This window comes from Rhodobacter lacus (assembly GCF_042683065.1).
Lineage (GTDB): Bacteria > Pseudomonadota > Alphaproteobacteria > Rhodobacterales > Rhodobacteraceae > Rhodobacter > Rhodobacter lacus.
This window is the reverse complement of the sequence record NZ_JBHUIX010000012.1, coordinates 1-55430: the sequence shown is the minus strand read 5'-3', so window position 1 is coordinate 55430 and position 55430 is coordinate 1. Positions and strand designations below refer to the sequence as shown.

The window sequence follows — 55430 nt, the reverse complement described above, 5'->3', positions numbered from 1 at the left end:
GCTCCTTGGCCCGCGCACCAAGATCGTTGCCGTCACGCAGGTCTCGAATGCGCTCGGCACGGTGGTTCCGGTGCGCGAGATCGTGGCGGCGGCGCATGGTGTCGGCGCGGTGGCGCTCGTCGATGGGGCGCAATCGGTCAGCCACATGCGGGTGAACGTGCAGGAGATCGGCGCCGATTTCTTCGTCTTTTCCGGGCACAAGGTGTTTGGGCCGACGGGGATCGGGGCGGTCTATATCCGCCGCGCATTGGCCGAAACCCTGCCGCCCTGGCAAGGCGGGGGTAATATGATCGCCGATGTCACCTTCGAGCGCACGCTTTACCAGCCGCCCCCCGCGCGGTTCGAGGCGGGCACCGGCAACATTGCCGACGCGGCCGGGCTCGCCGCGGCGCTGGGCTATGTGCAAAGGATCGGGCTGGACGCGATCGGCGCCTATGAGCATGCGCTTCTCGATTATGCCACGGGGCAGCTTGCGGCCGTGCCCGGGGTGCGGCTTGTGGGCACGGCGGCTCACAAGGCAAGCGTTCTGTCCTTCGTTCTCGAGGGTTTCGAGCCGCTCGAGGTGGGTCGGGCGCTTGACCGCGAGGGGATTGCGGTGCGTGCGGGCCATCACTGCGCGCAGCCGATCCTGCGCCGCTTCGGGCTCGAAGCAACGGTGCGGCCCTCGCTTGCCTTCTACAACACCCGCGACGAGGTCGATCTTTTCGTCTCGGCGGTGGCAAGACTCGCCGCGACACGGCCCACCCGCGCGTCGTGACGAGACCGGGCGGGGCCCCCTGAACGCCCCGCCCGGATCAGATCATCAATTTAAGTCCAGAAATGAAAAGCAATAGCGCCAGGAAGCCGCGCAGCCAGCGTTCCGAGAGCGTTCGGCTGCCGAGCACCGCGCCCAAGCTGCCCCCAATCGCCACGGCCAGCCCCCAAAGCGGCAGGGCGGCTGGCAGATCGCCCCAGAATGCCTGTGCGCCAAGCAACGCGGCGGCGGAATTCATCAGATTGTAAACGGCGGTCGTTGCGGCAGTCTGGCGGGCATTGGCCCAGCCCATCATCAAGATTACCGGGGCCAGAAAGACACCGCCACCGGTGCCTGTCGTGCCCGAAACAAAGCCGATCGCCGCGCCCGTTGCCAGGGCCCCGAAAAACGGTGGGCTGTGTGTCATGGGCACCTCGGCCCCCAGCCGCCAGGCCCCGCGCGCCATCTGCACGCGTGACACAAACAGCACAAGCCCGACGACCGGATGATAGATCGCCCCCGGCAGCGGCAGCATGCCGCCCAGAACCGAAAACGGAAATCCAAGCACCGCAAAGGGATAGATGTTGCGCAGGCTGAGTCGTCCGGCGCGCAGGAAAAGGCCTGTACCGATCCCGGCAACGATCATATTGAGGCAAAGCGCCGTCACTTTCATCGCCATTGGCGCCAGATCGGCAAAGGCCATCGCGGCGATATAGCCCGATGCGCCAGCTTGCCCCACCGCCGCAGAGATCGCAGCGATGAGGCTGAAGGCGAGACCCAGTCCAAGGCTTTGCGCGTCCATGCTGCCCTCCCACCGGCGAGCTTCGGTCAGGCCGGGCCGGGCCGCAAGGGATTAACCGCCGGTCTTTCCCCGCCACGGCACGAAATGGCGTTCGGCTGCGCGCAAGGCCACATCGACGCCATAGCCGATCAGGCCAATCAGCAAGATCCCCATCACCACGACGTCGGTCAGCTGGAATTTCGAGGCCACAAGGATCATCATGCCTGCGCCCTTCTCGGCCGCGACAAGCTCTGCCGCCACCACTGTGCCCCAGCACACCCCCATTGCCACCCGCGCTCCGATGAACAGATCGGGCAGCGAATTCGGGATGATCACATGCAACAGCACCTGCAGCTTCGAGGCGCCAAGGCTGTAGGCCGCATGGACTTTCGACAGCCGCACCCCCGCCACGCCCGAGCGTGCCGCGATCACCATGATCCAGAGTGCGGCCAAGAACAGAAGCACGATCTTGCCGGTCTCCCAGATGCCCCACCAGATGATGGTGACGGTGCGGCGCGCGCTGTCGATCCCGCCACGACGGAGCAGGCGCAGGGTCAACCCCGCACCAAGGAAAATGGCCAGATAGGCGAGAGCGAGGATCATTGCGCCGCCTCCACTTGGTCGGAGCGGCCCATGATTTCGTCCTCCATGCCCCAGATCAGCGACAGGATCTCGTCGCGGGTCTCGATGAAATCGCGGCGGCGTCGGATCTCGCGCAGGTCGGCACCCACGGCGGCTTCCGCAAAGGGCAAGGCATATTCGCGCAGGATGCGTCCCGGTCGCGGCGTCCTCACGATCAGCCGCTGGCCCAAAAGCAGCGCCTCCTCGACCGAATGGGTGATCAGGATCACCGTCTGTCGGTCTCTTTCCAAAGCTTCAGGATCAGCCCCTGCATCTTCTCGCGCGTCAGCGCATCGAGCGCGCCCAGGGGCTCGTCCATCAAGATCAGCTCGGGGTCAGGTGCATGTTCCGGCTGGCATGACGGCCCTGATCATCGCGACAGAACCTCTGTGGATTCTCCTGTTTTAGTCCGCTATCCGTAAAATTCTACCATTGCGTTCGATGGTGATCGGTTCCGTTTTTGGCCTGGGGGGAATCGGGGTGTTTGTCTCATCGAAACTGGTTCTGGGGGGCTGCTGACCTGACCGGAATTGCGCGGGTTGCGCTCGGGGCTTTAGCGGAGTCGGCCTATTGTGTCATCGTGCCGGAGTTGATCCGGCGGCATGGTGCGCTGTCGGTGACGGCCCTCACTGTTGAGCCCGAGCAACCAAGCCACGGTGCGCAAGCCAAACGATGGATTTGCCTCGGTCATCGCCTTGATCGGGCCTGCAAACCGGGCATCGACCCTTGGGGCGCCTTGATCGGTTTCCAATCGCCCATGCGCTGCGCCACGATCGAGCCGCCGCTTTGAAGGCCTGCACCGGGAGGGTCGACTGACGCCAAGCGACCGCTCCCAGGCAGCACCCTGTTCCGCGCGGGTCAGCCGAAACTGATCACCTGTTTGCGCGTGGCCCGTCCCGCGCGCAGCGCCTCATACACTTCCGGGCCGGCGGTGATGGCGGAAAGATCCAGTTGCGGCGCGGTCAGCGCACCCGTCACGAAGCCCGCGCGCAGGGTGTCGAGAATCTGGGCGATCTCGGGGCCCGACAGCTTCATCGTGTCGACCCCGCGAAGCTCCAGCTGGCGATGGTAGAAATCGACCAGATCGAAGCTCACGCGCGGCCCCCCGGTGCTGGTGATCGCGATCTGCCGTCCGCCTTGCCGCAGGGTGGCAAGCGCCGGTTCGAACATCGGGCCGCCGACGATATCGAGCACCATATCCACCCCCTTGCCGTCGGTCGCCTCCAGGACGGCGGGCTGCAGTTCGGTCGTTTCCGTGTTGATGTAGAGATCCGCCTCGGACAGCCGATCCCTGCGCCCCAGACCGATGACGCGGGCGCCTTGCCAGCGCGCGATCTGGATGGCCGCACGACCGACCGCGCCGGTGCTGCCGGTGATCAGCACCGTTTCGCCGCGCTGGATCTGCCCGGCGCGCACCAACGCCCCCCAGGCGGTGACGAAGGGCACCCCCACAGAGGCGGCCTCAGCCATGCTGAGGTGGGCGGGCTTGTCCGACAGCCAGTCGGCGGGCAGGCAGATGTATTCCGCCTGTGCCCCGTCGCGGATCACGCCAAAGCCTGCCCCGCTGCCCCAGACCTCGCGCCCCTTGTCCGGGCCGTCGGAGACGACGGTGCCTGCGAAATCACGCCCCGGAACGCGGGGCAGCCGCGCCTTGAACAGGCCCGCGACGTTTTTCACGTCGCTGGGATTGATCGCGGCGGCGGCGATCTTGACGAGCACTTCGCCCGGTGCGGGCACGGGGATGTCCAAGGTGTCGACATGCAACACGTCCGGTTGGCCGTATTTGGTGAATCTGAGGGCCTTCATGGCACAATGTCCTTTGAACGGAATAGCCTGCCGCGATCGGGACCGCGGCAGGCCCGGTGATTACAGGAAGAACCCTTCCGGGTGGCCCTGACGCGTCACGTAGCCGTTGTGCGACATTTCCAGCCGGATCTTTTGCACCATCGTGTAGGCGTTGTTCTTGGTCATCACATCCGCGCCGTTCAGGCGCTGATGCCAGAGCTTGCCGTTCGAGGTGGTCTTTTCGAGCACGTTCTTGGTCACGAGGTTGGTGATCGCCGAGAAGTAGTTTTCCTCGGCGGCGCGGAAGGCGCCCATGTAGGGGCCGGTTCCGAGATCCTTCATGAAGTATTCCAGTTCGACCTCCTGCAGCGCCTGCTTGGCGAAGCCGATGATGTCATGGGTGTATTCGCGTGCGGTCAGCACGTCTTCACGGGTGCCGTAGCGGGACACGTGACCACAGACGATGGTGTCGAAATCGTAGTCGAGGATCTGGTCATGCGCCTCGATCCAGCCGCTGATGTTTTCCGAACTGTCGCAATCCTTGAACGCAACCCAGCCCGGCGCCAGAATGTCGATGGCGGCCAGCGCCTTCTGTTTCGGGGCGTAGATGAAGATGTTGCCCTCGGCGTGGTTCTGGCCCTTGTAAGACAGCTCCAGCTTGACGCCGTTCACGTCGAGCACCGCGTCCTTGGAGAAAGTCTCGGTCGGAACGGGGCGGTCCTTGTCGGGGAAGCGGGTCAGCAGTTCGGCCGTTTTTTCATGCGCCACACGCTTGATGTTCGGGCCAAACATCGACGCCGCGCCGACGTGGTCGGCGTGCCAGTGGCTATAGACCATATGCGTCACCGGTTCATCGGTCACCTCGGCGATGGCATCCAGCAAGCGTTCCCCGAGCGAGGGCGGAGCATCGACCACGATGACACCATTGCCGGTGCACACGAACATGCAGTCGTACCAGCCGCCCGACACCCAGTAGACCCCGTCTTTCAGTTCCTCGACGTGGTATCCCTTCTTGATGCGGTCCGGCAGGAACAGGCTGCCGTAGGAGTCCTCGGGCGGACGGGCGTAATCCTCAACCTTGCTGTAGGGCAGGCCGACCTGGCCCAGGTTGTCGATATACCATTTCGGGATGCAGTCGCAGATGCCGTTGGCGTGGTGATGGTCGTGTGTCGTCATGATCAGATGATCCTTCAGTCTTGAAATCTGGTCCGGTGACATCTGCCACCGGAAGGATTGCCGGGGCCAGGAGCAGGCCCCGGCACGGACCCCGAACCGGGGTCAGTGCGCGGTCTGCCCGCCGTCGGCGAGATGGACCTGCCCGGTGGTGAAACTGGCCATCGGGGAACACAGGAACAGCACCGTGCCCGCGATCTCCTCGGGATCTGCCGCGCGGTGCATCGGGCTGCCCGCGAACAGGTTCGCGGCAAACGCCTCGTCTTCGAGCCAGCGTTCGATCATCGGCGTGCGCACAATGCCGGGCGCCACGGCATTCACACGGATGCCCTGCCGGGCGTAATCCAGTGCCGCGGCCTTGGTCAGCCCGATGACGCCGTGCTTGGCGGCGACATAGGGGGCCATGCCGGGGTCGGCGATCACCCCCGCGACCGAGGTCGTGTTCACGATCGCCCCGCCGCCGGTCTTCAGCATGGCGGTGATCTCATACTTCATGCACAGGAACACGCCCTTGAGGTCCACCGCCACCACGCTGTCGAAATGCGCTTCGGTCATTTCATGCAGCGGCAGGGTCGGCGGCAGGATGCCCGCATTGTTGAAGGCGCAGTCCAACCGGCCAAAGGCATCGACCGTGGCCTCCACGAGCGCGGCGACCGAGGCGGCGTTGGACACGTCGGCGGGCACAAAGATCGCCTCGCCGCCCGCGTCGCGGATTTCCTGCGCGGTGTTCTGCCCGGCGCCCGTCAGGTTGCCGATGGCCACCTTGGCGCCCTGACGGGCAAAGGCCAAAGCCGTTGCCCGGCCGATCCCCGTGCTTCCTCCGGTCACGAGAACGACTTTTCCCGTGTAATCCAGTAGTTTCTCCATGATGCGGAGCCTTCTTCTCTGGTTGCCGGGCAGGGCCCTCCGAAGGGGGATCCTCGCGCCGAGGCAATGTCTTGCGTGTCGGCCCACTATGTATGTTGCATAAGACGGGATACACCGGGTGAATCTGTGCTTCAGAATTTACTTTCATGCATCAATCGTTCAGTGTTTGCGCTGCAGACAGGCGCGAGACACCGCGCCTGACACAGGGAAAACGCAGATGTCGACCGATGTTTTCAGGACCATGCAGGTCTTCACCAAGGTGGTGGAACTGAAAAGCTTTGCCCAGGCGGCAGACACGCTGGGCATGTCGCGCGGCATGGCCTCGCGCCATGTGGCCGCGCTGGAAGACAGCCTTGGCGTCCGCCTGATCAACCGCACCACCCGCAAGTTTTCTGTGACCGAAGCCGGGACCGCCTACTACAATCAGGCCATCAACATTCTGGCTCTGGTGGCAGAGGCCGAACAGACCGCCACCAGCGACACGGCAAAACCACGCGGCACGCTGCGTCTTAGCTGTTCGGTCGCCTTCGGCGGCACCCAGCTGGGCCGCGCCGTCGCCGCCTACATGCGGCACTTCCCTGAAGTGAAGGTCGACGTGGTGCTGTGCGAACGCAATGTGAACCTGGTCGAGGAGGGCTTCGATCTGGCGCTGCGGGTGGCCATTGACCTCGACCCCGGCCTGATCGCCCGGCGCCTGACACCTATCCGCTTTGTCGCCTGTGCGTCCCCCGATTATCTGGAACGACACGGCACGCCCAGCGAACCCGCCGAGCTGTCACGCCACGAATGTCTGGTGTTTTCCGAGGCCGACATTGCCACCGACTGGCGGTTCCGCCGCGACGGCATGACGACCAAGGTCCGCATCCACGGCAGTTTCCGGGCCAACAACGGCAACATCCTGTGCGAAGCCGCCGCCAATGGGGCGGGCATCGTCTACCAGCCGACCTTTCTGGCGTTCGAACATCTGCGCGCCGGGCGGCTGGTGAAGCTGCTGCCCGAATGGGAAGCCGATACGTTCTGGGCCTACGCGGTCTACCCCAATCGCCAGTATTTGCTGCCGAAGGTTCGAACGTTCATCGATTTCATGGCCGCCCATTTCGGGGCTGAGCCCCACTGGGACGCCGAACTCGCCAAAATCTGGAAATAGGCGCCATTGCATCGGCCCTGCGTCGCGCCCTTTCCGAGGGGGCGGACCTATGTTCGTCTCCCCGAAACCGGCCGCCGCTCGGGGGCGCACCAGATCCGCAGGGCCCGCAGACCTGCTCGGTCAAACCCGACCAGATCGAAAGCCTGCTTGCCGATCGCGATGCCGATAACCGCATGATTTTCAACCGCTTGGCCTCGTAATCTCTCGTCGCTTTCATGCGCACAAGGGCTTTTGCGACGGCGCGGATGATCGCGGTTCAGGGGCCGGAACGGGGGCGCCGGCACATGCCAGTCGCCCCGCTCGCCCCTTTCGCGGCAGGCCCCCGCACCGGCCAGTCGGCTGCGCTGCAGCGAAAGGGCCTTGAACGCCTTGCTCCGCGGCATCATCTATGTCGGATATGGCCACATTGGCCGATTTCGGGGATTTACATGATCGAAACCTGGCTGCCCCTTCTCGCGGGGCTCGTGCTACTCGTTGCGGGCGGGGAGCTTTTGGTGCGGGGGGCGGTGCAGGCGGCAGAGCGGATCGGGATATCGCCTCTGGTGATCGGCCTGACGCTGGTCGGTTTCGGCACGTCGATGCCCGAGCTTGTGACCTCGGTGCAGGCGGGGCTCGCGGGGGCGCCGGGGATCGCCTATGGCAATATCGTCGGCTCGAACATCGCCAATATCCTGCTCATCGGGGGTGTTTCCGCGCTGATCTGCCCGATCCTTGTGGCCCGCGCGGCGCTGCGCCGCGATGCGGTGGTGATGTTTGCGGTGGCCGCGGCCTTCGCCGGGCTCGCCTATTTCGCGCCGATGAGCCGCGGGATCGGTGCCGCGCTGATCGCCGCGCTTGTCGGCTATATCTGGTTCGTGATCGTGCAGGAACGCGCGGCCGAGGACGGCGGCGCGCTGCATGACAAGAGCCTTGCCCTCGCGGAGGCCGATCCGGGCCTTGCGGCCCCCCCCGCACAGGGCCGCCTGCTCATGCCGCTCCTGATCGCGCTGGCGGGGCTTGTCCTTGTGGTCGCGGGGGGCGCGCTTCTCGTCAGCGGCGCAGTCGCGCTCGCGCGCGGCTTTGGCGTCTCGGAAACGGTGATCGGGCTCACCATCGTGGCCATCGGCACCTCGATGCCCGAACTCGTGACCTCGGTGATTGCCGCGCTGAAACGGCAGGGCGATGTGGCCTTTGGCAATATCGTCGGCTCGAACATTTACAACGTGCTCGGCATCGGCGGCACGACGGCGCTGATCGCCCCCTCCGATGTGCCCGCGCAGATCGTGCGGTTCGACGCGCCGCTGATGGTGTTCGTATCCGCCGTTTTGGTGCTTTTTGCGGCAACCGGGTTGCGCATCAACCGCTGGGAAGGGCTGATGCTGATTGCGGGCTATGCGGCCTATACCTGGATCTTGCTGCCCTGATGCGCCGCATCAGAGCTTCCAGAACAAAGGCACCAGCGCCACCGTCACGATCCCTGCGACAATGTTCAGGGGCAGGCCCACGCGCAGGAAATCGGTGAAGCGGTAGCCCCCCGCGGTATAGACGAGCGTGTTCGTCTGATAACCGATCGGCGTGGCAAAGCTTGCCGAGGCGCCAAACATCACCGCCACCAGAAAGGGGCGCGGATCAAGGCCCATCTGCTGCGCGATGCCGCTCGCAATCGGTGCCATCAGCACCGCCACCGCATTGTTGCTGACGAGCTCCGTGAGCACCGAGGTGACGAGATAAACCGCCGCCAGCGTTGCCACCGGCCCGCCCAGATGCAAAAGCGGCAAAAGGGCCGTCACGATCAGCGCCACCGCGCCGGTGCCCTCGATCGCGGCGCCCACGACCAGCATCGAGACAATCATCAAAAGCAGCCGTCCGTCCATTGCGGAAAGACCCTCTTCCACATCAATGCAGCGGGTGAGGATCACCACCGCGGTGCCGATCATCGCCAAAACGAGAATCGGGGCCGCATTGAACGCCGCCAGCACGACCACGCCCAGAAGCGTGAGAATGGCAACCGGGGCACGGTTGCGGCGATAGGCGCGCGCGGTGTTCGGGGCAAGCTCGGTCAGCCGCTGATCCTCCACCAGCCGGGCGATGTCTTCGGCGGTGCCCTCGACCAGAAGCGTGTCGCCCATCGCCAGCGGCGTTTCCTCAAGCCGTGCGCCGACGGAATCGCCCTTGCGGTGCATCGCCAGCGGATAGACGCCGAACCGGCGCCGCCAGCGCAGCTTGCCGAGGCTGCGCCCGATCGCCTTCGCGCCCGGCCCGACGAGAAGCTCGACCGCCTGCGCATTGCGGGTCTGGCCCGGCTCGGCTCCGGCGAGCACGGCCCCCTGCGTTGCCCCGCCGCGCAGCCCGAGAATTTCGCTGTCGCGGGTTTTGAGCACCACCGTGTCCCCCGGTTCGAGCCGCACCGCGCCGAGGTCGCGCCGGAGCGAGGCATCGCCCCGGATCACGTCGATCACCCGGCCGCCGCGCCGGGTGACGGCGGGCAGATCGCGCGGCGCAAGCCCGATCAGGGGCGAGCCCTGCGGGATGAAGAGATCGGCAAGCCAGCCCTTGGTGCCGCCGCGCTGCAGCGCCGCCCCGACAGAGGTCCGCTCGGGCAGCAATCGCGGCGCCGCAAGCGCGAGGTAAAGCCCTCCCGCCGCCGCGACGCACAGGCCGAGCGGTGCGATCTCAAAAAGCGAAAACGGCGCAAAGCCCATGTCGCGGGCGATCCCGTCGACGAGGATATTGGTCGAGGTGCCGATCAGCGTCACCGTGCCGCCGAGGATCACCACGAAGGAGAGCGGCATCAGGAGCCGCGAGGGCAGCACATCGACCTGTCTTGAGAGCCCGAAGGCAACCGGGATCAGCACCATCACCACGGGCGTGTTGTTGAGAAAGGCCGAGGCAAGCGCGGCGCCCAGAAAGAACACCACCAGTGCCCAACGCGGTTTGCGGGCCGAGAGCCTGCCCAAAAGCTCGACGAGCATTTCGAGCGCGCCGGTGCGCACCAGCGCGGCGCTCAGAACGAACATCAGCCCGATCGTTGCCGGGGCGGGGTTTGAAAGCGCCGTCAGCACCTCCTTTTGCCCGACGAGCCCCAGCGCAAGCGCCGAGCTGGCGCCAAAGAAGGCCACCATGTCGGGGGCGAAGCGCTCGCTCAGAAAGGCGATCAGAATGGCTGCAAGCAGCGCCAGCGACAGATAGGGGGCAAGCGCGCCCGGATCGAAAATCATTGAATCCTCCTGCAGGGGGGGCGCCCCCGACGCCAGAGCCCGGCGCCGGGGGACGGCGTCAGCCGAGAAGCCAGACGGCCGTGATCACCGCTGTGCACAGCGTGATGAGCGCAAGCCAGCTCAGAAGGACCGTCTGCCCTGACGTCGATGGGCCAGACGTCGATGCGCCGGACGTCGATGGGCCGGAGGGTGACGGGCCTGCGCTTGAGGCGACCGGGGGCAGGGGGGCGGAGCGGGAAGCGCCAGCCTCCGGCAGGCTGTCCCGAAGCGGGGCGGGGGACGCCGGGAGCGGGGAAGCACTTCCGCCTCCCATGGCAACGGGGGCGGCCACGGCAGGCCGTTGCCCCGAACGAAGGTTCGTGTGCGACATGAGTCGTCTCCGATGAAGAATGATCCAGAGAGTTGCGGCCCGCCGGAGCGGGCGCGGCTCAGATCATTGCCGGAGGCGCCTGCGCTGCGGGGCGCAGGTGGGGACGGCGCGGCAGCACGGCCAAGACGGGCGCGCCGACAGCTTGGCGGGAAGCGCCCTGCCGCGGCGGCAGGGCGCGCAGCGGCAGGCAGGCCAGCGCGGGCGGCCCTTTTGCCATGCGATCGACAAGCGCGCTCGTTGGCCGCAAGGGCCGCAGCTCGGCAGGGATGACCTTGAGAATCGTGTCAATGCCCGGAGGTGCGGCGGAAAACGCCACCCCTCCGCCCGGTCTTTCGAGCGCGAATGCGACCACCGCCAGCAGCGCAAGCCCGAGACAGGCCCGGGTGAGCCAGACCCTGGCCTCTTGTTGCAGACGAGAGAGGTCGAGTCGCATTGCGCTGGGCATCCCAAGAATCGTCATGAAATCTGGAGTGCGCCCTCGCTTGCGTCAATTCCCTTCTGCGCAGGGAGCAGGGCGCTGGGCGCGGTCGTCTTGCGCCGGTGCCGGCCCCCCTGCGACATCTCGCATCACATGCTCTTGAAACCGGTGTGATTTCTGTCATATTTCGCCCAGTCGCGATCTTGCGATGTTCTGGAGCGCTCTCACAGCCTGTCAGGTTGCCGAGCGGCGGGTGGTTTCCCGACCTGCACGGCCCTTTGATCCGCACCGTCCCCCTCATGTCCCAAGTTTCGTTGCCTCCGTCGCAGGCCAATAGCGACACGGCGCCCATCGCGGGCGCCGACAGCAGCACACTCGATATCAGTGACTATCTGCGCGAGGAGGCTGGCACCGCGGCCGATCCGGCCGCGCCCAGCCCCAGCCCACAGGGGTTTTGGGCGCTCGCACTGGGAGCCGTGGGGGTCGTCTACGGCGACATCGGCACGAGCCCGATCTACACCTTCCGTGAGGCGTTGCGCCCGGCCATGCGCGATGGCGATCTGAGCCGGGCCGAGGTGCTCGGGCTCCTTTCGCTGATCTTCTGGGCGCTGATCCTGATCGTCACGCTCAAATATGTGCTCTTCCTGCTGCGCGTCGACAACCGGGGCGAGGGGGGCATTCTGGCGCTTTACACGATGGTGCGGCTCGCGCTCGGGCGGCGTTCGGTGCCGGTGCTGCTGCTGGCGATTGCCGGGGCCGCGCTTTTCATCGGCGATGCCGCGATCACGCCGGCGATTTCGGTGATGTCGGCGGTGGAAGGGATCGAGATCTTCATGCCCGGCCTTGCGCCCTGGGTCGTGCCGGTGACGCTGGTGATCCTGACGCTGCTCTTTTTCGCGCAATCGCATGGCACGGCGCGCATCTCGGCGGGTTTCGGCCCGGTCACGGCGCTGTGGTTTCTCACCCTCGCGGGGCTCGGGCTCTGGCACATCCGGGCCGCGCCCGAAGTGCTCGCCGCGCTCGATCCGGTCTGGGCGTTCGAGTTCCTGCGCGAGCACGCGGGCCTTTCCTTTGTCGTTCTTGGCGCGGTCTTCCTTGCCGTCACCGGAGCCGAGGCGCTTTACGCCGATCTGGGCCATTTCGGGCGCCGTCCGATCGTGCTGGCCTGGTTCGGGCTGATCTTTCCGGCGCTGGTGCTGAACTATCTGGGGCAGGGCGCGCTGGTGTTGCGCTCTCCCGCCGCGATCGACAATCCGCTCTTTGCGATGGTGCCGCGCCCCGCGCTGCCCTGGTTCATCGCACTTGCCACCGCCGCCACGGTGATTGCCGCGCAGGCGGTGATCACCGGCGCGTTCTCGATGATCCGCGCCTCGGTGCAGCTTGGGCTCTTGCCACGCATGCGCATCCTGCACACCGCCCCGGGAAATCACGGGCAGATCTACGTGCCCGCAGTGAACTGGGCCCTGCTTGCCCTCGTTTGCGTCATCGTTATCGGCTTTGGCAGTTCCGAGCGGATGGCGGCGGCTTATGGCATCTCTGTCACCGGCACGATGGTGATCACGAGCCTTCTGGCCATTTTCTACATCCTGCTCTCGCGGCGCCTGCCGCGGCTGCCCGCATTGGCGCTTGCCGGCTCGATCCTCTCGGTCGAGGGGGTGTTCCTGTCCTCGAACCTCAGCAAGATCGGAGATGGCGGGTTCATCCCGCTGATGATCGCGGGTGCTTTGGGGCTGGCCATGGGGGCGTGGTGGCGCGGCACGCAAAAGCTTCTGTTCCGGGCGCATCAGTCGAGCACCGATCTGACCACTTTCGTGAAGATGATGGAGACAAGCTCCGTCAACCGCGTTCCGGGCACCGCCTTCTTTCTCACCGCCGATCCGGCGGCCGCTCCCGCCACGCTGATGCACAACATCAAGTTCAACGGCGTCGTGCATGAGCAAACGATCATCCTGACCGTCGAGCCATTGCGTGTGCCCACCGTGCCGGAGGCGGAGCGCGTCTCTTGGCAACCTTTGGGCGGCCCGTTCAGCCTGCTCACGATCCGCTTTGGCTTCATGGAAACGCCGCGGATTGTCAGCGCCCTGCCGCGGGCGCGGGCGATGGGGCTGAAGATCGACGTGATGCGCACGATCTTCTTTGTCGCGCGCCGCCGCCCGGTGATCCGCCCCGGAGGCGGGCCGATGCGGCTCCTTGATCGGCTGCACATCTTTTTGCATGGCTTCTCGCTTGATCCGAGCGAGTATTTCTTGCTGCCGCGCGAACGGGTGATCGAACTGGGCGAGCGGATCTCGCTCTAGCGGCCCGCCGGGAAAGTATGAGCCGATGAAAAAGGGCCGCAGCGGCAAGTGGTAAAACCGGATGCCGCTCCCCTCTCGGGGCGTCTTTGGGGGCTTTTTGCGGATTTCGACCCTGTCGACGAAATGCGCTCTCGCCGCAGCCGGTCGGGGCGCGATCTCCCGCGCGGGGCCGGGGCACGCGCCCCCGCCATGCCTGCGCGGCTGAATCTGGCGGGGGCGCGAGCGCTCGGGCCATCATCCCGTTGACGCAACGGAATTGGCGGCCCGCGTGCGGCCCTTCGACACCCCCGCCCTCCGCGCGCCAAGGGAAAAACGCATCTCCCAGCGTGCGGGAGTGGTCCTGACGCTGCGCCAGGGGGGGCCTGCGGTTTCTGAACGCCTCGGGCGATGCGCTCCTCCACCGCTTCGATATGTGGTGAATCGCCGGGTTGATCTTGGTTCGGATGCGACCGTAAGGGTGGGCCGCGCACAACAGCACAAGATCCCTGCAACGCGAAGCGCGTCGCACGCGTGCGTCTTTTGTGGAAACGCAGGGCAAGGGACGAAGAGGAGACTGGCGTTTGGAACTGATCTTGAATTTCTTCAATTGGCTGAACGGGATTGTGTGGGGCGTTCCGATGATTGTCCTGATCATCGGCACCGGCCTTTTCCTTCAGCTTCGTCTTGGCTTCATGCCGATCCGAAAGCTCGTCTACGGCTTTCGGATGATCTGGAAAAGCCGCACGCCCGGCTCTGACGCGGAAGGGGAAATCACCCCCTATGCGGCCCTCATGACGGCGCTTTCCGGCACCATCGGCACCGGCAACATTGCCGGTGTCGCGACGGCCATCGCCGTCGGCGGCCCCGGTGCGCTGTTTTGGATGTGGATCACCGCTTTTGTCGGCATGGCCACGAAATACGCCGAAGTGGTTGTCGCGGTGAAGTATCGCGAGGTTGACGACAAGGGCGAGCATGTCGGTGGCCCGATGTTCGCGATCAAGAACGGGCTCGGGCGGCATTGGCACTGGCTCGGCACGGCATTTGCGTTTTTTGGCGGCCTTGCGGGCTTTGGCATCGGCAATATGGTGCAGGCCAATGGCATCGCCGCGGCGATTGAGAACTCTTTCGGGGTCCAGACCTGGATCACCGGGATCGTGCTGACGGGTGTTACCGGGCTGGTCGTGCTGGGCGGGATCCGGCGCATCGGCGCGGTCGCGGAGAAGGTCGTGCCCTTCATGGCGATCATCTATTTGATCTGCGTGGTCGTTGTGCTGGCGCTCTTTGCCGGCAATATCCCGGCAGCCCTCGCCACCATCGTCTCCGATGCCTTCACCGGCACCGCCGCCGCAGGCGGGTTCCTTGGCTCGACCATTCTGATGGCGATGCAAAAGGGCGTGGCGCGCGGCATCTTCTCGAACGAGGCGGGCCTTGGCACCGCCGGGATCGCGCAGGCCTCTGGCTCGACCTCGAACCCCGTGTTCTCGGGCGTGATCGGCATGATGGGGACCTTCATCGACACGATCATCATCTGCACGCTCACGGGCCTTGCGATCATGGTCACCGGGGTCTGGACGAGCGGCGAGACCGGGGCGCTCCTCTCCTCGCTCGCGTTTGAGGCGGCGCTGCCGGGCTATGGCAAATATGTGCTGACGATCTGTCTGGCGCTCTTCGCGTTCACGACGATTCTGGGCTGGGCCTATTATGCGGAGAAGTGCTGGGAATTCCTGCTGGGCACCGTCAGCGAAAAGCCGTTCCGCCTGATGTGGACGATCGCGGTCTTCTTCGGGGCCACGCTGAGCCTCGATTTTGCCTGGCTGGTGGCCGATACGCTCAATGCCCTGATGGCGATCCCGAACCTGATTTCGCTGCTGCTGCTGTCGCCCATCATCGTCAAGTTGACGCGCGAATATTTCGCCCCGGGGGGCGAAAGCCGGATCTGACACCGCACTTGCCGGGGCGTCCTGTCGGATGCCCCGGCCTTTCCGTGCCGGCAAAATGCCCGCCGGTCAGGGCGAGGCTTCGGGTCATTCCGACAGGTCGAGTTCCTCGTTGATTGCCTCAAGCGTTGCAAGGCGCTGGCTCACGGAATCGGCATTCTGGCTGGCATAGGCAACCGCGATCAGGCGCAGCACCGAAAGCATCGTCGCATGGGTCGGCAAAAGGCCGTAGCTCGCGATGTGGCACGGCAAAACAATGTCGGAATGGCGCTGCGCTTGGGCGGCATGGGCGTGATCGGTGATGGTGATGATCTGCATCCGGGTGGTGCGGGCATGGGCAAGAAGCGCGCGCATCAGCTTTGGGCGCGGAGCGAAGCTCAGCACGATCAACACGTCGCGCGGGCCGGTTCGGGCCAGTTCCGAGGCCCAGTTCTGCCCGGTGCCTTCGATCTGATGCACCGCGTGGCGCAACCGCGCGAACATTGATTTGCCAAGCTGCGCCACCGCATGTTCGTCACCAAAGCCCAGAAACCACAGTTGCGGCGCCCGGCCCAGCACGGTCGCGATATGCGGCAACAGATCCGAGCGCATCTCCTCAAAGGTGCGCGTCAGGTTGCGCAGCTCCAGATCAAGGTGGTCCGAGATCGTCCGCCCCAGCCCGAGCGGCTCGGGGCGGGGCTCGAATCGCGCATAGGGTTCCTTGCGATTGCGCTCTTCGCGCGCTTGAAGGCGGACTTCTTCAAAGTCCGTATATCCGAGATTGCGGAAAAAACGGGCAGTCGTCGCTTTTGACACCCCCGCGAGCCCGGCCAGTTCCGTGGCGGTGTGTGTTTCCACAAGGCTCTGATTTTCCATGAGAACATCGGCAATTCGCCGCTCGCTCGAGGTCAGCCGCGCGTGGCGTTCGTGAATACGCAGGATAAGACGTGAAGCCATGTCAGCGGAAAGTCCTTGACCGTTGAAACGCAAGTTTCACATTTATGAAACAATGAAACGACACGGATAGCAAGATGACGACCTCCAAGGTGATCCGCGAAAAAATATGGACCAGGCTGCATGATGTGGCGAGGCCTGACACCCGGTTCCATCTGAACTTCGCCGAAGTGATCCCCGATTTCGAGGGGTCCGAGCAGGCCATCGACCGGCTTATCGCGGACCCGGATTATCAGGCGAGCCGGTTCGCCTTCATCACGCCCGACAACTGCCTGTGCGACCTGCGCATGCGGATGATCGAGGCGGGCAAGCCGTTCGTGATGTCCACCTACGGCATCTATCGCGGCTTTCTCTATCTTGATCCGGGCAAAGTGCCGGCGGGCGCGGCGCGCTATGCGTCGTGGCTTGATGGGATGGAATATTTCGGCACTCCGATCACGCTGGCGCAGATCGCCCAAATGGGCCGGTTCGACTATCTCGTCACCGGCGCTTCGGCGGTGTCGATGAACGGCGTGCGCTTTGGCAAGGGCCACGGGTTCTTTGACCTCGAATGGGGGATGTTCACCGACCTCGGGCTGGTGGGCGAGCAAACCCCGGTGCATGCGGTCGTGCATGATGTGCAGGTTGTGCAAGAACAGTTGCAGCCTTCGGAGACCGATATTCTGGTGGACAAGATCTTCACCCCCGGTGGCGCACATGAGATCGGCCGCCGCGCGCAACGCCCGCGCGGCGTAAAATGGCCGCTGCTTGATCCCAAACAGATCGCGCAAACGCCCCCCTTGCAAGAACTGCAACGCCTGCAAGGTCTGGCCTGAGCCGGGCCCTTCCCTTCCCCTCCCTCCCAAGACTGAGGACCCCCATGAGCCTTCGCCTGAACCGCCGTGTTTTCATGGCCTCCGCCGCCGCCTGCCTGGCCGCGCCCGCCCTGACCGGGCGCGCCCGCGCCGCCACCAGCGCCCTGACCATGCAGGCATCGTGGATCAATGATGCCGAATTCACCGGCTATTTCCTCGGCCTCGATCAAGGCTATTACGCCGAGGCCGGGCTTGATCTGACCTATCTTTCGGGCGGGCCCGACGTGATCCCGGAAAGCACGATCATTGCCGGGCGCGCCGATCTGACGCTGACCTCGCCCGATACCACGATCAAGGCGATCGCCGAACAGGGCGCGCCGTTCAAGATCATCGGCACGCAATATCAGAAGAACCCGATCGGGATTGTTTCGCTTGCCTCGAACCCGATCCACGAGCCCAAAGACCTCGTTGGCAAAACGCTGGCGGTGCCGCCCGTGAACGTGATCTCCGTCGAGGCGATGCTGAAGATGAACGGCATCGACCCGGCCTCGGTCAATATCGTGCCCTATGCCTACGACCCGACCCCCTTGATCAAGGGCGAGATCGACGCGAGCCTCGATTTCACCACCAACGTTCCCTACACGCTCGATCAGGCAGGGGCCGCCGCGACCTCGTTCCTGCTTTATGATTTTGGCTACACGCTTTTCAACGACACCGTGGTGGTGACCGAGGCGGTGCTGGCCGAAAAACGCGACCTGCTGGTGGCATGGCTGCGCGCCTCCCGCAAGGCCTGGGCCGAGAACCTCGCTGACCCGACCGTCTGGCCGCCGAAATTTGCCGACAGCCACTTCAAGGGCACGGGCCGCACGATCGAGAACGAGGTCTATTTCAATAGCGCCCAGAAGCCGCTGATCGAAAGCCCCGCGGGCATTTTCGCGCTTACGGATGACGGGATCGAAAAATGCCTCAGCGCGCTCGGGGCGGTCGGCATTGTCGGCACGCACGAGATGTTTGACACCTCGCTTCTGGCCGAGATCTGATGTCGGAGGCCGCAGGGATCGCTCTGCAAGGGGTCGGCAAGACCTTTCGCGGCCGGGGCAAGGTGATCGAGGCGTTGCGCGACATCACCCTTGCCTGCCCGGCGGGCTCGTTTACGGCGGTGATCGGCCCTTCCGGCTGCGGCAAATCCACGGTGATGCGCATCGCGCTCGGGCTTGAGGCGGCCGATCTCGGCAGCGTGCAGATTGCCGGCCAGGTGCCGCGGGCCGCGGCACGCGCCGGGCTCACAGGCGTCGCGTTTCAGGACGCGGCGTTGCTGCCGTGGCGCTCGGTGCGGCGCAATGTCGAGGTGCCGCTCGAAGTGTTGCGGCTGCCGCAGGCAGAGCATGGCGCGCGGGTGCAGCAGATGATCGATCTGGTCGGTCTGAACGGCTACGAGAACGCGCTTCCGGGCGAGTTGTCGGGCGGCATGCGCCAGCGCGTCGCCATTGCCCGCGCGCTTGTCACCCATCCGCAGGTGCTGTTCATGGATGAGCCCTTCGGCGCGCTTGATCAGATCTTGCGGCGGCAGATGAATGTCGAATTGCAGCGGATCTGGGCCGAGACCGGCTCGACCGCGCTGCTGGTGACGCATGGCATCGACGAGGCGGTGTTTCTGGCCGACCGGGTGGTGGTGATGCATGCCAATCCGGGCCGGATCGTCGAGGTGATCGACATTCCCTTCGACCGTCCGCGCCGCCCGCCGCTGTTTGCAGATCCGGCCTTTCACAAGCTGTGCGATCATATCGCCGAGGTGCTGCATGGCGGATGATCGCGCAGCCTCCGGCCACGCTTTGCGCAATGTGCTGATCTTGCTCGCGATCTGGGAGATCGTCGGGCGCTTCGGGCTGGTTGCCGGGGGCGCGTTGCCAGCGCCTTCCGCAATTGCCGCACGGCTCTGGATCGACCGGGGCGATTATCCGCCCCATGTGGCGGCAACGCTCATCGCCTCGGGTCTTGGCTTCGTGATCGGCAATCTTGCCGGGATCGGGGCCGGGATCGCTTTTGCGCTCTCCTCCACCCTGTTGCGGATCTTTCGCGGCGTGAACATCGTGATCTTTGCGCTGCCGCCGATCGCGATTGCGCCGATCCTTGCGCTGACGCTTTCGGGCATGGCGCCGCGCATCACGCTGGCCGCGCTCGGGGTTTATTTCGTCACCATGACCGCGACGGTGATCGGGCTGAGCCAGACCGACAGCCGCGCCGCCGACCTGATCCGTGCCTATGGCGGCGGCCGTTACGACCTGTTGCGGCTGGTGCAGGTGCGCGCCGCGCTGCCCGCGATCCTCTCGGGGCTGCGGATTGCCGCGCCCAATGCGGTGTTGGGGGCGATTTTGGCCGAGTTCGGCGGCGGCGGGCGCTGGGGGCTCGGGGCCTATCTGCTCGGTTCACTGGGCCGCGCCGAGCCGGAGCGGCTTTGGGGCATCGGCCTGATCGCCACGGCCATCGCGGGGCTCAGCTACGCCGTCTTTGCCCTGCTCTCGACGCGGCTTGTGGGGGCAACGCGCGCGGTCACACTCAATGCCGCGCTGCCAGAGGACAAGGCCGCGCCCGGTTCCTTGCGGCACCGGCTGACGATTGCGGCGCTGACCATCGCGCTGCCCTTTTTGCTCTGGTGGGGCTTCATCAAGCTCACCGGAGTGCCGGAGATGATTGCAAAAACCCCGTTCGCGGTGGTGGATTACCTGGTCCTCTCGCCCGGTGCCGAAAGCGCCCGGGCAAAGCTTGGCGCCGCTCTGATGCAAACGCTGCCGATCACCTTTGTCGGCATGGCGGCGGGGCTTGGCTTTGCCTTTCTGCTGGCGATCAGCTCCAAGCTGTTTCCCCGCGCCATCGCCGCCTTCATGCCGGTGGCGCTCGTCACCCAAACCATGCCGCTGGTGGCGCTCACCCCGCTTCTGGTGCTCGTCCTCGGGCGCGGCGTGGGGCTGACGCTCTGGGTGACGATCTCGGTCACCTTCTTCCCCGCCTTCGTGACGCTTGCGCAAGGAATCGCGCTGGTGCCGCGCAGCGCCGAGGAGGTGCCGCGCGCCTATGGCGCAAGCCGCTGGAGCGAGATGAAACTGGTCACCATCCCGGCGTCGCTGCCCTATCTCTTCGCAGCCACGCGCCTCACCGTGCCGCGCGCCATTTTGGGGGTGATGATCGCCGAATGGCTGGCCACCGGAACCGGGCTCGGAAATCTGCTCAACCAGTCGCGCGGTTATCTGGATTATGGCATGATCTGGTCCGTGGCTGCGGTCTCGGTGCTGCTCGCCGTGGTGTTTTACCTCATCGTCGTGGGGGTGGAACGGCGCGTGCTCAAGCGGCTTGGCATGGCGACGGCAGAGTAGCGAGAGCTGACCGGGATGCCTCGCGTGGACAAGCGCTGAAGGCCGCCGGCGGCGGCGCTGTCAGCATGGTGCAAGCTTCGCCGTGCAAGAGTGCCGCCATGATCGCCGCGCGCCTCGTCCTGATTGCCCTTCTTGCCCCGCTCACGGCCCTGTCCGCGCGCGCCGATGACGATCACGACCGCGCCCGCCGCGCGCTGTCGCAAGGGGCGATCCTGCCCCTGTCAAAAATCCTGCCGGGGCTGGAGGCGCAGCTTGGCGCGCGGCTTCTGAGCGCCGAGCTTGATCAGCACGCGGGCGCCTATGTCTACGAATTTGACCTGATCACCCCGACCGGGCGGATCGTCGAGGCGCGGGTCGATGCCCGGAGCGGTGCGCTCCTGAAGCGCCGCGGCCCTGCCGGGCATCGCGCGGAGCATGATTGATGCGGGTGCTGGCGGTGGAGGACGATCCCCGGATTGCCGCCGATCTGGGGCACGCGCTGGGCGCTGTGGGCTTTCGCGTGGAGTGCTGCGGCGACGGCGCCGAGGCGTGGTTTTTGGGCGATACCGAAGAGTATGACCTGATCGTGCTCGATCTCGGCCTTCCCAAGCTCGACGGGTTGAGCGTGCTCAAGCGCTGGCGAGCGAACGGGCGCGAGATGCCGGTTCTGGTGCTGACCGCGCGCGGAACATGGTTGGAGCGGGTCGAGGGGATCGACGCGGGCGCCGATGATTACCTGCCCAAGCCGTTTCGCATGGAAGAGCTGGTGGCGCGCGCCCGTGCGCTGGTGCGCCGCGCGGCGGGGCGGGGCAGCGCCGTGCAGGTGGCGGGCGATCTGCGGCTTGATGCAAACCGGATGCTGGTCTCGGTGCGCGGCCTGCCCGTGGCGATAAGCGCGCTCGAATACCGCCTGCTCGCCTATCTCATGCTCAACCGCGACCGGGTGGTGGCGCCCGGCGAATTGCTTGAGCACCTTTATGGCGATGATTTCTCGCGCGAGGCGAATGCGCTCGAGGCGCTGGTGGCGCGGCTCCGGCGCAAGCTCGGCCCCGGCATCATCGGCACAAGGCGCGGCTTTGGCTACTTTCTTCAGGCCGGGGCAGGGGGATGAGGCGGCTTTCGCTGCGGGCGCGGCTGGTGATCGCGGGGACCGTGGCGGTGAGCCTTGCCATCGGCGCCGCCTCGCTCGGGCTGAGCGCGCTCTTTTCCGCCCATGTCGAGCGCCGCGCCCTTGCGGAGCTTTCGGTCCAGCTTGATCAGGTGCTGGCGGGCATGGCGCGCGGGGCCGATGGCACGCTCTTTTTGGCCACTCGCCCGGCCGATCCGCGGTTCGAGCGGCCCTATGGCGGGCTTTACTGGCAGATCGCGGTTGCGGGGCGGCTGTTGCGGGCGCGCGCGCTGTGGGACAGCGAGATCCCGCTGCCGCCCGATGATCTGCGCGACGGGGCCGAGCATGTGCATGAGCTGCCCGGTCCCGGCGGCACCGCGCTTTTGGTGATCGAGCGTTCGGTCACATTGCCCGAGCGGCTCGGCGCGGTGCCGCTGCGCGCTGCGGTGGCGATGGATCGAGCGGAGCTGAGCGCTGCGCAGGCGGAATTTCTGCGCGACCTCGCCCCCTATTCGGCGCTTCTGGCGGCGATTCTGGCGCTTGCGGGCTGGGCGCAGATCGCCGTTGGCCTGCGCCCGCTCGCGGCGATCCGCGACCGGGTGGCGGCGCTGCGCCGCGGGCAGGCGCGCCGGCTGGGGGATGATCTGCCCGCCGAGCTGGTGCCGCTCGCCGCTGAGGTTGACGCACTTCTGGCCGCCCGCGAGAGCGAGCTTGCGCGCGCGCGCAGCCGCGCGGGGGATCTGGCGCATGGGTTGAAAACGCCGCTGCAGGCGCTCTTGGGCGAGGCCGGGCGGCTCAGCACCGCGGGGCGCCCCGAGGGCGCCGAGATTGCCGCGATTGCCGAGGCGATGCGCGCGCATGTGACGCGCGAGCTGGCCCGCACCCGCGTGGCAATGCAGGGCCGTGCGGCGCGCGCCGAGGTGGCGGGGCTGGTGGCCGGGCTCGTGCGGGTGATCCGGCGCACCGAGGCGGGGGCGGCGCGGCGCTGGCAGGAGGCGGTGCCCGCCGGGCTGATCGTTGCCGCCGAGCCCGGCGATCTGAGCGAGGCGCTTGGCGCGCTGATCGAGAATGCCGCGCGCCATGCGCGGGGCGCGGTGCGGATCGTGGCGGCGCGGGAGGGCGCACAGATCCGCATTTCGGTGATCGACGACGGGCCGGGCATTCCGCCCGAGCAGATCGAGGCGCTGATGCAACGCGGGACCCGCGCCGATATGCAGGGGCCAAAGGCTGGCGCGGGGCAGGGGCTCGGCCTCGCCATCGCCCATGACATCGCCGAGGCGCTTGACGGCAGCCTGAGCCTGCATCCCGCCGCCCCCGGGCTGGAGGCCCGGCTCCGGCTCCCCGCCGCGGAGCCCCTGAACTGACACTTCACTGACGCTGCGGGTCAGGGCGGTGTCAGCGCCGGGGTGGCACAGCAGCGCCAGATTTGCAGCGCGGAGCCTCCGATGTCCCTCCTCCCCTCTCCCGAGCCCCGAACCACCCCGGTCTGGGATCTTTTCGTGCGCCTCTTTCACTGGGGGCTCGCGGCCACCGTGGGCGTGGCGGCGGTGACCGGCTTTTTCGGCGGGGCGGGGCGCTTGCAGGGGCATCTCACCGCCGGGCTGATTGCCGCGGCACTGGTGCTGGCGCGCATGGTCTGGGGCTTTTGCGGCCCGACCCATGCGCGCTTTGCCGATTTTGTGCCGAGCCCCGCCGCGCTCCGCGCGCATCTGCGTGCAGAAGATGGCCGCCACCTTGGCCACAACCCGCTCGGCGCGCTGATGGTGCTGGCGGTGCTGGCCGCTGTGCTGGTGCTGGCCGTGACCGGGCTGTTGATGCTGGGCGGGATGTTCCGCATTGGCCCCTTTGCCGCCGGCACGAGCTTTGCCGCGGGCTGGGGCGCACGCGAATGGCATGAGACCCTGGCCATCGGTGTGCTCGGGCTGATCGCGCTGCATCTGGGCGGGGTCGCCTTCGAGAGCCGTCGCAGCCGTGAAAACCTTGCCCGCGCGATGCTCGACGGGCGCAAGGAACTGCGCCCCGGCGATGCCCCCGCCGCGGAGATCCCGGCCCGCCCGGTTCTGGCGTTCACGCTCCTTGCGGGGCTTGGCGCGGCGCTCGTGGCGGGCAATGCGGTCCTTGCGGCGCGCCCGGTGCCGGGCCAGCCGGTGGCACAGATCGACCCGGTCACGGCGGCAGAATGCGGCGCCTGCCATATGGTCTACCACCCTTCGCTCTTGCCGCGTGCCGGGTGGCAGGCGCTGATCGCGGGGCTGCCGTCGCATTTTGGCGAGGATGCCTCGCTGGCCCCCGCCACCGCGCGCGAGATCGAGGGCTGGCTCACCGCCCATGCCGCCGAAACAACCGAGACCCTGCCGGCAAAGCTTTTTGCCCGCACCGCGCCCGAGGCGCCCTTCACGATCACCGCCACCCGGGCCTGGGCGCGCCTCCATGAAGATCTGCCCGAAGCGCTCTTTCGCACGAAGCCGGTGGGCAGCCGCGCCAATTGCGCCGCCTGCCACCCCGATGCCGTCTCGGGCCGGTTCAGCCCCTTCGCCCTATCCATCCCAAAGGAGTAACCCCATGAAATCGCTTTTCTTCGCCGTTGCGCTGCTGGCGCTGGCCTTGCCTGCCGCCGCGCAAGACACCTCTCCCGCCGCGCTCATCGCGCGCTATGAGGCCGCCGCGGGCGCCAAGGCCGATGCGGGTGCCGGGCGCGATCTCTTTCTCGCCAATCACACCGGCGGCAAGCCCGATACGCCCTCTTGCACCACCTGCCACGGCACCGATCCGCAAAAGGCCGGGCAGGCGCGCACCGGCAAGGCGATCGAGCCGCTTGCGCCCTCAGCCACGCCCGGGCGCTTCACCGATGCCGCCAAGGTCGAGAAATGGTTTGGCCGCAACTGCGGCTCGGTGCTCGGCCGCGCCTGCACCGATGCCGAAAAGGCGAACCTGATCGCCTGGCTTTCGAGCCTCTGAGGGGGAAGACATGACAGGGATCACCCGAGCCGTTCTGCTTCTCGCCGCCGCTCTCGCCGCCGCCCCCGCCTGTGCCGAGGGCTGGGGCGAGGAGGAAGGGGAGCACCACAGCCGCAGCCGGGGCGCGGGCGCGCCCGCCGATCCGGCCTTTCTGGCGGAATGCAGCGCCTGCCACATGGCGTTTCCGCCGGGGTTTTTGCCCGCGCGCTCCTGGCAGGCGATGATGGCCGATCTGGGCAATCACTTCGGCGAGGATGCGAGCCTCGATACCGCCCCGCGCGACCAGATCGAGGCTTATCTGGTGGCCAATGCTGCCGATGCCGGAAACGGACGGCGCCGCGACCCGGCGCCGGGGCTCACGCCCTTGCGGATCAGTGGCCTGCCGTGGTTCGTGCATGAACACGGGCGCGAGGTCTCTGCCGCGCGCAAGGCCAAAGCGGGGTCGATGTCCAATTGCACCGCCTGCCACCGCGGCGCGGCGCAGGGCTATTTCGAAGACGATTGAGGCGGCAGCCCCGGGCCGGCAGATGGCGCGGCGCGGAGCTCTTTCAGCCGTGCCGCGCCCCAAAGCGCCAGCGCCGCAAAGCCCGCGCCGGCAAGGAAGGTCGCCGGGGCGCCGAGCCCCTGCCAAAGCGCTCCGGCGATCACGCTTGCGGCCAGAAGGGCCAGCCCGGTCAGAAGGTTGTAGACGCCGAAGGCGGTGCCGCGCAGATCAACCGGCGCGGTATCGGCGACGAGGGCAGACAAAATGCCCTGGCTCGCCCCCATATGCAGCCCCCAGAGCGCAACGCCGAGCCCCAGCCCCCACAGGCCCGGCGCCAGCGCCAGCACCAGATCGGCGGCGATCAGCAGCGCGAGGCCCGCAAACAGCAGACCGCGCCGCCCGATCCGGTCCGAGGCTGCGCCCACCGGATAGGCCGCGCTCGCATAGACAAGGTTCATCGCCACCAGCACCAGGGGCACCCAGGTGGCGGCCAGCCCCAGATCGGCGGCCCGCAAGATCAGGAACGCCTCGCTGAACCGCGCCAGCGTGAACGCCGCACCCACCGCCGTCACCGCCCAGAACCGGCGCGGCAGGCGGGCCAGATCCGCAGGGGCAAGCGGCACGCGGGGCTTTGGCCGTGCGAGGTCGCGGGGCGGCTCCGCAACCGCAAAGAGGATCAGCGCCAGCGCGCCGAAGGCCGGCCCCACCGCGACCCAGAACACGGCGCGAAAATCGCCCGCAAACGCCGCCATCAGGCCAATCGCGGCGAGCGGGCCGACAAAGGCCCCCACCGTGTCGAGCGACTGGCGCAGCCCGAAGGCCGCGCCGCGCATCCGCTCGGGCGTCAGATCGGCGATCAGCGCATCGCGGGGCGCGCCGCGGATCCCCTTGCCGATCCGGTCCACGAACCGCGCCGCCACCACCCAGCCGAGCGACCCGGCGAGCGGAAAGACCGGTTTGGTGACAGCCGCGAGCCCGTAACCAAGGGCTGTCAGCGCCTTGCGCCGCCCGAGCCAATCGGAGAGCGCGCCGGAAAAGACCTTGGTGATCGCGGCGGTCGCCTCGGCAATGCCCTCGATCACCCCCACCGCGAGCGCGCCCGCGCCAAGCCCAAAGGTCAGATAAAGGGGCAACAGCGCATGGATCATCTCGGAGGAGACATCCATCAGCATCGACACGAAGCCGAGCGCCCAGACGGCGCGCGGCAGTTTTGGCACCTGACTGGAAGGGAAAGCGCGCATGCAGGTCTCCGAGGCGTCGCGCCAGCCTAGAGCGGCCCGCGATGCAGAGCAATCCCGGCCCCTCGGGCGGGGCCGGGCCTCGGAGGGGGCGAGGGCAAGCCGCGCGCTGCCGATCAGCCCTGGCGCCCGCGGCAATGGGGGCAATCGGTGCGCCCCGAGGACCAGGGCGCATCGCACCAAACGAGCGCGCAGCGCCCGCAGGGGGGCTCGGTCAGCAGGACGATGCGGCCTTCGCACGAGGAGGAAGGGGCGGGGGCGAGAACAGTTTGCATGGCGGTCTCCTGATTGAGGGGCAGTCGAGTCGGGGTCGACGCCCCTTTGTGACGGCACCCGCTGACGTGAACCTGAAAGGCCTCGTCAGCGGGCCGTCAGGCCGGATGCGGGAGAATGCCCGCGTTTCGCGTTGCCGCCGCCCGGAGACGGCGGCCACACGTCAACCAAGGCGCCGCATGCGTGCGGCCCAACGAGAAAGGCAGAAAGATGATACGCGTCTGGGATCCGCTGATCCGCATGTTCCATTGGGGGCTGGCGGGGTGTTTTGCCCTTGCCTGGCTCAGCGCGGAAGAGGTGCAACCGCTGCACGAGTTTTGCGGCTATACCGCTGCCGCGCTGGTGGCGGTGCGCGTGCTTTGGGGGATTTTCGGCTCTCGCTATGCGCGGTTTTCGCAGTTTGTGCAGGGCCCAAGGGCCGTTGTGGCCTATCTGAAAGACATGATCGCGGGGCGCGAGCGGCGCTATCTCGGCCATAACCCGGCAGGCGCCGCGATGATCGTTGCGCTGCTCGTGTCGATGGCGGGAACGACCGGGACCGGATGGCTGATGACCCGGAGCGAGGCGCAGGCGATGCTGCCCGCGCTGGTGACGCCCGCCTATGCCGATGATCACGCGCGCGACGAGCATCGTGGCGCGGCCAGCACGGGACCGCTCAAGGAGGTGCATGAAGTGCTGGCCAATCTGATGGTGCTGCTTGTGGCGGTGCACATCGGGGGCGTGGCGCTGGCCTCTGTGCGGCATCGCGAAAATCTGGCGCGCGCGATGGTGACAGGGCTCAAACGCCCCGCCGATGCGGGCGATATCGGCTGAGCCGGGGCGCCTTTCTGCGCCGCGGCGGCCCGAAACGCCGCAAGCTCGCCAACAGATCGGACAATCTGCCCGGAGCCGCCTCGATTTGCGATTGCATTCCATCGGCTCCGCGCCTAGCTCTGCGGGGCCGGTAATAGAGTTGCAGGGTGGTGTCTCCTGCGCCTGTCTTTTGACAGGTTCTTCCCCGCCGCGGCGTTCAACCTGATCTGATCGGGAAGGCGCAATCGCATGTCTTCGGGGCTTGTCTCTGGTTTTTCCGATCCTCACCCTGACGGGCCGCGTCGCGCGGCCGGGAAAGTACAGACCTCATGCCCTCTCACCTCATATCCTGTTTCGCCCTTGCGGGTGCCATCCTGTGCGAAGTCGCGGGATCGAGCTTCCTGCAGAAATCCGAGCAATTCACGAAACTTGGCCCCACTGCGATCATGGCGATGTTCTACATCGCGTCCTTTTATCTGCTGTCGATCGCGCTCAAAACGATCCCGCTCGGCATTGCCTATGCGGTCTGGGGCGGGCTCGGAACCGTGCTGATCACGCTGGTCAGCGTGGTGATCTTCCGGCAATCGCTGGACGCGATGGCGTTTCTCGGGATCGCGCTGATCGTGGGGGGCGTGGTCATCATGAACGCTTTTTCGAGCGTCTCTCATTGACAAGGCCGCTCCGGCATCGCGCCGCATTCGGCCCCGCGCAGCGCCGGTCGATGCGGGCGTGACCTTTCCGGGCAGGTGAGGTTCGCCTCGCAATCCCTTGTTTGGAAGACAAAATACCCCCCGCCGCGGTCGCGCGCCGTGGCTGGGCGCGGTCAAAGGCGGGCGGGGCCCGCTCCGCGCGGATGCGGCGGGCCTTGTTGAGCAGAATGCACATCTGCCATGCCGCATTTGTCACCTGACAGCGCGCGCATGGCATGCCATACTGCGCACATGCGCAATCTCGCTGTCCTGCTCCGCATCGTCCTGATCGCCATTTTCGTGGCCGGGATCGGTCTGCCGGGGCAAGGTCTTGCGGCGGATGCCCCGAGCACGGCAGAGCCGGTGATGACGCTGGCGGCGCAGGATTGCGCGCGCCATGCCGCAGGGGCTCCTGCGGCGGCGGATCTGCATCGCTCTGCCTCCGGCTGCCTTGTGCATTGTCTGGCAAGCGCGCTGACGCCGGAGCCTGTGCAACCGCCCCTGCGGTCCGAGCGGGTTTCGCGCCTGACGGCCCCCGCGCCCCGGCCGCTTTCGGCGCTTGTCGCCCCCGCGCCGGAGGCCCCGCCGCCCCGCGCCTGATCTCCGCCTGTTTCCTTTCAGACCTCTGGAGATCATCATGACAAATGTCACCCGCCGCGGCTTTCTGGCCGCTTCTGCGGCCATGGCCGCTCTTCCGCTTCTGCCCGCCCGCGCCCGGGCCGCAACCGCGCCCCTTTCGCTCACCGCCACCACGCGGGTCATCGAAGTGCAGGGGCGCGCCGCCACGGTGCTGGGCCTGCTCGACACCGCGGGCCGCCCCGGCCTCACGCTCGATCCGGGCCAGCGCTTCCGCACGGATCTGACGAATGCGCTCGACATCGAGACCATCGTGCATTGGCACGGCCAGATCCCGCCCAATGATCAAGATGGCGTGCCGAACACCAACCCGATGCTGCAGCCGGGTGAGACCCGCAGCTACGATTTCGAGGCCCGGCCCGGCACTTTCTGGATGCACAGCCATATCCCGGAGCAGGAGATCGGCCTTCTCGCCGCGCCCCTGATCGTGCGCCGCCCCGAGGAGGCGGCCGAGGACCGGCAGGAGGTGGTGATGCTGCTCCATGATTTTGCCTTTGCCACGCCCGAGGAGGTGCTGGCCAAAGTGACCGGTGGCACCGCGATGGATCACGGCCATATGGACCATGGCGCCGCGCCGATACCCGGGATGGGGGGCATGGAGGGCATGATGTCCATGCCCGGCATGCAGGCGATGCACGATGCAATGGCAGGCGGCGGGGCAATGGCAGGCGGCGGGGCGATGACGGGCGGCGGCGCGATGGATCTCAATGATTACGCGTTCGACGCCTATCTCGCCAATGACCGCACCCTTGCAGACCCGGAGGTGGTGCGGGTCGAAAAGGGCGGTCGCGTGCGGCTTCGGGTGATCGACGGGGCCTCGATGACCGCCTTCTGGATCGACACCGGGGCCGTCTTGGCGCGGTTGGTGGCGGTGGACGGCGCTCCGGTGGTGCCGCTGTCCGGCACGCGCTTTGCGATCTCGCCCGGCCAGCGGCTCGATCTTGAGATCGACCTTCCGGCAGACGGGGCGGTGGTGCCGATCCTCGCGCTGCGCGAAGGCGCGCGCGAGCGCACCGGATTGATGCTCGCGCCGCAGGGCGCCAAGGTGCCGAAATTGGCCGAGCTTTCTGAGAAGCCGCATGCGGCGGTTTCCGGTGATATGGCGCAGGAAACCGCGTTGCGCGCGGTGACACCGCTCGCCGCCCGCCCCGCCACGGCGCAGCCGATGGTGATGCTGACGGGAATGATGCAGCCCTACCAATGGAGGATTGACGGCCGGACATGGGAAAACCGCCAGCCCGTCGAGGCGCGCTCGGGCGAGCGGGTCGAGATCATGTTTCACAACATGTCGATGATGGCCCATCCAATGCATCTGCACGGCCATGTGTTTCAGGTGATCGCAGTCAACGGCACCCGCTTTGCGGGCGCGCGGCGCGACACTGTCTCGGTGCCGCCGATGGGCAGCGTGACGGTGGCGCTCGATGCCGGCGCGGCCGCGCCCTGGATGCTGCATTGTCACCACATGGGTCATCTGGCCACCGGCATGATGACCGAATTCCGCGTTCGCGCCTGAGAGGAGAATCGAGATGAGCTTTTACAAACTTTCCCGCCGCCACTTTCTTGCCCTGGCTGCCGGGGGCCTTGTCGCCGCGCCGCTGCGTGCCGCCGAGCCGCTGCAGATCCTTGTCGTAAAAGATCCCGATTGCGGCTGTTGCGAGGCCTGGATCGATGTGCTTCGCGCCGATGGCTTTGCCGTCACCACGCGGGTGATGGAGTATGATGCGTTGCAGGCGCTCAAGGTGCAAAGTGGCATCCCCGAGGCGATGCGCTCGTGCCATACCGCGCGCATCGAAACCACGGGAGGCGCGCGCTATGTGATCGAGGGGCATGTGCCCCCGGCGGATATCCGCAGGCTTCTGGCGGAGCGCCCCGCCGCGCGGGGGCTCGCCGTGCCCGGCATGCCGCTTGGGGCCCCCGGCATGGGGCCCGAGGATCAGCGCGAGGCCTATGATGTGCATCTGATCGCGCCGACCGGAGAGACCCGGATCTTTGCCCATTACGACGCGGCCTGAGTGCCTCCCCTTGCGGGGGCAAGCCGCCGCGGGATCGCTGCAACAAAAGGAGGGGAGCGCGCCTGACGCGCGCTCCTGCCGCACCCGGAGCATGCGCGCGCAGCGGTTGCGCGTGGGGAGGGCGCAGTCAGCCGCGCAGGGCCCGCAGGATCGAAAGCGCGGCATCCCAAAGATCAAAGATCCTTGCCAGAAAATGCTCCTTTGCCACAAACGGCTTTGGGGGGGTGTGGTTGATCTCGGCCTCCAGCACCGCGATCAGGCGTGTGAGGCGGCGGCGATGCACGCCAAGCCAGACCTGCACCGGATCGGCGAGAACGCCCGCAAAGGTTGCGACAACGGCGCCGACGAGCACGAGGCCCAAGAGCGTGATCGCCATCAGGCCCTCGGAGGGCGCTGCGGGAAAGGCGCCATACCACAGGCCGCCGATCCCCGATCCGAGCGGGAACTCGGCAATTGCGGTGCTTTGCGCCACCTGCCCGGCAACCCCCGGCGCCATCGAGATCGCGCCCGGCGTCGCGGTCTGAAACGCTGCTGCCCCGATCGCGAGCATGATCAGGGCGGTGGTAAATTCCGCTGTTGCGGCGCGCGCGCCCGAATATTCGCTCAGCGCGGCAACGATCCGCTCTGCCATCTGTTCGGCGTCATCGACGGACCCGGCGCGGCGGAGCGGATCGCGCAGGGCCGGCGCGGCAAGAATCGCACGCACAAGCCCCGCGCGGCCCGGTGTGGCGCCCGAAACGGGAACGCCCATGATCTCGGTCAGGATCAACGCCTCCACGCGCGCGGCAACCGAGGTGCGCAGCAAAAGCTTGCGACGGCCAAACCAGTTGGCGAGCCGGGGCCGATGCAACGCGCCGCAGGCCCATGCGATCAGGCGCGTGGCAACAAGAACCGGCGCAAGCATGACATTGAGGGGCGCACGGACGAGGTCGCCCCCGAGCGCCGCACGATGCAGCCGCAGGCTCCCCGGCCAGAGAAAATGGTTCCGCACGAAGGCGTTGAGCCGCTCATCGCGTGCTCTGCCGGTGCCTGTTTGCCCCCGCATCTTCTGCTCCTTGCAAATCTGGCGCATTATGGCACCGGCCGCAGGATCTGGCGATCCGGTTCCGGGCGAAATTCGCATCTCTCGTGCGCGCCCCTTGCGCGCGGCTGAGTTGCGCGCGGCTGACTCGCCCCGTGCGCCCTCTGCCTGGCCCCGGCACCCGCGTCCGGGGCGGGCGGGATTCGCTGCGTGTCTTGGGGCTTTGGCGCTCCGGCATGGCCCTGGAGGTGTGATTTTGCCGCCGGGGCAGGGCGCAGACAGCTGCAAAACGCCCGATGCGCTGCGCGCTCCGGCAAATGGCTCCTCTATATTGTCTATTTGATCTAATATCGCTAACACGACCTTCAAGGCACCACGTGCGCCCCTCCCGGCCATCTCTGGTCTGCCTGCGCGACAATGCGCCCATCCGCTGGATACCCGATGACTGACCTTTCCCGTGCTCTCTCCGAATTTCATCCTGTTACGGCGCCCGGCATCACGGATGCCGACCTCCAGCTCCGCCTGAACGGCCTTCAGGCCCGGATGCGGCGCGAGGGGCTCAAGGCCGTGTGGCTCGATGCCTCGTCTTCGCTGACCTATTACACCGGGCTCAGCCTTGGCCTGTCCGAGCGCATTCACGGCGCGCTGGTGCCCGCATCGGGGCCTTTGACCTATGTCACCCCGACTTTCGAGGAGCCGAAACTCCAGACCCTGATCCGCATCCCCGGCGAGATCGCGATGTGGGAAGAGGATGAAAGCCCCTTCGCGCTGATGGCCGCGCGCATGGCCGCCAGCGATGCCCCCGGCGCGGGGCTGGCCATCGACCCGGCCACGCCCTTTGTCTTTGCCGATGGCCTGAGCCGGGCAATGGGCGCGCCGGTCCGCTCGGCGCAACCGATGATCGTGGCGCAGCGGCAAGTGAAATCCGCGGCGGAAATTGCCATCATCCAGACCGCGATGGATGCGAGCCTTTCGGTGCAACGCGCCGTTCATGCCGGGCTGCGCCCGGGCATCAGCACCACCGAGGTCGCCGATTTCGTCAATGCGGCGCATGTCGCGCTGGGGCTGAAGCCGCTTTTCGTGGCGGTGCAGTTCGGCGAGGCCACCGCCTATCCGCATGGGGTGCCCGATCCGCAGGTGCTGGCGGAAGGCGATATGGTGCTGGTCGACCTTGGCGGCATTTTGCGGGGCTATCGCTCCGACATCACGCGCAGCTATGTCTTTGGCGCCCCCACGCCACGCCAGCGCACGCTCTGGGCGCTGGAACGGGCCGCGCAGCAGGCCGCGTTTGAGGCGGCGCGTCCGGGGGCGCCCTGCGCGGAGGTCGATGCTGCCGCGCGCGGCGTGCTGACGGCGGCCGGTTTCGGCCCCGGATATCGCGTTCCGGGCCTGCCGCACCGCACCGGGCACGGGCTGGGGCTGGACATCCACGAAGAGCCGTTTATCGTTTCTGGAAATGCCACGCCGCTCGAGGCTGGCATGTGCTTTTCGATTGAACCCATGCTTTGCGTTTACGGGGAATGCGGCGTGCGCCTTGAGGACATCGTCTACATGACCGAAACCGGCCCGCGCTGGTTCTCGACCCCGGCCCGGAGCCTCGAAGATCCGTTCGGCCCCGCCACCTGTTGACGTAGCGTCGTTCCTTGAATCTCACAGCCGTGTGATGTGTCTACAAGAGTGAATGGGCGGTCTGTTCGCCCGAAGACTTCCCGAATACCTACCCGAACCAACCGGTCGGCCCCCTGCTTAACAGCGCGTGAAAGGACCTCGACATGAAACTTGTGACCCGCAGCCTGCTTGCCGCCTCGGCGCTGGCGATGATGACGGCGATGCCGGCATTGGCCAAGACCTTCGTTTACTGCTCGGAAGCCTCGCCCGAGGGGTTTGACCCGGCGCCCTACACCGCTGGCACCACCTTTGACGCCTCGGCGCATCCGATCTTCAACCGCCTCGTCGAGTTCAAGAAGGGCACCACCGAGATCGAACCCGGTCTGGCGGAAACCTGGGATGTTTCGGCCGATGGCCTCGAATACACGTTCCATCTGCGCCATGGCGTGAAGTGGCAGTCGAACGAGATCTTCACCCCCACCCGCGAATTCAACGCCGATGACGTGATCTTCAGCTATGAGCGTCAAGCGAGCGCCGAGCATCCGTGGAACCAGTATATCCCCGGCGTCACTTACGAATATTTCGACGCGATGGAGATGGGCTCGCTCATCAAGGAGATCGTCAAGGTCGATGACTACACGGTCAAGTTTGTCCTGACCCGCCCCGAAGCGCCGTTCATGGCCAATATCGCGATGCCGTTTGCCTCGATCATCTCGGCGGAATATGCCGATGTGCTCGACAAGGCCGGCCGGCGCGAAGACATGAACAACCTGCCGATCGGCACCGGCCCGTTCAAATTCGTGGCCTACCAAAAAGACGCGGTGATCCGCTACGCCAAGAACCCCGACTATTGGGGCGAGGCGCCGAAGATCGACGATCTGGTGTTTGCAATCACGCCCGACGCCGCGGTGCGCCTGCAAAAGCTCAAAGCGGGCGAATGCCAGCTGATGCCCTATCCGGCGCCGGCCGACCTTGAGGCGATCAAGGCCGATCCGAACCTGAAGGTGGACGAACAGGCGGGCCTGAACGTGGCCTATCTCGCCTACAACACCACCATGGCGCCGTTCGACAACCCGAAGGTCCGCAAGGCCCTGAACATGGCGATCAACAAACAGGCGATCATCGACGCGGTCTATCAGGGCGCGGGCCAGATCGCCAAGAACCCGATCCCGCCGACCATGTGGTCTTACAACGATGCGATCGCCGACGACCCCTATGACCCGGAAGCCGCGAAGAAGATTCTCGCCGAAGAGGGCGTCAAGGATCTGTCGATGAAGATCTGGGCGATGCCGGTGCAACGTCCCTACATGCCCAACGCGCGCCGCGCGGCGGAAATGATGCAGGAAGACTTTGCCAAGGTTGGCGTCAAGGTCGAGATCGTGACCTATGAATGGGGCGAATACCTCAAGAAGTCGACCGAGGTGAACCGCGACGGTGCGGTGATCCTGGGCTGGACCGGCGACAACGGCGACCCGGACAACTTCATGGGCGTTCTGCTCTCCTGCGCGGGCGTGGGTGAGGGCGGCTCGAACCGCGCGCAATGGTGCAACGAGGACTTCTCGGCGCTGCTCAGCCAGGCCAAACAGACCTCGGATATGGCCGAGCGCACCCGGCTTTACGAAGAAGCTCAGGTGATCTTCAAGGATCAGGCGCCCTGGGCCACGCTGGGCCACTCGACCCAATATGTGCCGATGGCCAAGAATGTGACCGGCTTCGTGATGAGCCCGCTGGGTGACTTCACCTTCGAAACCGTCGACATCGAAGAATAAGGCTTGCAACCGGGCGCGCGGGGGGGGCACCTCCCGCGCGCCTTTTCAAGGCCCGCGTGCCTTTCAGGGCTGCGCGCCTTTCAAGGAAAGACTGCATGATCCGGTTCATCCTCGGGAAACTGCTTTATCTGATCCCCACCTTTCTGGGCATCACGCTCATCGCCTTCAGCTTCGTGCGGGTTTTGCCGGGGGACCCGGTGCTCCTCATGGCGGGCGAGCGCGGCATCACGCCCGAACGCCACGCAGAACTGGCGGCGCAACTGGGCTTTGACCGGCCCATCTGGCAGCAATATCTGGAGTTTCTGGGCCGGCTGATGCAGGGTGATCTGGGCAATTCGCTGGTCACCAAAAAGCCTGTTCTGACCGAATTTCTGACCCTGTTCCCGGCGACGGTCGAGCTTGGTCTGGTCGCGATCCTGATTGCCACGCTGGTGGGCGTGCCGGTGGGCGTGGTCGCGGCAATCCGGCGCGGCTCCTGGTTCGACCAGATCTCCATGACCGGGGCGCTGATCGGCTTTTCGATGCCGATCTTCTGGTGGGGCCTGCTCTTGATCATCCTGTTTTCCGGCATCTTGCAATGGACGCCGGTGTCGGGGCGCATCAGCCTTCTCTACTATTTCCCGCAAGTCACCGGTTTCATGCTGATCGACAGCCTGATCTCGGGGCAAAAGGGGGCCTTTGCCTCGGCGGCCTCGCATCTCATTTTGCCCGGTGTCGTGCTTGCCACGATCCCGCTGGCGGTGATCGCGCGTCAGACGCGCTCTGCCATGCTTGAGGTGATGGGGGAGGATTACGTCCGCACCGCCCGCGCCAAGGGCCTGCCGCGATCGCGGGTGGTGGGTGTGCATGCGCTGCGCAACGCGATGATCCCCGTGATCACCACGATCGGCCTGCAAATCGGCGTGCTGATGGCGGGCGCGATCCTCACCGAGACGATCTTTTCCTGGCCGGGCATCGGCAAATGGATGATCGATTCCATCGCGCGCCGGGACTATCCGGTGGTGCAATCCGGCCTTCTGCTGATCGCGGGGCTGGTGATGGTGGTCAACCTGATCGTCGACCTGACCTATGGCCTGATCAATCCGAGGATCCGCCACAAATGAGCGATGTTACCGTCAAACTGTCGGATTCGGCGATCCGCCGCCGGATGCTGGCTGACTTCTGGTTCTATTTCCGTCAAAACCGCGGCGCGGTTGCGGGGCTGTGGGTGTTTGTGGTGCTGGTGCTGGTGGCACTTTTGGCGCCCTTGATCGCGCCGCATGACCCGACCCAGCAATACCGCGATGCGCTTCTTGTGCCGCCCGTGTGGCAAGAGGGCGGGCGCGCGGGCTTCTGGCTTGGCACTGATGCGGTCGGGCGCGATATGCTCTCGCGGCTGATCTACGGCGCGCAATTCTCGCTTTTCATCGGCATTGTCGTGGTCTCGATCGCGCTTGTGGGCGGGATCATCGTCGGGCTGCTCGCCGGGTTCTTCGGCGGCTGGGTCGACACCGTGATCATGCGGGTGATGGATGTGATCCTCGCCTTCCCGTCGCTGCTGCTCGCGCTCGTTCTGGTGGCAATTCTGGGGCCGGGTCTGACCAATGCGATGATTGCCATCGCCATCGTCTATCAGCCGCATTTTGCCCGGCTGACCCGCGCGGCGGTGATGGGCGAAAAATCCCGCGAATATGTCATTGCCGCGCGCGTGGCCGGCGCGGGCAACCTGCGGCTGATGTTCCGCACCATCCTGCCCAACTGCCTTGCGCCCCTGATCGTGCAGGCGACGCTCTCGTTTTCCTCCGCCGTGCTCGACAGCGCCGCACTGGGCTTCCTTGGCATGGGGGCGCAACCCCCGGCCTCTGAATGGGGCACGATGCTCGCCGAGGCGCGCGAGTTCATCCTGCGCGCGTGGTGGGTCGTGACCTTCCCGGGCCTTGCGATCCTCGTCTCGGTGCTGGCGATCAACCTGATGGGCGACGGGCTGCGCGATGCCCTTGACCCGAAATTGAAGCGGAGCTGACATGAGCCTCCTGTCCATCAAGAACCTGACGGTGCGCTTTGCCACCGCCACCGGTGCCTTCACCGCCGTGGACGGCATCGACGTGTCGGTCGACAAGGGCGAAGTGCTGGCAATCGTGGGCGAATCCGGCTCGGGCAAATCTGTCTCGATGCTGGCGGTGATGGGGCTTTTGCCCGACACCGCGACAGTGACCGCCGATGAGATGATCTTTGACGGGCGCGATCTGCTGAAGATGACCGCGGCAGAGCGCCGCCGCCTGATCGGGCGCGAGATCACGATGATCTTTCAGGAGCCGATCGCCTCGCTGAACCCCTCCTTCACCGTGGGGTTCCAGATCGAGGAGGTGTTGCGCCTGAACCTCGGCCTTGACCGGCGCGCCGCCCATGCCCGCGCGCTGGAGCTGTTCCGCGCCGTCGGCATCCCGGAGCCCGAGGTCAAGATCAAGGCCTATCCGCACCAGATGTCGGGCGGGCAGTGTCAGCGTGTGATGATTGCGATGGCGATTGCCACCAATCCGCGCCTGCTCATCGCCGATGAACCGACCACCGCGCTCGATGTGACGATCCAGAAGCAGATCCTTGATCTGTTGATGGATCTGCAGGAGCGCTACGACATGGCGCTGATCCTGATCACCCACGATATGGGCGTGGTGGCCGAAACCGCCGACCGTGTGGTGGTGCAATACAAGGGCCGCAAGATGGAGGAGGCCGACGTGCTGACCCTGTTCGAGGCGCCGCAACACCCCTATACGCGCGCGCTTCTGTCGGCGCTGCCGGAGAACGCCACCGGCGACCGGCTGCCCACTGTCGCGGATTTCATGGCATCGGAGGCCCTGCAATGACCATCGTCGTCGAAGGGCGTGCCCTGACGCAGGATTACCACATCCGCAGCGGCCTTTTCAGCAAGGCCAGCACCGTGCGCGCGGTCAAGGGCGTCGATTTCGCTGTCGAGCGCGGCAAGACGCTGGCGATTGTGGGCGAAAGCGGCTCGGGCAAATCCACGCTCGCGCGGATCATCGCGCTGATCGACCCGCAATCGGGCGGCAGCCTGAAGGTCGGGGGCGAAGAGGTCGACATCGCCCGCCGCCGCCTGACGCCGCAGATGCGCTCCAAGGTGCAGATGGTGTTCCAAAACCCCTACGGCAGCCTCAACCCGCGCCAGAAGGTGGGCGATGTGCTGATGGAGCCTCTGGCGCTCAACACCTCCCTTCCCGCCGACGAACGCCGGGCGCGGGCGGAGGCGATGCTGGCCAAGGTCGGGCTGATGCCGGAGCATTTCAACCGCTATCCGCACATGTTCTCGGGTGGCCAGCGCCAGCGCATCGCCATTGCGCGCGCGCTGATGCTGAACCCGGCGCTTCTGGTGCTGGATGAACCGGTCTCGGCGCTCGATCTCTCGGTGCAGGCGCAGGTGCTGAACCTGCTGGCGGATCTGCAAGAAGAGTTCAACCTCACCTATGTGTTCATCAGCCACGATCTCTCGGTGGTGCGCTACATCGCCGACGATGTGCTGGTGCTGTCCAAAGGCGAGGCGGTGGAGCAGGGCACGCGCGAGGCGCTTTTCGCCAATCCGCAGCACCCCTACACGCGCCAGCTTTTCGCCGCGACCCCGGTGACTGACGTGGCCGCGATCCGCGCGCGGGTGGAACGGCGCAAGGCCGCCCGTCTGGCGCGCCAGAACGCATAGAGACCGCTTGAAACGGCGCGCCGCGCGGAGCAATTCGCCCGGCCGCCGTGCCATCGGGCCGGTTGGCGCCCCGCCGCGGCATGGCCTTGGTTCCGTGGCGCGTTTGCGCCCCGGCGGCGTTACCGCCACAGGTGATTGTCAGGGATTCTCGGGCGGCCGCGTGGATCGTTCCGCGGCGCGATCGCCGGGAACAGAAAACCGTTTCCGAAGATCTTCGGAAACGGTGCCGGGATGGGTCTGGGGATGGGGCTGGGGCCGCGCTCAGTTTGGCGAGCAGAACTGGTCGTAGACGGTCTGCACCACCTGGGCCGCGCGGGGGTCGGAGAGCGAATAGTAAATCGTCTTGCCCTCGCGCCGGCTTGTCACAAGCCCTTCGAGGCGCAGCCGCGCAAGTTGCTGGCTCACCGCCGCCTGCCGCGTTTCAAGCCGGTTCTCAAGCTCCGTCACCGATTTCTCGCCCGAGGCGAGATAGCACATGATCATCAGCCGCCCTTCATGGGCGAGCGCCTTGAGCAGGTTCGAGGCGGCGCGGGCGCGGCCGATCATCTCTTCTGCATCGAGGGCGGCACAGCGCTCATCGGGGAGATCTTCGCCGGTGCCGGGAAGGGAAATATTGTTCATCTCGTCTTTCGGGCCCTTGCCCGGTTCCATACTCACCGCAGGCCGTTCCTCAGTTGCGCGCATATCTTTCATGATCCGGCAATAACACGGCTGACGGAGGGAATCGAGAGCCCCTGACGGCGACAAGGCCGGGCAACAGGCAAAATGCCGCGCCCCCTGCGGAGGAAAGCATCGTCCGGGGCAGCGTCGGGTCAAGGCCGGGTCAGGGGGCCGTTACCAGCCAGACCAGAAGGCGCGGGTGGCGCGAATCCGGCGCGCGCGCAACAACGCCTCGCGCAGGCTTGCGTAACAGATGAGAATGAGCGCGAGCGTGTCGAAACCGGGAACGTCCATGGGCCCCTCTGGAGTGTGGCAGGGATGCCTGATGATCGCGCCCGATTGTGGCGCAATCGCGGCACGCTCCGGGCGGGGGCAAGGCAAGGCCGGTCTGCCCGAAAACCGGCCTTGCGCGCGGAGGCAGGGGCGTCGGGGCTTGACCTTGGCGTGCGCACCGCGCTTGTTGGGCGAAACCGCAGGATCGCCCCCATGCTTCACGCCTATGTTTCCGCCCCGCCGGGGCTCGCCCGGCTCGGTCAGCAAAGCCCCACCGATCCGCGCCCGGATCTGGAGCGCGCGATCTGGGTTGATCTCTATCGCCCGCTCGACAGTCAGGTGGCGGCGGTGGCGGCGCTGGGCATCGAGGTGCCCTCGCTCGCCGATATGGAAGAGATCGAGATCTCGAACCGGCTTTATCGCGAGAATGGCACCGATGTGATGACGGTGGTGCTGCCCGGGCATCTGCCGGACGGCAATCAGATTTCAGGGCCGGTGAGCTTCATTCTGACCGGGCGGCGGCTGGTGACGGTGCGCCACCACGAGCCGCGCAGCTTTGCCACTTACCCCGAGCGCGCGGCGCGGGCCACGCCGGGCTGCCATGCGCCGGAGCGGGTCTTTCTGGGCCTTGTCGAGGAGATCGTGGCGCGGCTTGCGGACCTGCTCGAAGGCGTCGGGCGGGGGCTCGACCGGGTTTCGGCGCGGGTGCTGGGGGAGGCGGGGCCGGAGGAGCTGAAGGCTTCGCTGGGCGAGGTGGGGCGGCTGGGCGAGCTTTTGGGGCAGATCCGGCTTGCGCTTCTCACGCTGGAACGGGCGCTTTCCTTTTATGATCAGACGCTTGCGGGCCATGCGCAGGGGCATGAACTGCGCCCGATCGCCAAGGCGCTGATGCGCGATATTGCGGCGCTGGCGGTGCATAACGATTTTCTCTCCTCGCGGGTGTCGCTCAGCGTCGATGCGACGCTCGGCATGATCAACCTTGAGCAAAACAACACGGTGCGGATCCTCTCGGTGGTGGCGGCGCTGTTCCTGCCGCCCACGCTGATCGCCTCCGCCTACGGGATGAACTTTCCCAACATGCCGGAGCTGCGGCAAAGCTGGGGCTATCCGTTCGCACTGGGGCTGATGCTCGCCTCGGCGGTCGGAACATGGGCGTTCTTCAAATGGAAGAAGTGGCTCTAGGCGCGCCACCCGCGCGAGGGGCTAGCGCCCCCAAACAAGGGAAATCGGGCCTCCCCGCCGCGGTTCAGCGCGTGAGGATCATCCGGTTGCCGTCGAACTCGACCTTCGCAAAACGGGTGAGGTAGCTCATGCCGAGCAGCGAGCCCTCCAGCTCGCCGCGGTTGACCACGGCGCGCACATTCGTGTCGGTGAAGGGGCCGATGGCAACGGTGTCGAGCCGCACCGGGGCAATTGCAACCGTGCCATTGGCGGTTTGGGCCTGATTGAGATAGGCGAGGCGCGCGGTCTCGATCCCGGCGCGCCGGGCATCGCGCTGGCTCAGCACGATCGAGGTTGCGCCGGTGTCGACCACAAAGCGCAGCGGCGTGCCGTTCACCTCGGCGGTGAGGTAATAATGCCCGTCGGCGGCGACCGGGGTCTCGATCCGGCCATCTTCCAGCACCGCCTGACGGCTCAGCAGCGTGCTGCGCAGATCCGGCCACAGCCCCGCCACGGCGACGATGCCAAGAAAGATCAAGGCCCAGATCATCATCTGTTGCAGCGCCTCGCCGGGGCGGCGGCGCAGGTTGGCCGCAACCGCGCCGCCCACGACGAGGAGGAGGAGGGCGAGATAGATCAGCCGGGAGGTGTCATCGAACATGGGATCTCCTTTTCCCCGATGTGGGGAGCGGGGGCGGGGGGCCAAGGGGGGCGATGATCACGGGGTCGCGATCAGCCCCGCGCCCTGCAGCCCGTCGAGGATGAATTGCACGGCGAGCGCGGCCAGAAGCATGCCAAGCAGGCGGGTGACAACCATGGTGCCGGTGCGGCCAAGCGCGCGTTCGAGCGGCGTTGCCAGCAGAAACAGCACGAACACGCAGGCGAGCACCGCGAGCATGACGCCGAGCACCGCGAGCATATGCACCGAGCCGGTGCCCGCCCCGCCGAGCAGGATCATTGTCGCCATCGCGCCCGGTCCCGCCAGCAGCGGCGTGGCGAGCGGAAACACCGAAGGGTCTGGCGGGTGTTCGGCCGATTGCCCCTCGCGGCGCTGGGTGCGCCGCTCGAACAGCATGTCGAGCGCGGTGAGAAACAGCAAAAGCCCCCCCGCGATGCGGAAGGCGGGCAGAGAAATGCCGATGCCGCGCAGGATCGCATCGCCAAAAAGCCCGAACAGCGTGAGCAAAAGCGCCGCAATGACAAGCGCGCGCAGCCCCACGGTGCGGCGCATGCGCGCGTCCATGCCCTGCGTGAGCGCAAGAAAGACCGGCACGAGGCCGATCGGATCGACCACGACGAAAAGCGTGACGAAGGCGGTGACAAGTTCTGCGGAGCCCATGGGGCGAGATTAGCCGCTTGCCCCGGGAGGCGCCAGAGGGGGCGCGTCTTCCTCGGGCTCGGGGGGCATCACGGCGCGGATCTTGGCGGCAAGGCCACGCGCGCCAGTGCTGATGCGGGTATCGGCATGGGCCTCGGCGAGGCGCAAAAGGTGATGCAGCGCGGCCAGTTCATCGGCGCTCAGCACCAGCGGCGGCAGCGCCACCGGGCGGCGCAGCACATAACCGAGCCCGCGTTCCCCCTCGATCGGCACGCCGTAATCGACGAGCGTTTTCATGTCGCGCCAGATTGTGCGCTCGGAAACGCCGAGTCGCGCGGCCATGTCGCGCGCGCGCAGCAGCGCACCGTTGCGCAGCTGCATCAGGATCTGCTCAAGCCTCTCGTTGCGGGTCATGGCGGCCTCCGGCGCGCAATCTAGCGCATCGGGGGGCAACTGACAAATAACTGTCAGTAATCTCGTGCGGAGGGCCGGGGCGTGCCGAAATGGCGCTTTGCCTTGGCCGGTGCGCTTCGTAAAACGGGGCAAACGCAACAGGCGCGGCTGCGCGCGAGGAGTGAAACATGTTCAACAATATCGGTGTGCCCGGTCTGATCCTGATCGCTGTCGTGGTGCTGGTGCTCTTTGGCAAGGGCAAGGTCAGCTCGCTCATGGGCGAGGTTGGCAAGGGCATCACCTCGTTCAAGAAGGGCATGGCCGAGGGCACCAAGGAAATCGAGGAGGCCAAGGCCGAAGAGGTCAAGCCCGAGACGAAAGACAAGGTCTGAGGCCGGCCCGGGGCGCATAGCACATGTTCGACATCGGTTGGAGCGAGCTTCTGGTGATTGGCGTCGTGGCGCTGATCGTGGTGGGTCCGAAGGATCTGCCGGTGATGTTTCGCAGCCTCGGGCGGGTGACGGCGAAGGCCCGCGCGATGGCGCGCGATTTCACCCGCGCAATGGAGGAGGCGGCGAAGGAAACCGGGCTGGAGGAGGCCTCCAAGGGGCTGACCGACATTGCCCGGGCGAAGGCGCCGGGGATTGCCGCGCTCGAACGCGCCACCGAGAAATTCGAGAAATGGGACCCGAAGTTGCCCGGCAGCGCGGCCAAGGCCGGGGCGGCGGCAACGCCCTTCGTGCCGGACCCGGAGTTGCAGGCCGAGCTTGATGCCGCCGAGCTGGAAGGCGAGCCGGACGATCTGCCCGCCCCCCAAACTCCTGCCAAGGCAGCCCCGAAGCCCGCCCCCAAAGGTGATGCATGAGTGCCGAGAACCTCGATGATACCGCCGCGCCGCTGATCGAGCATCTGGCGGAGCTGCGCACGCGCATTCTGATCTCTCTGGGCGCGTTTGTGGTGGCGATGGTGGCCTGCTATGCGGTCTGGCAGCCGGTGTTCAACTTCCTGACCCGGCCGATTTGCCATGCGCTCGCCGACCGTGGCCAGCAATGCGGGCTCTACCTGATCAAGCTGCAGGAAGGGTTCTTCGTTGCCGTCAACATCTCCTTTCTTGGCGGCTTTGCGCTCTCCTTCCCGATCATTGCCTGGCAGCTTTGGCGCTTTGTGGCGCCGGGCCTTTACCGCAATGAAAAGCAGGCGTTCTTGCCGTTCCTTCTCGCCTCGCCGGTGATGTTTTTCGTGGGCGCCACCTTCGCCTATTATGGCGTTTTGCCGATGGCGTTCCGGTTCTTCCTGAGCTTCCAGCAGGGCGATCTGGCTGCCGCCAACGAGCTTGCCTCGATCGGCTTTCAGGGCTCGGTGCAGGAATATCTCTCGCTCACCACAAAATTCGTGCTCGCGTTCGGGATCTGCTTCCAGCTTCCCGTTTTGCTCACGCTGATGGGCAAGGCGGGGCTGGTCTCGGCGGCCGCGCTCTCCGGGGTGCGCAAATACGCCATCGTCGTGATCTTGCTGGTTGCGGCCATTGCCACGCCGCCCGATGTGATCTCGCAGATGATGCTTTTCTGCGCGGTCTACCCGCTCTTTGAGGTCTCGATCCAGCTTGTCAAACGCATCGAGAAAAAGCGTGAGGCGCGGATGCGGGCCGAGGGCACATGGTTTGACGAGGATGAAGACGAATGACCGATCCGCTGGAACGGATTGCGGCGGCGCTGGAGCGGCTTGCCCCGGCGCCGGAACCGGCCCCTGATTTTGCCACCGCAGATGCGTTTTTGTGGCATGCCGCGCCTGACCGGCTGGAGCCGGTGGCAGAGGTGTCGCGTGTTGATCTGGCGCTTCTGCGCGGCATTGACCGGGCGCGCGACACGCTTTTGGCCAATACTCTGCAATTTGCGCGCGGCGCCGCGGCGAACAATGCGCTTTTGTGGGGCGCGCGCGGGATGGGCAAATCCTCGCTCGTCAAGGCGGTGCATGCCGCGGTGAGGGGGCAGGGGCTGGCGCTCACGCTGGTCGAGCTTGCGCGCGAAGATCTGCCCTCGGTCGGGCGGCTTTTGACCCTTTTGCGCACCGCGCCCGAGCGGCGCTTTGTGCTCTTTTGCGATGATCTGAGCTTCAGCCATGATGATCAGCATTACAAATCGCTCAAGGCCGTGCTTGATGGCGGGATCGCGGGGCGCCCTGCCAATGTGATCTTTTATGCCACCTCGAACCGGCGCCATCTGATGCCGCGCGACATGATCGAGAACGAGCGTTCGACCGCGATCAACCCTTCCGAGGCGGTCGAGGAGAAGGTCTCGCTTTCCGACCGCTTTGGCCTCTGGCTCGGCTTCCATCCCTGCGATCAGGACGAATATCTCGCCATGATCGAGGGCTATTGCGCCGCGCATGGGCTGAACATCGACGCAGAGGTGCTGCGCGCCGAGGCGGTGGAATGGTATCGCACGCGGGGCTCGCGCTCGGGCCGGGTGGCGTGGCAGTTCTTCACCGATCTCGCCGGCCGGCACGGGCTCGCGGTCTGAGGCGGTTCACGTTGCGGGCTTCGGCTTCGTCCATGTGGCGCTGAGCGTCAGCGTGGCCTCGGCATCGGCGGAGGCCAGCACCACCCCGGTTGCGGCGGAGAATTTGAGCCCGAAGCTGAGCTTCAACTCGTCGGGGGCGAGGCTTTTGGCAAAGCCCTGCAAGATCTCCTGCGCGGCCTCCTGCACCCCTTCGAGCGCCTCCGAGAAGCGCTGACCGGTCTCTTCGACAAGCGCATCGGCGATCCGCTCGGTGCGGCTGAAACTGCGCATCTGATCGCCCGGATCGGCGGGCATTTCGGCGGGGACTTCCACCGCGACGCGCGCGCCGCTCTTCAATTCGAACATCTGGATTTTCGTGGCCATCGCATCCTCCCGTGCTGCGGCACATCCGATGTGGGAGAATAGCACAGCTTGCCCGAAACCGGAAAAGCGAAGGGGGCGCCGAAGCGCCCCCTTGCATGCTGGCGACCGGATCAGAACCCGGCCTTGATCTTTTCGAACTCGGCCAGTTGCCGCTCACGCAGCACCGGATCGTTCGGCACTTGCGGCAGGATCGGCGCATTGACCGGGCCCACGCCCGCCTCGATTTGCTCTTCCATCGGGATCGTTTCCATCGCCTTGAGGCTGGAATGGCCGTATCCGATTTCGTCCAAAAGCGCGCGCGCCGAGGTCGGAGCAAGCCACGAGTTCATGAAATCATAGGCTTTTTCTTCCGAGCCGGGGCCGTCTTTCAGGTTGACGTAGCCGCAGATGAAGGTCGAGGAGCCCTCGACCGGCTCGCGTTGGAAGGCGACCGGGTAATTGTCGGCGCGCAGATAGGTCACGCCGTCGTTCCACGACCACGAGATCAGCACTTCCCCCGAGGCCATGGTCTGCGCCTGCTCGGACGGGTCCGCCCAGTAGCTGAGCACATTGGGGTGCACCTCGCGCAGCCAGGCCGCGGCGGCCTGGAACTGCTCTTCGCTGACATTGGTCCAGTCGGTCACGCCGGTGGCGAGATAGGCCAGCGCCCAGACATCGTCCGACGAGTTCGGCAGCGAGATCCGGCCCGCGTATTTCGGATCCTTGAACACTTGCAGCGTCGCTACATCTTCGGCGGGCACTTCCTCGGGGTTGTAGGCGATGGCGGCGGCGCCCCAGTCGGTCGGGATGAACCAGACGCCCTGATCATCCTTGAAGATCGGCGATTGCAGATATTTCGGGTCGATATCGGCGATGGCCGGGATTTTTGCCGGATCCCACGGCTCGATCAGGCCGGCATCGCGGTATTTGGAGACCATTTGCGAGCAGGGGTGCGCCACGTCGGCCTTGAAGCCCGAAGCGAGCTTTTGATAGGCCTCGTCGTCATCGCCGTAGAAGGAATAAGTCGGCTTGTCGCCGTTTTTGGCAACATAGCTGGTGAGCACGCCGTCAATCTCGAAGCCGGCCCAGTCAAACACCAAAAGCCCCGGATCGGCCGCCCGCACCGGGGCGGAAAACGCGGCCGCAACGGCGGCGGAAGCAAGCAGGACTGAGGATTTTTTCATCTGGAATGGTTCCCTGTTGTGGTGGTTTTGGGGCACGCTAGACCGCGCTCCGGGCACGGACAAGCGAAACTTTGGCTCAGGGCGCGGCCTTGACCCCGCGGCAGGCTTTCGTGCGCCTCCCTCTTGCAGACCTGCCTTTCTGGCCCCAGTTTGGCGCCATGACATCTGATCTGCGCCCCGAAAAACCGATCCTGCTGTGGCTGCGCCGCGATCTGCGGCTTTCCGATCATCCGATGCTGAGCGCCGCGGCAAGCTCGGGGCGACCGGTTGTGGCGGTCTTTGTGTGCGACGCGGTGGTGTCGGGCTATGGCGCGGCGCCACGCTGGCGGCTTGGCGAGGCCTTGCGTGATTTTCTGCCCCGGCTCGAGGCCTTGGGCTGCCCGGTGGTGCTGCGCCGCGGCCCCGCGCTTGAGACGCTCAAGGCACTGATCGCCGAGGCGGGGGCGGGGGCGGTCTGGTGGAGCCGCGATCTCGACCCGGCAGCGGTGGCGCGCGACAGCGCCATCAAGGCGGCGCTGAAAGCCGGGGGCGTCGAGGCGCGGTCCTTTCCGGGGCAGATCCTGTTTCCGCCCTGGGAGGTGAAGACGGGGCAGGGCGGGCCCTACCGGGTGTATACGCCGTTTTGGAAGGCGGTGCGCGGCCTGCCGGTGGCGCCGCCCCTTGCGGCGGTCTCGCAGTTGCGCAGCGGCCCTGCGTTGCGGGGCGTGGCGCTTGCGGATCTGGGCCTTGGGCAAGATATGCGCCGCGGCGCCGCGGTGGTGGCAAAATATGCCCGGATTGGCGAGGCGGCGGCTCAGGCCCGGCTGGCGGCCTTTTTCGATGGCCCGGTGACGCATTACAAGGAGCGGCGCGATTTTCTGGCCGAAGCGGCCACGTCGGAGCTTTCCGAGCATCTTGCCTGGGGCGAGATTTCGCCCGCGCAGATCTGGCATGCGGGCGCGCGGGCGCTGCACGACGGCGCGGCGGGGGCGGAGACCTTCCTGAAGGAACTGGTCTGGCGCGAATTCGCCTGGCATCTGATGTTCCACTTCCCCGATCTCGGGACCAAGAACTGGCGCGCAGACTGGGACAGCTTTCCCTGGGCGGGCGAGAGCGCCGCCGCCGAGCGCTGGCGGCGGGGCATGACGGGCGAGCCCGTGGTGGATGCGGCGATGCGCGAGCTTTACGTCACCGGGCGGATGCACAACCGTGCGCGGATGATCGCCGCCTCCTATCTCACCAAGCATCTGCTGACCGATTGGCGGATCGGGCTCAAATGGTTCGAGGAGTGCCTGATCGACCATGATCCGGCGGCAAATGCGATGGGCTGGCAATGGGTGGCGGGCTCGGGCCCCGATGCGGCGCCCTATTTCCGCATTTTCAACCCGGCAAGTCAGGCCGAGAAATTCGACCCCGAGGGCGCTTATCGCCGCCGCTGGCTGGCCGAGGGCAACCGCCATGCCCCCGAGACCGCGCGCGACTTTTTTGGAGCCGTGCCGCAAAGCTGGGCGCTTCTGCCCGGCGCGCCGGCTCCGCCGCCGCTGATCTCGCTTGCCGAGGGCCGGGCGCGCGCATTGGCGGCCTATGCCGCGCGGGAGAGCGCCAAAGGCTGAAACAGATCGTTTCCACCTTGAGAACATTCCAGCCCGATTCGCGCCACATTGCGGCACGAAACTATGGGTGAACAAGATCTTGCCAGTGCTGGTGCCCGGTGGAGTAAGCGATGCAAAAAGTTGTTTTGCGCGATACGCAGGTGAAGCTGCCGACCACGGCGAAGCTCTTTGGCGCGCTCGGCTTGGCGGCGACGGGGTTTCTTGCCGCACTCCTTGCCGTGCCGAACTTGCCCTCGAAAGATTCGGTCAGCGGCTTTCTTGGCGTGGCGGCCTCGTTCGGGCTGCTGCTCGGCTGGCGGGTGATCGGCCTTCACCCCGGTCGCGGCCTCGCGCGCGCCTGTGAGCGGGGGGTGCACGGGGCGCTTTATCTGTTGGTCTGGACGATTCTCTTTCTCGGCGCGGTGCAGGTGATGCATCGCATGATGATGGGCCGCTACCGCGAACCGCTGGATGCGGTGCTCGATGTGATCACGCAGGGCATGACAAGCGCCGCCACGGTGCTGCGTTTCGACGCGATCGCGGTGGTCTTCCTTGGCGGCATCCTTTCCGCTATCCTTTCGGAATGGGCGTGGCGCCGCTGGAAATAGGCCCCGCGCGCGCTCTCGGGCAGCATGAGGCCAAGCTATTGACAGAACTCTATTTCTTCTATGGCACCCTGTGCCATGAGCCGCTTCTGGCGGCCGTTCTGGGCGCGTCGAAACCGCTCGAACCGGCGCGGCTTCCGGGCTATGAAGTGCGCCACGCCTGCGATACCGATGGCACCGATCTGGGCTATCCGCTCCTTGTGGAGGGGCTGGCGGGCGCCGAAGGGGGGCTTGCGGAGATCAGCGCCGCAGAGACCGAGCTTCTGGACTGGTATGAGATCGGCTATGCCAAGGCACGCCTGACCGTAACCGATGCCAAGGGCCAGCCGCGCGAGGCCTGGGTCTATCTGCCGGAGCCGGGGCGCTGGGGTGTGGGGCAGCTCTGGACCCTCGCGGCTTGGGCGGCCGAAAAGGGGGCGCTCGCAACGCTCGCCGTGGCCGAGGTGATCGCGCTGCGGGGACAGGTGCCGATGGAGCAGGCGCTGGGCCGGTATCCGATGATCCGCGTGCGCGCCGCCTCGCGGCTGCGCGCCGGGGTGCCGCGGCCCGCCAAGCTGCGCTTTCAGCCCGGCCCCGACGATGTGGAAATCGAGAGCCTGCGCACCCCTTACGCGAAGTTTTTCGCAGTTGAGGATTACACCTTGCGCCATCGCCGCTTTGACGGCTCGATGAGCAAACCGCTTGAGCGGGCGGCTTTCATCTCGGGCGATGCGACGGTGGTGCTGCCCTATGATCCGCGCCGTGACCGGGTGCTGCTGGTCGAACAGTTCCGCACCGGCCCGCTGGCGCGGGGGGATGCGAACCCTTGGTCGCTGGAGGCGGTGGCCGGGCGCGTCGATGCGGGGGAAAGCCCCGAGGCGGCGGCGAAACGCGAGGCCGAAGAAGAGGCGGGCGTGGCGCTCGCGCGCCTGATCGCGGCCCCATCGCATTACCCTTCGCCCGGCGCCAAAACGGAATATCTTTATTGTTACATCGGGTTGTGCGACCTTCCTGATGCGGCGCCGGGGCTTGGCGGGCTGGAGGAAGAGGGCGAGGATATCCGCAGCCATCGCCTCTCCTTTGACGAGATGATGGCGTTGATCGCGGAGGGCGAGGTGGAGAACGGGCCGCTGATCGTGCTCGCGCTCTGGCTTGCACGGTTGCGCGAGGGGCTGCGTGCGGAAGCGCTGAGGGCTTGAGGGGGGCGGGGTTGCGCCCTACTCTGGGGGCGACCCTTCTTGACCTCAAGGACCGCCATGACCTTTTGCCCCGACCTGGCCGCGACGATCGGCAACACGCCCCTGATCCGGCTGCGGCACGCCTCCGAGATCACCGGCTGCACGATCCTGGCCAAGGCCGAATTTCTGAACCCCGGCCAGTCGATCAAGGATCGCGCCGCGCTTTACATCATCCGTGACGCGGTGGCGCGGGGGGCCCTAGCCCCCGGCGGCACCATCGTCGAGGGCACGGCGGGCAATACCGGCATCGGGCTGGCGCTCGTGGGCGCCTCGATGGGCTTTCGCACGGTGATCGTGATTCCGGTGACGCAAAGCCAGGAAAAAAAGGACATGCTGCGGCTGGCGGGGGCGGAACTCGTCGAAGTGCCCGCCGCGCCCTACAAGAACCCGAACAATTACGTGCATTATTCGCGCCGCCTTGCCGAGGCTTTGGCGCAGACCGAGCCCAATGGCGCGATCTGGGCCAACCAGTTCGACAATGTGGCAAACCGGCAGGCCCATATCGAGACCACCGGCCCGGAGATCTGGGCGCAGACGCAGGGCAAGCTCGACGGGTTCGTGGCGGCCGTCGGCTCGGGCGGCACGCTGGCGGGCACGGCAATGGCGCTGCAACCGAAGGGCGTGAAGGTCGCGCTTGCCGACCCGGAAGGGGCGGCGCTGCACAGCTTCTACACGACGGGAGAGCTGAAATCCGAGGGCTCCTCGATCACCGAGGGGATCGGGCAGGGGCGCATCACCGCCAACCTCGAAGGCTTCACGCCGGATATGAGCTTTTGCATTCCCGATCGCGAGGCCCTGCCGCTGATCTTCGATCTGCTCGCCGATGAGGGGCTTTGCGTCGGCGGCTCTTCGGGAATCAATATCGCGGGTGCAATCCGCATGGCGCGCGAGATGGGGCCGGGGCACACGATTGCCACGATCCTGTGCGACCATGGCGCGCGCTATCAGTCGAAGCTCTTCAACCCCGCGTTTTTGCGTGAAAAGGGCCTGCCGTTGCCGCGCTTTGAAACGCTGCCGCGCCGCGCCCTGCCGGAGGTTTTTGCATGAACCGCACGGTTTTGCGCGCGCTCGCGCTCACGCTGGCGCTGGTTTTGGCCGTGCCCGCAATGGCCGAGATTTCTGCAAGCGACATCAAAGCCTTCACCAAGGTTTCTCAGAAGGTTGAAGATGCGGTTGCCGAGGCCGCCGCGAGCGAATCCACGCTCAGCGAAATGCGCGCCGAAATGGTGAAGTGGCGCACCACCTTCACCGCCGAGCAAGACGCCAATGCCGACCAGATCGCCACGGTGAAAAGCCAGATCGCGGCGCTTGGTCCTGCGCCCGAGGAAGGCGCAACCGAGGATGCGCTGATCGCCAAGCGCCGCACCGAGCTCACCGAGCAGCTCGCCAAGCTGCAAGCGCCGGGGATCACCGCGACCGAGGCCGCAAGCCGCGCCGACAGCATCATCCGCACCATCGACAAGCTGGTGCGCGAGCGGCAGGCCGACAAGCTTTTGCGGCTTTCGCCCTCGGTGGCGAACCCCGTGAACTGGCCCGCCGCCGCCTCGCTGGTGCGCTGGATGGGGGCGTGGATCTATGACGAAACCCGCTGGCGCTTCACCCAGCCGGTCAACTACGACGAGCTGCGCACCAATGCGCCGCTGATCATCGGCCTCGTGCTCGCCGCGCTGGTGCTGCTTGCGCGCGGACGGCGCTGGATGATGCGCGCGACCGACTTTCTTCTGGGCAAGACCGCGATGCGCGGGCGCAACCTGATTTCGGGCCTCGTCTCGCTGGGGCAGGTGGTGCTGCCGGTTCTGGGCGCGAACCTGCTGGTGATTGCGATTGATCAGACCTCGCTTTTCGGCCCGATCCTGTCCGAGCTTTTCCGCGATGCGCCGGTGTTTTTGTTCACCGTGCTGATGGCGTGGTGGCTCGGGGCGCGGATCTTTCCGGCGCGGCCGGGGGTGGAGAGCACGCTCAGCCTTGGCGAGGACGGCCGTGCCGAAGGGCGCATTCATGCCGTCTCGCTCGGCTTTGCCTTTGCTGCACATCAGCTTTTGCTGCTTTGGGTCGCGCCCCATGCCGAGGATTTTCTCGGGGCGACGAGTGATCTGGCCGCCGATCAGGCGCAGGCCGTGGCGGAGCGCGCCGATGCGGCGCTTTCGGTGCTGCAGGCGCCCTTGCAGATCTTTGCCGCGGTCGGGCTGTTCCGCATGGGCCAGCTTTTGCGCCGCAAGGTGATGACCACGACCGAGGGCGACGACGGCGCGTTCCGGCGCCAGTTGATGCGCTGGCTCGGCACCGCGCTTTTGCTGATCGCCCTGGCGGCCCCGGTGCTCGGGGTCATCGGCTATGTCAGCGCGGCCGATGCGCTGATCTGGCCCGCGGTCGCGTCGCTTGGGCTCTTTGCTGCCGTCGCAACGGTGCAGGCTTTCCTCGCCGAGCTTTACGTCACGCTCGCGCGCGGCGAGGAGGTGCGGCGCGATGCCCTGCTCCCGGTTCTGGGCGGCTTTCTGATTGCGCTCGCCTCGCTGCCGCTTCTGGCGCTGATCTGGGGCGCGCGGATCGAGGATCTGCTGGAACTCTGGACCTCGTTCCAGAACGGTGTCGCGGTTGGGGGCGTGCGCATTTCGCCCACCTCCTTCATCACCTTTGCCGTGGTGTTTGGCATCGGCTACGCGCTCACCCGGCTGTTGCAGGGGGCGCTGAAATCGACGATCCTGCCCAAGACCTCGCTCGACAAGGGCGGGCAAAACGCGATCACCTCCGGGATCGGGTATGTCGGGCTTGCGAGTGCTGCTCTGGTGGCGATTTCCACCGCCGGGATCGACCTGAGCTCTCTCGCGATCGTCGCCGGGGCGCTTTCCGTCGGCATCGGCTTTGGTCTCCAGACCATCGTCCAGAACTTCGTTTCCGGCATTATCCTGTTGATCGAGCGGCCCATTTCCGAGGGTGACTGGATTGAGGTGGGCGGCTATCAGGGCATCGTGAAAGCCATCTCGGTGCGCTCCACTGTGGTGGAAACCTTTGACCGAACCGATGTGATCGTGCCCAATGCCGATCTGATCTCCGGTTCGGTGACCAACTGGACCCGCGGCAACAAGACCGGGCGGCTCGTGGTGCCCGTGGGCGTGTCTTACGGCACCGATACGCGGAAGGTGGAGAAGATCCTGGCCGAGATCGCGCAGGCGCATCCGCTGGTGATGATGACGCCGGCCCCCTTTGCGCTGTTCATGGGCTTTGGCGCCGACAGCATGGATTTCGAGATCCGGGCGATCCTGTCGGATGTGAACTTCAAGTTGCGCGTCCTGTCCGAGATGAATCACCAGATTGCCGAGCGGTTTGCAGCCGAGGGGATCGAGATCCCGTTTGCGCAGCGCGACATCTGGATTCGCAACCCCGAGACGCTGCAACCCGAGGCGGGCCCGCGCTGCCGCCCCTGTCCGCCGCCCGAGGCCCGCGGGGAGGAAGCTTGCGCAGTTGCCCCCGAACCCCCGGAGCCGGGCGAGGGGATCGCGCGGCTGTCGGATAATGACGGGCGCGAAGACGGCGACGACCGCGATGCCGAGGATGGCGACGGGCCCGAGGACGCGGCGCGCTGAAGCTTGGGGCCGATCCCGCAAGAAGGTGAGATTTGCGCGGCTTGCCTCTTGCGAGGGCGGATCTTTATCGCTAAACCCGCCGACGGACGGGTGGCCGAGTGGTCGAAGGCGCACGCCTGGAAAGTGTGTAGGCGGGGAACCGTCTCGTGGGTTCGAATCCCATCCCGTCCGCCACAAAGCCTCTGTATTACCCTTTAGTATCAGAGGCTTAAGTGGCTGTCGTGGATTGCCTGAGGTGACACACGAGGTTACACAAACCATGATAGTGATGTTCGCCGCAGGTGCCTTAAGGTGTAGCGCGACAAAAAAACTGCAGCAAAACGACAAAAAAACTGCACTAGCAAGGACGGAGCGCTATGTGCTCAGTGCATAGCTCAGACTTGGCTTAGCTTCACGGCAGTGCCGCTGGCGACAAGAAATAGCATGCTTTTGCCGCCGCCCGAGATCTCGGAATAGTCCAAGTCGACCGCGACAACGGCATCGGCACCTAGCTGCACCGCTTGGGCACGAAGATCATCAAGCGCCGCCTCGCGCGCCTCACGAAGGCCGCGTTGCATCGTCTCGCTGCGACCGCCAAAGGTGTCGCGAAATGCAGCGGCGATGTCCCGAAAGATGTTCAGCCCAACGACATATTCTGCGGTCACGATGCCGAGGCGCTCGACCACCGGCAGGTCGTGTGCGGTCTCTGTCGTCAGTATGATACGAGCAAGACGTGCTTGCCGTTCCATCGCAGCAAGCTGTTCCTGCTCCTCTGTCGCGGCACGTTCTGCCCCGTCTTTTCTTCGCTTAGCATCGTAGCAAGCGGGGCAATACCCATGGAATAGATCAAATCGAGAGACTTTTTCACCGCATCCGGCACAGATAGCCATGAGTATGTCCTCCTCTAAATGCTCATTATCTGACCTAGGTGTTTTGTGGTCACCTCGACCAACCGAACTCGCTCTACCAAGTATGACCGGACCACACGACCTGGCCAATGATGTTCACGCGGTTCGCGTCGTCAGACGGCCGGAACTCGGTTGGGTAAGATGGCGCATCAGAGCGCAATATCAGGCCCGTCGGAAGCACATCCACACGCTTGACGCGCGTCGATCCGTCGATATCGGTCAGCGCGTAAACCTGACCACTGCGCACCGTGTTGCGACGTTGATCGATCAGGGCGAGGTCTCCGTCATGCAAGCCGGGCGTCATGCTGTCACCCTGCACTTGAACAAGCACTGCCTTTGCCGGGTCAACGCCCATCCGGGTCAACCAGTCGCGCCGAAACGCCAGCTTTTCGACGACCTGAACGTCACCATTCTCAGACCCCGGTCCGGCCGAGGCGCGAGCATCTAGCCGCATAATGGGTGCGAAGTCCTCGTTTTCTAGAACAACGGTCTCTACGGGGCCAGACGCACGTCGGGGACCAACATAAAATTCTAGGTCGAGAGCTTCGCAGATCTCCTGAACTCTCGATAGCGTCGGCCCAGAAGGTTTCTTCGCTCGGATCACGTTCCGAATCGCGTCCGGGGGAAGGCCAAAGGCTTTCTCGACCGCAAAAGCGTTCGTTTTCAGCGCCTTCAAGCGCTCTTCAACAATTCCTCCGAACTGTTTTCCTAAGTCTTCCATGGCTCTCAAACGGGTTCTGCGATCGGTATTATTACCGAACGCAGAACACTTTACTATCGGTATCATTACCATTTTGTTGTGACCGGTAACGATACCGAGACTAAAATGTGCACAGAATGCATCATTCGACTGGCTTAGATCTATGGGGGGCATCGCGCGCTGGAGCTCTCGACAATCTCCACTTAAGCCGAAAATGACGGGAAGTGGCTCCCTCGTTTGAAAGGTGGAGCAAGTTGCACGCTGCGTCGCGCGGAACGGGCTGTCGCCTGGTTCAGCGAAAACTGGTCCGCAGACCTTGAATGGCCACGCGACATCCCCCGCCCCCCGAAGAACAAGA

The 55430-nt window shown here is 65.9% G+C and carries 53 protein-coding genes, 1 tRNA gene and 2 pseudogenes (1 of these 56 running past the window's edge); 37 read left to right on the top strand and 19 right to left on the bottom strand.

The window, feature by feature from the left end:
* On the top strand, positions 1-757 hold the 3' portion of the coding sequence (locus tag ACFSM0_RS12085; RefSeq protein WP_377390730.1) for a family 2A encapsulin nanocompartment cargo protein cysteine desulfurase. The gene continues 554 nt to the left of window position 1, outside the view; 757 of the gene's 1311 nt are visible here — the last part of the coding sequence; the start codon falls outside the window, past its left edge; it ends in the stop codon at positions 755-757.
* 37 nt (positions 758-794) lie between these two features.
* On the opposite strand, the gene ACFSM0_RS12080 is transcribed toward ACFSM0_RS12085, so the two are convergent.
* From ACFSM0_RS12080 to ACFSM0_RS12055, 6 genes and pseudogenes are all read right to left on the bottom strand, one after another.
* The gene (locus ACFSM0_RS12080; RefSeq protein WP_377390694.1) at positions 795-1535 is read right to left on the bottom strand and encodes a sulfite exporter TauE/SafE family protein; all 741 of its coding nucleotides are present in this window, start codon (positions 1533-1535) and stop codon (positions 795-797) included.
* Positions 1536-1586: 51 nt separating this feature from the next.
* Positions 1587-2120 (bottom strand): annotated as a pseudogene (locus tag ACFSM0_RS12075) (ABC transporter permease subunit); the annotation flags it as partial.
* Positions 2114-2478 (bottom strand): annotated as a pseudogene (locus ACFSM0_RS12070) (ATP-binding cassette domain-containing protein); the annotation flags it as partial. The pseudogenes ACFSM0_RS12070 and ACFSM0_RS12075, both read right to left, overlap by 7 nt.
* Before the next feature lie 515 nt (positions 2479-2993).
* Positions 2994-3941, bottom strand: coding sequence for a quinone oxidoreductase family protein (locus tag ACFSM0_RS12065; RefSeq protein WP_377390692.1), 948 nt, complete (start codon positions 3939-3941; stop codon positions 2994-2996).
* A 60-nt stretch (positions 3942-4001) separates the two neighbouring features.
* Entirely contained in the window at positions 4002-5096 is a 1095-nt protein-coding gene (locus tag ACFSM0_RS12060) for an MBL fold metallo-hydrolase (protein ID WP_377390690.1), read from the bottom strand.
* 102 nt (positions 5097-5198) lie between these two features.
* Positions 5199-5960 (bottom strand): SDR family NAD(P)-dependent oxidoreductase, encoded by a 762-nt coding sequence (locus tag ACFSM0_RS12055; protein ID WP_377390688.1) that lies wholly within the window; start codon positions 5958-5960, stop codon positions 5199-5201.
* Between the two features lie 217 nt (positions 5961-6177).
* On the opposite strand from ACFSM0_RS12055, the gene ACFSM0_RS12050 reads away from it, so the two are divergent.
* The gene (locus ACFSM0_RS12050; protein WP_377390686.1) at positions 6178-7107 is read left to right on the top strand and encodes a LysR family transcriptional regulator; all 930 of its coding nucleotides are present in this window, start codon (positions 6178-6180) and stop codon (positions 7105-7107) included.
* Positions 7108-7535: 428 nt separating this feature from the next.
* Entirely contained in the window at positions 7536-8510 is a 975-nt protein-coding gene (locus ACFSM0_RS12045) for a calcium/sodium antiporter (RefSeq protein ID WP_377390684.1), read from the top strand.
* Positions 8511-8519: 9 nt separating this feature from the next.
* On the opposite strand, the gene ACFSM0_RS12040 is transcribed toward ACFSM0_RS12045, so the two are convergent.
* Positions 8520-10304, bottom strand: a complete 1785-nt coding sequence (locus ACFSM0_RS12040) for an SLC13 family permease (RefSeq protein ID WP_377390682.1) — start codon at positions 10302-10304, stop codon at positions 8520-8522.
* A 428-nt stretch (positions 10305-10732) separates the two neighbouring features.
* Complete coding sequence (locus ACFSM0_RS12035) at positions 10733-11107, bottom strand: hypothetical protein (protein ID WP_377390680.1); 375 nt, start codon at positions 11105-11107, stop codon at positions 10733-10735.
* A 284-nt stretch (positions 11108-11391) separates the two neighbouring features.
* Here ACFSM0_RS12035 and ACFSM0_RS12030 point away from each other — a divergent pair, with 284 nt between their 5' ends.
* Positions 11392-13389 carry a potassium transporter Kup gene (locus tag ACFSM0_RS12030; RefSeq protein WP_377390678.1) on the top strand — a complete coding sequence of 666 codons (1998 nt, stop codon included), beginning with the start codon at positions 11392-11394 and terminating at the stop codon, positions 13387-13389.
* Between the two features lie 560 nt (positions 13390-13949).
* Positions 13950-15308 carry an alanine/glycine:cation symporter family protein gene (locus ACFSM0_RS12025; protein ID WP_465270044.1) on the top strand — a complete coding sequence of 453 codons (1359 nt, stop codon included), beginning with the start codon at positions 13950-13952 and terminating at the stop codon, positions 15306-15308.
* 84 nt (positions 15309-15392) lie between these two features.
* Here ACFSM0_RS12025 and ACFSM0_RS12020 read toward each other — a convergent pair whose 3' ends face one another.
* Positions 15393-16241 carry a MurR/RpiR family transcriptional regulator gene (locus tag ACFSM0_RS12020; RefSeq protein ID WP_377390674.1) on the bottom strand — a complete coding sequence of 283 codons (849 nt, stop codon included), beginning with the start codon at positions 16239-16241 and terminating at the stop codon, positions 15393-15395.
* A 74-nt stretch (positions 16242-16315) separates the two neighbouring features.
* Between ACFSM0_RS12020 and ACFSM0_RS12015 the strand changes: the two genes are divergently transcribed.
* From ACFSM0_RS12015 to ACFSM0_RS11970, 10 genes are all read left to right on the top strand, one after another.
* On the top strand, positions 16316-17053 hold the full coding sequence (locus ACFSM0_RS12015; protein ID WP_377390672.1) for a 5-formyltetrahydrofolate cyclo-ligase: 738 nt from the start codon (positions 16316-16318) through the stop codon (positions 17051-17053).
* Positions 17054-17097: 44 nt separating this feature from the next.
* A complete protein-coding gene (locus tag ACFSM0_RS12010; protein WP_377390670.1) occupies positions 17098-18072 on the top strand; it encodes an ABC transporter substrate-binding protein in 975 nt (324 codons plus the stop codon).
* On the top strand, positions 18072-18842 hold the full coding sequence (locus tag ACFSM0_RS12005) for an ABC transporter ATP-binding protein (protein ID WP_377390668.1): 771 nt from the start codon (positions 18072-18074) through the stop codon (positions 18840-18842). Before ACFSM0_RS12010 ends, ACFSM0_RS12005 begins: the two co-directional genes overlap by 1 nt.
* A complete protein-coding gene (locus tag ACFSM0_RS12000) occupies positions 18832-20403 on the top strand; it encodes an ABC transporter permease (protein ID WP_377390666.1) in 1572 nt (523 codons plus the stop codon). The genes ACFSM0_RS12005 and ACFSM0_RS12000 overlap by 11 nt, the downstream gene beginning before the upstream one ends.
* 98 nt (positions 20404-20501) lie before the next feature.
* A complete protein-coding gene (locus tag ACFSM0_RS11995) occupies positions 20502-20825 on the top strand; it encodes a PepSY domain-containing protein (RefSeq protein WP_377390664.1) in 324 nt (107 codons plus the stop codon).
* Entirely contained in the window at positions 20825-21493 is a 669-nt protein-coding gene (locus tag ACFSM0_RS11990) for a response regulator transcription factor (RefSeq protein ID WP_377390662.1), read from the top strand. Before ACFSM0_RS11995 ends, ACFSM0_RS11990 begins: the two co-directional genes overlap by 1 nt.
* On the top strand, positions 21490-22854 hold the full coding sequence (locus ACFSM0_RS11985) for a sensor histidine kinase (RefSeq protein WP_377390660.1): 1365 nt from the start codon (positions 21490-21492) through the stop codon (positions 22852-22854). The genes ACFSM0_RS11990 and ACFSM0_RS11985 overlap by 4 nt, the downstream gene beginning before the upstream one ends.
* An 81-nt stretch (positions 22855-22935) precedes the next feature.
* A complete protein-coding gene (locus ACFSM0_RS11980) occupies positions 22936-24048 on the top strand; it encodes a cytochrome b/b6 domain-containing protein (protein WP_377390658.1) in 1113 nt (370 codons plus the stop codon).
* 4 nt (positions 24049-24052) lie between these two features.
* The gene (locus tag ACFSM0_RS11975) at positions 24053-24448 is read left to right on the top strand and encodes a DUF1924 domain-containing protein (RefSeq protein WP_377390656.1); all 396 of its coding nucleotides are present in this window, start codon (positions 24053-24055) and stop codon (positions 24446-24448) included.
* A 10-nt stretch (positions 24449-24458) separates the two neighbouring features.
* Positions 24459-24953 carry a diheme cytochrome c gene (locus ACFSM0_RS11970; protein WP_377390654.1) on the top strand — a complete coding sequence of 165 codons (495 nt, stop codon included), beginning with the start codon at positions 24459-24461 and terminating at the stop codon, positions 24951-24953.
* On the opposite strand, the gene ACFSM0_RS11965 is transcribed toward ACFSM0_RS11970, so the two are convergent.
* Positions 24935-26173 carry an MFS transporter gene (locus ACFSM0_RS11965; protein WP_377390652.1) on the bottom strand — a complete coding sequence of 413 codons (1239 nt, stop codon included), beginning with the start codon at positions 26171-26173 and terminating at the stop codon, positions 24935-24937. The two genes, ACFSM0_RS11970 and ACFSM0_RS11965, sit on opposite strands and share 19 nt — an antisense overlap.
* Before the next feature lie 480 nt (positions 26174-26653).
* Between ACFSM0_RS11965 and ACFSM0_RS11960 the strand changes: the two genes are divergently transcribed.
* From ACFSM0_RS11960 to ACFSM0_RS11940, 5 genes are all read left to right on the top strand, one after another.
* Positions 26654-27256 carry a cytochrome b/b6 domain-containing protein gene (locus ACFSM0_RS11960; RefSeq protein WP_377390650.1) on the top strand — a complete coding sequence of 201 codons (603 nt, stop codon included), beginning with the start codon at positions 26654-26656 and terminating at the stop codon, positions 27254-27256.
* 308 nt (positions 27257-27564) lie between these two features.
* A complete protein-coding gene (locus ACFSM0_RS11955; protein WP_377390648.1) occupies positions 27565-27906 on the top strand; it encodes a DMT family transporter in 342 nt (113 codons plus the stop codon).
* Positions 27907-28176: 270 nt separating this feature from the next.
* Entirely contained in the window at positions 28177-28524 is a 348-nt protein-coding gene (locus ACFSM0_RS11950) for a hypothetical protein (RefSeq protein WP_377390646.1), read from the top strand.
* Between the two features lie 37 nt (positions 28525-28561).
* Positions 28562-30073 carry a multicopper oxidase family protein gene (locus ACFSM0_RS11945; RefSeq protein ID WP_377390644.1) on the top strand — a complete coding sequence of 504 codons (1512 nt, stop codon included), beginning with the start codon at positions 28562-28564 and terminating at the stop codon, positions 30071-30073.
* Between the two features lie 13 nt (positions 30074-30086).
* A complete protein-coding gene (locus tag ACFSM0_RS11940; protein WP_377390642.1) occupies positions 30087-30572 on the top strand; it encodes a DUF411 domain-containing protein in 486 nt (161 codons plus the stop codon).
* Between the two features lie 127 nt (positions 30573-30699).
* On the opposite strand, the gene ACFSM0_RS11935 is transcribed toward ACFSM0_RS11940, so the two are convergent.
* Positions 30700-31617 (bottom strand): DUF6635 family protein, encoded by a 918-nt coding sequence (locus ACFSM0_RS11935; RefSeq protein WP_377390640.1) that lies wholly within the window; start codon positions 31615-31617, stop codon positions 30700-30702.
* A 417-nt stretch (positions 31618-32034) separates the two neighbouring features.
* Here ACFSM0_RS11935 and ACFSM0_RS11930 point away from each other — a divergent pair, with 417 nt between their 5' ends.
* The 6 genes from ACFSM0_RS11930 to ACFSM0_RS11905 all read left to right on the top strand — a co-directional run bounded on the left by ACFSM0_RS11930 (position 32035) and on the right by ACFSM0_RS11905 (position 38658).
* The gene (locus ACFSM0_RS11930) at positions 32035-33222 is read left to right on the top strand and encodes a M24 family metallopeptidase (protein ID WP_377390638.1); all 1188 of its coding nucleotides are present in this window, start codon (positions 32035-32037) and stop codon (positions 33220-33222) included.
* Between the two features lie 143 nt (positions 33223-33365).
* The gene (locus ACFSM0_RS11925) at positions 33366-34970 is read left to right on the top strand and encodes an ABC transporter substrate-binding protein (RefSeq protein WP_377390636.1); all 1605 of its coding nucleotides are present in this window, start codon (positions 33366-33368) and stop codon (positions 34968-34970) included.
* Between the two features lie 95 nt (positions 34971-35065).
* Positions 35066-36073: an ABC transporter permease subunit gene (locus tag ACFSM0_RS11920; RefSeq protein WP_377390634.1), complete on the top strand. Its 1008-nt coding sequence runs from the start codon at positions 35066-35068 to the stop codon at positions 36071-36073.
* Positions 36070-36972 (top strand): ABC transporter permease subunit, encoded by a 903-nt coding sequence (locus tag ACFSM0_RS11915; protein ID WP_377390632.1) that lies wholly within the window; start codon positions 36070-36072, stop codon positions 36970-36972. Before ACFSM0_RS11920 ends, ACFSM0_RS11915 begins: the two co-directional genes overlap by 4 nt.
* 1 nt (position 36973) lies before the next feature.
* Positions 36974-37813 (top strand): ABC transporter ATP-binding protein, encoded by an 840-nt coding sequence (locus tag ACFSM0_RS11910; protein WP_377390630.1) that lies wholly within the window; start codon positions 36974-36976, stop codon positions 37811-37813.
* Complete coding sequence (locus ACFSM0_RS11905) at positions 37810-38658, top strand: ATP-binding cassette domain-containing protein (protein ID WP_377390628.1); 849 nt, start codon at positions 37810-37812, stop codon at positions 38656-38658. The genes ACFSM0_RS11910 and ACFSM0_RS11905 overlap by 4 nt, the downstream gene beginning before the upstream one ends.
* A gap of 261 nt (positions 38659-38919) precedes the next feature.
* Here the strand turns inward: ACFSM0_RS11905 and ACFSM0_RS11900 are convergent, their stop codons facing one another.
* A complete protein-coding gene (locus tag ACFSM0_RS11900) occupies positions 38920-39279 on the bottom strand; it encodes an ArsR/SmtB family transcription factor (RefSeq protein ID WP_377390728.1) in 360 nt (119 codons plus the stop codon).
* Positions 39280-39804: 525 nt separating this feature from the next.
* Between ACFSM0_RS11900 and ACFSM0_RS11895 the strand changes: the two genes are divergently transcribed.
* On the top strand, positions 39805-40773 hold the full coding sequence (locus tag ACFSM0_RS11895) for a magnesium transporter CorA family protein (RefSeq protein ID WP_377390626.1): 969 nt from the start codon (positions 39805-39807) through the stop codon (positions 40771-40773).
* 64 nt (positions 40774-40837) lie between these two features.
* On the opposite strand, the gene ACFSM0_RS11890 is transcribed toward ACFSM0_RS11895, so the two are convergent.
* The 3 genes from ACFSM0_RS11890 to ACFSM0_RS11880 are packed head-to-tail and all read right to left on the bottom strand — an operon-like array spanning position 40838 to position 42484.
* Entirely contained in the window at positions 40838-41413 is a 576-nt protein-coding gene (locus tag ACFSM0_RS11890; RefSeq protein ID WP_377390624.1) for a retropepsin-like aspartic protease family protein, read from the bottom strand.
* Between the two features lie 57 nt (positions 41414-41470).
* Positions 41471-42091: a MarC family protein gene (locus ACFSM0_RS11885; RefSeq protein WP_377390622.1), complete on the bottom strand. Its 621-nt coding sequence runs from the start codon at positions 42089-42091 to the stop codon at positions 41471-41473.
* 9 nt (positions 42092-42100) lie between these two features.
* Entirely contained in the window at positions 42101-42484 is a 384-nt protein-coding gene (locus ACFSM0_RS11880; RefSeq protein WP_377390620.1) for a helix-turn-helix transcriptional regulator, read from the bottom strand.
* A gap of 167 nt (positions 42485-42651) precedes the next feature.
* Here ACFSM0_RS11880 and ACFSM0_RS11875 point away from each other — a divergent pair, with 167 nt between their 5' ends.
* Genes ACFSM0_RS11875 through ACFSM0_RS11860 form a run of 4 tightly spaced genes read left to right on the top strand, consistent with a single transcriptional unit; the run spans position 42652 to position 44982 of the window.
* The gene (locus ACFSM0_RS11875; protein ID WP_377390618.1) at positions 42652-42855 is read left to right on the top strand and encodes a twin-arginine translocase TatA/TatE family subunit; all 204 of its coding nucleotides are present in this window, start codon (positions 42652-42654) and stop codon (positions 42853-42855) included.
* Between the two features lie 23 nt (positions 42856-42878).
* Entirely contained in the window at positions 42879-43328 is a 450-nt protein-coding gene (gene tatB, locus ACFSM0_RS11870) for a Sec-independent protein translocase protein TatB (protein ID WP_377390616.1), read from the top strand.
* A complete protein-coding gene (gene tatC / locus ACFSM0_RS11865) occupies positions 43325-44146 on the top strand; it encodes a twin-arginine translocase subunit TatC (RefSeq protein ID WP_377390614.1) in 822 nt (273 codons plus the stop codon). The genes tatB and tatC overlap by 4 nt, the downstream gene beginning before the upstream one ends.
* The gene (locus ACFSM0_RS11860; RefSeq protein WP_377390612.1) at positions 44143-44982 is read left to right on the top strand and encodes an ATP-binding protein; all 840 of its coding nucleotides are present in this window, start codon (positions 44143-44145) and stop codon (positions 44980-44982) included. Before tatC ends, ACFSM0_RS11860 begins: the two co-directional genes overlap by 4 nt.
* A gap of 6 nt (positions 44983-44988) precedes the next feature.
* Here ACFSM0_RS11860 and ACFSM0_RS11855 read toward each other — a convergent pair whose 3' ends face one another.
* Together ACFSM0_RS11855 and ACFSM0_RS11850 are read right to left on the bottom strand one after the other, a co-directional pair.
* The gene (locus ACFSM0_RS11855) at positions 44989-45345 is read right to left on the bottom strand and encodes a CU044_2847 family protein (protein WP_377390610.1); all 357 of its coding nucleotides are present in this window, start codon (positions 45343-45345) and stop codon (positions 44989-44991) included.
* A gap of 110 nt (positions 45346-45455) precedes the next feature.
* Positions 45456-46508, bottom strand: coding sequence for an ABC transporter substrate-binding protein (locus ACFSM0_RS11850; protein WP_377390608.1), 1053 nt, complete (start codon positions 46506-46508; stop codon positions 45456-45458).
* 158 nt (positions 46509-46666) lie between these two features.
* Between ACFSM0_RS11850 and ACFSM0_RS11845 the strand changes: the two genes are divergently transcribed.
* The 6 genes from ACFSM0_RS11845 to ACFSM0_RS11820 all read left to right on the top strand — a co-directional run bounded on the left by ACFSM0_RS11845 (position 46667) and on the right by ACFSM0_RS11820 (position 53659).
* A complete protein-coding gene (locus ACFSM0_RS11845) occupies positions 46667-48100 on the top strand; it encodes a cryptochrome/photolyase family protein (protein WP_377390606.1) in 1434 nt (477 codons plus the stop codon).
* Between the two features lie 110 nt (positions 48101-48210).
* Entirely contained in the window at positions 48211-48687 is a 477-nt protein-coding gene (locus tag ACFSM0_RS11840; protein ID WP_377390604.1) for a TrgA family protein, read from the top strand.
* Between the two features lie 38 nt (positions 48688-48725).
* Complete coding sequence (locus ACFSM0_RS11835; RefSeq protein WP_377390602.1) at positions 48726-49862, top strand: NUDIX domain-containing protein; 1137 nt, start codon at positions 48726-48728, stop codon at positions 49860-49862.
* 57 nt (positions 49863-49919) lie between these two features.
* Entirely contained in the window at positions 49920-50948 is a 1029-nt protein-coding gene (locus ACFSM0_RS11830; RefSeq protein ID WP_377390600.1) for a cysteine synthase A, read from the top strand.
* The gene (locus ACFSM0_RS11825; protein WP_377390598.1) at positions 50945-53485 is read left to right on the top strand and encodes a DUF3772 domain-containing protein; all 2541 of its coding nucleotides are present in this window, start codon (positions 50945-50947) and stop codon (positions 53483-53485) included. The genes ACFSM0_RS11830 and ACFSM0_RS11825 overlap by 4 nt, the downstream gene beginning before the upstream one ends.
* A gap of 84 nt (positions 53486-53569) precedes the next feature.
* Positions 53570-53659 (top strand) — tRNA-Ser (locus tag ACFSM0_RS11820).
* 200 nt (positions 53660-53859) lie between these two features.
* Here ACFSM0_RS11820 and ACFSM0_RS11815 read toward each other — a convergent pair.
* Both ACFSM0_RS11815 and ACFSM0_RS11810 read right to left on the bottom strand, forming a co-directional pair.
* Entirely contained in the window at positions 53860-54354 is a 495-nt protein-coding gene (locus ACFSM0_RS11815) for a YbjQ family protein (RefSeq protein ID WP_377390596.1), read from the bottom strand.
* A gap of 73 nt (positions 54355-54427) precedes the next feature.
* Positions 54428-55093 (bottom strand): S24 family peptidase, encoded by a 666-nt coding sequence (locus tag ACFSM0_RS11810; protein ID WP_377390593.1) that lies wholly within the window; start codon positions 55091-55093, stop codon positions 54428-54430.
* Positions 55094-55430 lie beyond the last annotated feature (337 nt).

Bases quoted from the DNA above. Each gene is read 5' to 3' on its own strand.
- ACFSM0_RS11920 (WP_377390634.1), top strand. From the start codon at position 35,066: ATGATCCGGTTCATCCTCGGGAAACTGCTTTATCTGATCCCCACCTTT.
- ACFSM0_RS11825 (WP_377390598.1), top strand. From the start codon at position 50,945: ATGAACCGCACGGTTTTGCGCGCGCTCGCGCTCACGCTGGCGCTGGTT.
- ACFSM0_RS11860 (WP_377390612.1), top strand. From the start codon at position 44,143: ATGACCGATCCGCTGGAACGGATTGCGGCGGCGCTGGAGCGGCTTGCC.
- ACFSM0_RS11850 (WP_377390608.1), bottom strand. From the start codon at position 46,508: ATGAAAAAATCCTCAGTCCTGCTTGCTTCCGCCGCCGTTGCGGCCGCG.
- ACFSM0_RS11925 (WP_377390636.1), top strand. From the start codon at position 33,366: ATGAAACTTGTGACCCGCAGCCTGCTTGCCGCCTCGGCGCTGGCGATG.
- ACFSM0_RS12030 (WP_377390678.1), top strand. From the start codon at position 11,392: ATGTCCCAAGTTTCGTTGCCTCCGTCGCAGGCCAATAGCGACACGGCG.
- ACFSM0_RS11955 (WP_377390648.1), top strand. From the start codon at position 27,565: ATGCCCTCTCACCTCATATCCTGTTTCGCCCTTGCGGGTGCCATCCTG.
- ACFSM0_RS12035 (WP_377390680.1), bottom strand. From the start codon at position 11,107: ATGCGACTCGACCTCTCTCGTCTGCAACAAGAGGCCAGGGTCTGGCTC.
- tatC (WP_377390614.1), top strand. From the start codon at position 43,325: ATGAGTGCCGAGAACCTCGATGATACCGCCGCGCCGCTGATCGAGCAT.
- ACFSM0_RS11855 (WP_377390610.1), bottom strand. From the start codon at position 45,345: ATGGCCACGAAAATCCAGATGTTCGAATTGAAGAGCGGCGCGCGCGTC.
- ACFSM0_RS11960 (WP_377390650.1), top strand. From the start codon at position 26,654: ATGATACGCGTCTGGGATCCGCTGATCCGCATGTTCCATTGGGGGCTG.
- ACFSM0_RS12080 (WP_377390694.1), bottom strand. From the start codon at position 1,535: ATGGACGCGCAAAGCCTTGGACTGGGTCTCGCCTTCAGCCTCATCGCT.
- ACFSM0_RS12055 (WP_377390688.1), bottom strand. From the start codon at position 5,960: ATGGAGAAACTACTGGATTACACGGGAAAAGTCGTTCTCGTGACCGGA.
- ACFSM0_RS11885 (WP_377390622.1), bottom strand. From the start codon at position 42,091: ATGGGCTCCGCAGAACTTGTCACCGCCTTCGTCACGCTTTTCGTCGTG.
- ACFSM0_RS11895 (WP_377390626.1), top strand. From the start codon at position 39,805: ATGCTTCACGCCTATGTTTCCGCCCCGCCGGGGCTCGCCCGGCTCGGT.
- ACFSM0_RS11980 (WP_377390658.1), top strand. From the start codon at position 22,936: ATGTCCCTCCTCCCCTCTCCCGAGCCCCGAACCACCCCGGTCTGGGAT.
- ACFSM0_RS11940 (WP_377390642.1), top strand. From the start codon at position 30,087: ATGAGCTTTTACAAACTTTCCCGCCGCCACTTTCTTGCCCTGGCTGCC.
- ACFSM0_RS11845 (WP_377390606.1), top strand. From the start codon at position 46,667: ATGACATCTGATCTGCGCCCCGAAAAACCGATCCTGCTGTGGCTGCGC.
- ACFSM0_RS11985 (WP_377390660.1), top strand. From the start codon at position 21,490: ATGAGGCGGCTTTCGCTGCGGGCGCGGCTGGTGATCGCGGGGACCGTG.
- ACFSM0_RS11950 (WP_377390646.1), top strand. From the start codon at position 28,177: ATGCGCAATCTCGCTGTCCTGCTCCGCATCGTCCTGATCGCCATTTTC.
- ACFSM0_RS11905 (WP_377390628.1), top strand. From the start codon at position 37,810: ATGACCATCGTCGTCGAAGGGCGTGCCCTGACGCAGGATTACCACATC.
- ACFSM0_RS11990 (WP_377390662.1), top strand. From the start codon at position 20,825: ATGCGGGTGCTGGCGGTGGAGGACGATCCCCGGATTGCCGCCGATCTG.
- ACFSM0_RS11965 (WP_377390652.1), bottom strand. From the start codon at position 26,173: ATGCGCGCTTTCCCTTCCAGTCAGGTGCCAAAACTGCCGCGCGCCGTC.
- ACFSM0_RS12040 (WP_377390682.1), bottom strand. From the start codon at position 10,304: ATGATTTTCGATCCGGGCGCGCTTGCCCCCTATCTGTCGCTGGCGCTG.
- ACFSM0_RS11910 (WP_377390630.1), top strand. From the start codon at position 36,974: ATGAGCCTCCTGTCCATCAAGAACCTGACGGTGCGCTTTGCCACCGCC.
- ACFSM0_RS12010 (WP_377390670.1), top strand. From the start codon at position 17,098: ATGAGCCTTCGCCTGAACCGCCGTGTTTTCATGGCCTCCGCCGCCGCC.
- ACFSM0_RS11975 (WP_377390656.1), top strand. From the start codon at position 24,053: ATGAAATCGCTTTTCTTCGCCGTTGCGCTGCTGGCGCTGGCCTTGCCT.
- ACFSM0_RS11970 (WP_377390654.1), top strand. From the start codon at position 24,459: ATGACAGGGATCACCCGAGCCGTTCTGCTTCTCGCCGCCGCTCTCGCC.
- ACFSM0_RS11930 (WP_377390638.1), top strand. From the start codon at position 32,035: ATGACTGACCTTTCCCGTGCTCTCTCCGAATTTCATCCTGTTACGGCG.
- ACFSM0_RS11935 (WP_377390640.1), bottom strand. From the start codon at position 31,617: ATGCGGGGGCAAACAGGCACCGGCAGAGCACGCGATGAGCGGCTCAAC.
- ACFSM0_RS12045 (WP_377390684.1), top strand. From the start codon at position 7,536: ATGATCGAAACCTGGCTGCCCCTTCTCGCGGGGCTCGTGCTACTCGTT.
- ACFSM0_RS12050 (WP_377390686.1), top strand. From the start codon at position 6,178: ATGTCGACCGATGTTTTCAGGACCATGCAGGTCTTCACCAAGGTGGTG.
- ACFSM0_RS12000 (WP_377390666.1), top strand. From the start codon at position 18,832: ATGGCGGATGATCGCGCAGCCTCCGGCCACGCTTTGCGCAATGTGCTG.
- ACFSM0_RS11830 (WP_377390600.1), top strand. From the start codon at position 49,920: ATGACCTTTTGCCCCGACCTGGCCGCGACGATCGGCAACACGCCCCTG.
- ACFSM0_RS11900 (WP_377390728.1), bottom strand. From the start codon at position 39,279: ATGAACAATATTTCCCTTCCCGGCACCGGCGAAGATCTCCCCGATGAG.
- ACFSM0_RS11915 (WP_377390632.1), top strand. From the start codon at position 36,070: ATGAGCGATGTTACCGTCAAACTGTCGGATTCGGCGATCCGCCGCCGG.
- ACFSM0_RS12065 (WP_377390692.1), bottom strand. From the start codon at position 3,941: ATGAAGGCCCTCAGATTCACCAAATACGGCCAACCGGACGTGTTGCAT.
- ACFSM0_RS11815 (WP_377390596.1), bottom strand. From the start codon at position 54,354: ATGGCTATCTGTGCCGGATGCGGTGAAAAAGTCTCTCGATTTGATCTA.
- ACFSM0_RS11890 (WP_377390624.1), bottom strand. From the start codon at position 41,413: ATGTTCGATGACACCTCCCGGCTGATCTATCTCGCCCTCCTCCTCCTC.
- tatB (WP_377390616.1), top strand. From the start codon at position 42,879: ATGTTCGACATCGGTTGGAGCGAGCTTCTGGTGATTGGCGTCGTGGCG.
- ACFSM0_RS11880 (WP_377390620.1), bottom strand. From the start codon at position 42,484: ATGACCCGCAACGAGAGGCTTGAGCAGATCCTGATGCAGCTGCGCAAC.
- ACFSM0_RS11840 (WP_377390604.1), top strand. From the start codon at position 48,211: ATGCAAAAAGTTGTTTTGCGCGATACGCAGGTGAAGCTGCCGACCACG.
- ACFSM0_RS12020 (WP_377390674.1), bottom strand. From the start codon at position 16,241: ATGGCTTCACGTCTTATCCTGCGTATTCACGAACGCCACGCGCGGCTG.
- ACFSM0_RS12005 (WP_377390668.1), top strand. From the start codon at position 18,072: ATGTCGGAGGCCGCAGGGATCGCTCTGCAAGGGGTCGGCAAGACCTTT.
- ACFSM0_RS11810 (WP_377390593.1), bottom strand. From the start codon at position 55,093: ATGGAAGACTTAGGAAAACAGTTCGGAGGAATTGTTGAAGAGCGCTTG.
- ACFSM0_RS11945 (WP_377390644.1), top strand. From the start codon at position 28,562: ATGACAAATGTCACCCGCCGCGGCTTTCTGGCCGCTTCTGCGGCCATG.
- ACFSM0_RS12015 (WP_377390672.1), top strand. From the start codon at position 16,316: ATGACGACCTCCAAGGTGATCCGCGAAAAAATATGGACCAGGCTGCAT.
- ACFSM0_RS12060 (WP_377390690.1), bottom strand. From the start codon at position 5,096: ATGACGACACACGACCATCACCACGCCAACGGCATCTGCGACTGCATC.
- ACFSM0_RS11995 (WP_377390664.1), top strand. From the start codon at position 20,502: ATGATCGCCGCGCGCCTCGTCCTGATTGCCCTTCTTGCCCCGCTCACG.
- ACFSM0_RS11875 (WP_377390618.1), top strand. From the start codon at position 42,652: ATGTTCAACAATATCGGTGTGCCCGGTCTGATCCTGATCGCTGTCGTG.